46 protein-coding genes, 1 pseudogene and 2 riboswitches (1 of these 49 running past the window's edge) are annotated in these 45300 nt (G+C 40.7%); of the genes and pseudogenes, 24 read left to right on the top strand and 23 right to left on the bottom strand.

What is annotated here, in order from left to right; all coding sequences use genetic code 11:
• From A3G3_RS14260 to A3G3_RS13295, 6 genes are all read right to left on the bottom strand, one after another.
• The coding region (locus tag A3G3_RS14260) for a GTP-binding protein (protein ID WP_019519715.1) at positions 1 to 140 on the bottom strand (140 nt) is incomplete at its 3' end.
• A gap of 129 nt (positions 141 to 269) precedes the next feature.
• Positions 270 to 2396, bottom strand: coding sequence for an elongation factor G (gene fusA, locus A3G3_RS0106400; RefSeq protein WP_019519714.1), 2127 nt, complete (start codon positions 2394 to 2396; stop codon positions 270 to 272).
• Positions 2397 to 2529: 133 nt separating this feature from the next.
• Positions 2530 to 3003: a 30S ribosomal protein S7 gene (gene rpsG, locus A3G3_RS0106395; protein ID WP_019519713.1), complete on the bottom strand. Its 474-nt coding sequence runs from the start codon at positions 3001 to 3003 to the stop codon at positions 2530 to 2532.
• 147 nt (positions 3004 to 3150) lie between these two features.
• Complete coding sequence (gene rpsL, locus A3G3_RS0106390; protein ID WP_007116468.1) at positions 3151 to 3525, bottom strand: 30S ribosomal protein S12; 375 nt, start codon at positions 3523 to 3525, stop codon at positions 3151 to 3153.
• 203 nt (positions 3526 to 3728) lie between these two features.
• Entirely contained in the window at positions 3729 to 4772 is a 1044-nt protein-coding gene (locus A3G3_RS0106385) for an EcsC family protein (protein ID WP_019519712.1), read from the bottom strand.
• Positions 4773 to 4813: 41 nt separating this feature from the next.
• Positions 4814 to 5080: a helix-turn-helix domain-containing protein gene (locus tag A3G3_RS13295; protein WP_019519711.1), complete on the bottom strand. Its 267-nt coding sequence runs from the start codon at positions 5078 to 5080 to the stop codon at positions 4814 to 4816.
• A 211-nt stretch (positions 5081 to 5291) separates the two neighbouring features.
• Between A3G3_RS13295 and A3G3_RS0106375 the strand changes: the two genes are divergently transcribed.
• From A3G3_RS0106375 to ruvB, 3 genes are all read left to right on the top strand, one after another.
• Positions 5292 to 5762 carry a hypothetical protein gene (locus A3G3_RS0106375; protein ID WP_019519710.1) on the top strand — a complete coding sequence of 157 codons (471 nt, stop codon included), beginning with the start codon at positions 5292 to 5294 and terminating at the stop codon, positions 5760 to 5762.
• Between the two features lie 87 nt (positions 5763 to 5849).
• The gene (locus tag A3G3_RS0106370) at positions 5850 to 6311 is read left to right on the top strand and encodes a hypothetical protein (RefSeq protein ID WP_019519709.1); all 462 of its coding nucleotides are present in this window, start codon (positions 5850 to 5852) and stop codon (positions 6309 to 6311) included.
• Between the two features lie 60 nt (positions 6312 to 6371).
• Positions 6372 to 7415: a Holliday junction branch migration DNA helicase RuvB gene (ruvB, locus tag A3G3_RS0106365; protein ID WP_019519708.1), complete on the top strand. Its 1044-nt coding sequence runs from the start codon at positions 6372 to 6374 to the stop codon at positions 7413 to 7415.
• A gap of 209 nt (positions 7416 to 7624) precedes the next feature.
• Here the strand turns inward: ruvB and A3G3_RS0106360 are convergent, their stop codons facing one another.
• The 4 genes from A3G3_RS0106360 to A3G3_RS0106345 all read right to left on the bottom strand — a co-directional run bounded on the left by A3G3_RS0106360 (position 7625) and on the right by A3G3_RS0106345 (position 11535).
• The gene (locus A3G3_RS0106360) at positions 7625 to 9199 is read right to left on the bottom strand and encodes an OmpP1/FadL family transporter (protein ID WP_019519707.1); all 1575 of its coding nucleotides are present in this window, start codon (positions 9197 to 9199) and stop codon (positions 7625 to 7627) included.
• Positions 9200 to 9534: 335 nt separating this feature from the next.
• Positions 9535 to 9756: a translation initiation factor IF-1 gene (gene infA / locus A3G3_RS0106355; RefSeq protein ID WP_009501196.1), complete on the bottom strand. Its 222-nt coding sequence runs from the start codon at positions 9754 to 9756 to the stop codon at positions 9535 to 9537.
• Positions 9757 to 9823: 67 nt separating this feature from the next.
• Positions 9824 to 10630 (bottom strand): tRNA pseudouridine(38-40) synthase TruA, encoded by an 807-nt coding sequence (gene truA / locus A3G3_RS0106350; RefSeq protein WP_019519706.1) that lies wholly within the window; start codon positions 10628 to 10630, stop codon positions 9824 to 9826.
• An 11-nt stretch (positions 10631 to 10641) separates the two neighbouring features.
• Positions 10642 to 11535: an energy transducer TonB gene (locus tag A3G3_RS0106345; protein ID WP_040631384.1), complete on the bottom strand. Its 894-nt coding sequence runs from the start codon at positions 11533 to 11535 to the stop codon at positions 10642 to 10644.
• A gap of 173 nt (positions 11536 to 11708) precedes the next feature.
• Here A3G3_RS0106345 and A3G3_RS0106340 point away from each other — a divergent pair, with 173 nt between their 5' ends.
• Complete coding sequence (locus A3G3_RS0106340; protein ID WP_019519704.1) at positions 11709 to 12506, top strand: hypothetical protein; 798 nt, start codon at positions 11709 to 11711, stop codon at positions 12504 to 12506.
• Between the two features lie 50 nt (positions 12507 to 12556).
• Here the strand turns inward: A3G3_RS0106340 and A3G3_RS0106335 are convergent, their stop codons facing one another.
• The 4 genes and pseudogenes from A3G3_RS0106335 to A3G3_RS13290 form a co-directional block, all read right to left on the bottom strand.
• Positions 12557 to 12988, bottom strand: coding sequence for an organic hydroperoxide resistance protein (locus A3G3_RS0106335; RefSeq protein ID WP_019519703.1), 432 nt, complete (start codon positions 12986 to 12988; stop codon positions 12557 to 12559).
• Positions 12989 to 13112: 124 nt separating this feature from the next.
• A complete protein-coding gene (locus A3G3_RS0106330) occupies positions 13113 to 13529 on the bottom strand; it encodes a MarR family winged helix-turn-helix transcriptional regulator (RefSeq protein WP_019519702.1) in 417 nt (138 codons plus the stop codon).
• A 69-nt stretch (positions 13530 to 13598) separates the two neighbouring features.
• A pseudogene (locus A3G3_RS0106325) lies at positions 13599 to 13805 on the bottom strand (alpha/beta hydrolase); the annotation flags it as partial.
• Positions 13806 to 13882: 77 nt separating this feature from the next.
• On the bottom strand, positions 13883 to 14122 hold the full coding sequence (locus A3G3_RS13290; protein ID WP_019519700.1) for an Mpo1-like protein: 240 nt from the start codon (positions 14120 to 14122) through the stop codon (positions 13883 to 13885).
• Positions 14123 to 14277: 155 nt separating this feature from the next.
• On the opposite strand from A3G3_RS13290, the gene A3G3_RS0106315 reads away from it, so the two are divergent.
• Positions 14278 to 14475: a hypothetical protein gene (locus A3G3_RS0106315; RefSeq protein WP_019519699.1), complete on the top strand. Its 198-nt coding sequence runs from the start codon at positions 14278 to 14280 to the stop codon at positions 14473 to 14475.
• Entirely contained in the window at positions 14468 to 15121 is a 654-nt protein-coding gene (locus A3G3_RS14000; protein ID WP_019519698.1) for a helix-turn-helix domain-containing protein, read from the top strand. Before A3G3_RS0106315 ends, A3G3_RS14000 begins: the two co-directional genes overlap by 8 nt.
• A 96-nt stretch (positions 15122 to 15217) precedes the next feature.
• On the opposite strand, the gene A3G3_RS0106305 is transcribed toward A3G3_RS14000, so the two are convergent.
• The gene (locus A3G3_RS0106305; protein WP_019519697.1) at positions 15218 to 16579 is read right to left on the bottom strand and encodes an FAD-dependent oxidoreductase; all 1362 of its coding nucleotides are present in this window, start codon (positions 16577 to 16579) and stop codon (positions 15218 to 15220) included.
• 41 nt (positions 16580 to 16620) lie between these two features.
• Positions 16621 to 17778 (bottom strand): acyl-CoA dehydrogenase family protein, encoded by a 1158-nt coding sequence (locus A3G3_RS0106300; protein WP_019519696.1) that lies wholly within the window; start codon positions 17776 to 17778, stop codon positions 16621 to 16623.
• 193 nt (positions 17779 to 17971) lie between these two features.
• Here A3G3_RS0106300 and A3G3_RS0106295 point away from each other — a divergent pair, with 193 nt between their 5' ends.
• Positions 17972 to 18787: a pteridine reductase gene (locus A3G3_RS0106295; RefSeq protein WP_019519695.1), complete on the top strand. Its 816-nt coding sequence runs from the start codon at positions 17972 to 17974 to the stop codon at positions 18785 to 18787.
• 96 nt (positions 18788 to 18883) lie between these two features.
• Positions 18884 to 20467 carry a bifunctional phosphoribosylaminoimidazolecarboxamide formyltransferase/IMP cyclohydrolase gene (gene purH / locus A3G3_RS0106290; protein ID WP_019519694.1) on the top strand — a complete coding sequence of 528 codons (1584 nt, stop codon included), beginning with the start codon at positions 18884 to 18886 and terminating at the stop codon, positions 20465 to 20467.
• 55 nt (positions 20468 to 20522) lie between these two features.
• Here purH and dapE read toward each other — a convergent pair whose 3' ends face one another.
• Positions 20523 to 21692, bottom strand: a complete 1170-nt coding sequence (dapE, locus tag A3G3_RS0106285) for a succinyl-diaminopimelate desuccinylase (RefSeq protein ID WP_019519693.1) — start codon at positions 21690 to 21692, stop codon at positions 20523 to 20525.
• 122 nt (positions 21693 to 21814) lie between these two features.
• Here dapE and A3G3_RS0106280 point away from each other — a divergent pair, with 122 nt between their 5' ends.
• The 5 genes from A3G3_RS0106280 to A3G3_RS0106260 all read left to right on the top strand — a co-directional run bounded on the left by A3G3_RS0106280 (position 21815) and on the right by A3G3_RS0106260 (position 26389).
• A complete protein-coding gene (locus A3G3_RS0106280) occupies positions 21815 to 22417 on the top strand; it encodes a LysE/ArgO family amino acid transporter (protein WP_019519692.1) in 603 nt (200 codons plus the stop codon).
• Between the two features lie 172 nt (positions 22418 to 22589).
• Positions 22590 to 24467, top strand: a complete 1878-nt coding sequence (gene mnmG / locus A3G3_RS0106275; RefSeq protein ID WP_026212889.1) for a tRNA uridine-5-carboxymethylaminomethyl(34) synthesis enzyme MnmG — start codon at positions 22590 to 22592, stop codon at positions 24465 to 24467.
• Positions 24468 to 24565: 98 nt separating this feature from the next.
• Positions 24566 to 25012, top strand: coding sequence for a hypothetical protein (locus tag A3G3_RS0106270; protein WP_156802115.1), 447 nt, complete (start codon positions 24566 to 24568; stop codon positions 25010 to 25012).
• A 52-nt stretch (positions 25013 to 25064) separates the two neighbouring features.
• Complete coding sequence (locus A3G3_RS0106265; RefSeq protein WP_019519689.1) at positions 25065 to 25424, top strand: hypothetical protein; 360 nt, start codon at positions 25065 to 25067, stop codon at positions 25422 to 25424.
• Positions 25421 to 26389: an AEC family transporter gene (locus A3G3_RS0106260; RefSeq protein ID WP_019519688.1), complete on the top strand. Its 969-nt coding sequence runs from the start codon at positions 25421 to 25423 to the stop codon at positions 26387 to 26389. Before A3G3_RS0106265 ends, A3G3_RS0106260 begins: the two co-directional genes overlap by 4 nt.
• On the opposite strand, the gene A3G3_RS0106255 is transcribed toward A3G3_RS0106260, so the two are convergent.
• From A3G3_RS0106255 to A3G3_RS0106235, 4 genes are all read right to left on the bottom strand, one after another.
• Entirely contained in the window at positions 26390 to 26740 is a 351-nt protein-coding gene (locus tag A3G3_RS0106255; RefSeq protein ID WP_019519687.1) for a RidA family protein, read from the bottom strand.
• 131 nt (positions 26741 to 26871) lie between these two features.
• On the bottom strand, positions 26872 to 27117 hold the full coding sequence (locus A3G3_RS0106245) for a WG repeat-containing protein (RefSeq protein ID WP_083908848.1): 246 nt from the start codon (positions 27115 to 27117) through the stop codon (positions 26872 to 26874).
• Positions 27081 to 27323 (bottom strand): hypothetical protein, encoded by a 243-nt coding sequence (locus A3G3_RS0106240; RefSeq protein ID WP_019519684.1) that lies wholly within the window; start codon positions 27321 to 27323, stop codon positions 27081 to 27083. Before A3G3_RS0106240 ends, A3G3_RS0106245 begins: the two co-directional genes overlap by 37 nt.
• Before the next feature lie 6 nt (positions 27324 to 27329).
• On the bottom strand, positions 27330 to 28580 hold the full coding sequence (locus A3G3_RS0106235) for a D-amino acid dehydrogenase (protein ID WP_019519683.1): 1251 nt from the start codon (positions 28578 to 28580) through the stop codon (positions 27330 to 27332).
• Positions 28581 to 28766: 186 nt separating this feature from the next.
• Here A3G3_RS0106235 and A3G3_RS0106230 point away from each other — a divergent pair, with 186 nt between their 5' ends.
• From A3G3_RS0106230 to A3G3_RS0106210, 5 genes are all read left to right on the top strand, one after another.
• Positions 28767 to 29333 carry a cysteine hydrolase family protein gene (locus A3G3_RS0106230; RefSeq protein WP_019519682.1) on the top strand — a complete coding sequence of 189 codons (567 nt, stop codon included), beginning with the start codon at positions 28767 to 28769 and terminating at the stop codon, positions 29331 to 29333.
• Positions 29334 to 29727: 394 nt separating this feature from the next.
• Positions 29728 to 31089: a diaminobutyrate--2-oxoglutarate transaminase gene (locus tag A3G3_RS0106225; protein ID WP_019519681.1), complete on the top strand. Its 1362-nt coding sequence runs from the start codon at positions 29728 to 29730 to the stop codon at positions 31087 to 31089.
• Between the two features lie 123 nt (positions 31090 to 31212).
• Complete coding sequence (locus A3G3_RS0106220) at positions 31213 to 33231, top strand: N-6 DNA methylase (protein ID WP_228702715.1); 2019 nt, start codon at positions 31213 to 31215, stop codon at positions 33229 to 33231.
• 638 nt (positions 33232 to 33869) lie between these two features.
• Positions 33870 to 35462 carry a restriction endonuclease subunit S gene (locus A3G3_RS14675; RefSeq protein ID WP_211207552.1) on the top strand — a complete coding sequence of 531 codons (1593 nt, stop codon included), beginning with the start codon at positions 33870 to 33872 and terminating at the stop codon, positions 35460 to 35462.
• Between the two features lie 114 nt (positions 35463 to 35576).
• Positions 35577 to 37121, top strand: coding sequence for a pyridoxal phosphate-dependent decarboxylase family protein (locus A3G3_RS0106210; RefSeq protein WP_019519678.1), 1545 nt, complete (start codon positions 35577 to 35579; stop codon positions 37119 to 37121).
• 53 nt (positions 37122 to 37174) lie between these two features.
• Here the strand turns inward: A3G3_RS0106210 and A3G3_RS0106205 are convergent, their stop codons facing one another.
• Entirely contained in the window at positions 37175 to 37606 is a 432-nt protein-coding gene (locus A3G3_RS0106205; RefSeq protein WP_019519677.1) for a hypothetical protein, read from the bottom strand.
• Positions 37607 to 37821: 215 nt separating this feature from the next.
• Positions 37822 to 39333: a S8 family peptidase gene (locus tag A3G3_RS13280; RefSeq protein ID WP_019519676.1), complete on the bottom strand. Its 1512-nt coding sequence runs from the start codon at positions 39331 to 39333 to the stop codon at positions 37822 to 37824.
• 391 nt (positions 39334 to 39724) lie between these two features.
• Positions 39725 to 39854, top strand: a riboswitch (glycine riboswitch).
• Between the two features lie 5 nt (positions 39855 to 39859).
• A riboswitch (glycine riboswitch) is annotated at positions 39860 to 39991 on the top strand.
• Positions 39992 to 40066: 75 nt separating this feature from the next.
• On the opposite strand from A3G3_RS13280, the gene gcvT reads away from it, so the two are divergent.
• The 6 genes from gcvT to gcvP all read left to right on the top strand — a co-directional run.
• Positions 40067 to 41191: a glycine cleavage system aminomethyltransferase GcvT gene (gene gcvT / locus A3G3_RS0106195; RefSeq protein WP_019519675.1), complete on the top strand. Its 1125-nt coding sequence runs from the start codon at positions 40067 to 40069 to the stop codon at positions 41189 to 41191.
• Between the two features lie 96 nt (positions 41192 to 41287).
• Positions 41288 to 41668: an MliC family protein gene (locus A3G3_RS0106190; protein ID WP_019519674.1), complete on the top strand. Its 381-nt coding sequence runs from the start codon at positions 41288 to 41290 to the stop codon at positions 41666 to 41668.
• Between the two features lie 167 nt (positions 41669 to 41835).
• Positions 41836 to 42216 (top strand): glycine cleavage system protein GcvH, encoded by a 381-nt coding sequence (gcvH, locus tag A3G3_RS0106185; RefSeq protein ID WP_019519673.1) that lies wholly within the window; start codon positions 41836 to 41838, stop codon positions 42214 to 42216.
• A 168-nt stretch (positions 42217 to 42384) separates the two neighbouring features.
• Entirely contained in the window at positions 42385 to 43113 is a 729-nt protein-coding gene (locus A3G3_RS0106180) for a nitroreductase family protein (protein WP_019519672.1), read from the top strand.
• A 195-nt stretch (positions 43114 to 43308) separates the two neighbouring features.
• Positions 43309 to 43506: a PIN domain-containing protein gene (locus A3G3_RS0106175; protein WP_019519671.1), complete on the top strand. Its 198-nt coding sequence runs from the start codon at positions 43309 to 43311 to the stop codon at positions 43504 to 43506.
• 41 nt (positions 43507 to 43547) lie between these two features.
• Positions 43548 to 45300: the 5' portion of an aminomethyl-transferring glycine dehydrogenase gene (gcvP, locus tag A3G3_RS0106170; RefSeq protein ID WP_019519670.1), read on the top strand. Its footprint extends 1103 nt past the window's final position; only the first 1753 of its 2856 coding nucleotides appear in the window; it begins with the start codon at positions 43548 to 43550; its stop codon lies beyond the right edge, outside the window.

Genomic DNA, 45300 nt, shown 5'->3' with positions numbered 1-45300 from the left:
TAGTCTTTTGCTTCGCCACCGTTGTGTTTTGCTGCTACGGTTGCAATCGCTGCGGTTAATGTGGTTTTACCGTGGTCAACGTGTCCAATGGTACCTACGTTGACGTGTGGTTTGGTACGTTCAAACTTGGCCTTTGCCATAATTTAATCCTCTTTTAGTGATAATAGATATTTTATCAAAATAAAATATCTGTGTTTTAACAGTTTGAGAATGCCAACACTTGAATAAGCATTGGCATTTTTTAATGAATTTGATTAAGAGTTAATCAATTATTCATCATCATCTTTGCTGGTGAATTTTTTGATAATTTCGTCAGCAACATTACGTGGGGTTTCTGCGTATTTTGCAAATTCCATAGAGTAGGTTGCACGACCTTGTGACATTGAACGTAAGGTTGTTGCATAACCAAACATTTCAGCAAGTGGTACTTCGGCACGGATTTGTTTAACACCGCCAAACATATCGTCCATGCCTTGTACCATACCACGACGACGGTTTAAATCGCCCATGATATCACCCATGTAGTCCTCTGGTGTTTCTACTTCAACTTTCATGACAGGCTCAAGTAGTACAGGGCTAGCGGCCATAAAGCCTTTACGGAAGGCAATGGAACCTGCCATTTTGAACGACAATTCATCAGAGTCAACGTCATGGTAAGAACCATCATATAGCGTTGCTTTAACGCCGACAACTGGATAGCCTGCAAGGACACCATTTTTCATACGTTCTTGGATACCTTTGTCAACCGCACCAAAGTATTCTTTCGGTACAACACCACCGACAACTTCTTCAGCAAATTCGTATTCTTTACCTTCAGCTGTGTCAAGTGGTTCAAGACGTAACCAAACGTGACCGAATTTACCACGACCACCAGTTTGACGTACGAATTTACCTTCTTGTTCAACCGTTGTACGGATAGTTTCACGGTAAGCAACTTGTGGTGCACCTACGTTCGCTTCAACGTTGAATTCACGTTTCATACGGTCAACTAAAATTTCTAAGTGTAACTCACCCATACCGCTGATAATCGTTTGACCAGATTCTTCATCGGTGTGGACACGGAATGAAGGGTCTTCTTTTGCCAAACGGTTCAATGCGATAGACATTTTTTCTTGGTCAGCTTTGGTTTTTGGTTCAACTGCCAAAGAAATAACTGGGTCTGGGAACTCCATACGCTCAAGCGTGATAACATTGTCTTCATCACATAGCGTATCACCAGTGGTTACGTCTTTAAGACCAACGAATGCAACAATATCACCTGCACGAACTTCATCAACTTCTTTTTGTGAATTTGCGTGCATTTCAACAATACGACCGATACGTTCACGTTTCATTTTAACTGGGTTGTAAACGCTGTCACCTTGTTTTGCAACACCCGAATAAACACGAACGAATGTCAAGTTACCCACATATTTGTCATTCATGATTTTAAATGCCAAACCTGCAAATGGTACATCATCAGATGATTCACGGCTTGCAACAGTTTCTTCTTTGTCGTCTAGCACACCTTTGATGGCTTCAACGTCATTTGGTGCTGGCAAGAACTCAATTACCGCATCAAGCATACGTTGTACGCCTTTGTTTTTAAATGCTGTACCACAAAGCATTGGTTGGATTTCACCTGCCAAAGTACGAGTACGCAGACCTGCTACGATATCTTCACGGGATAAATCACCCTCATCAAGGTATTTATCCATAAGTTCTTCTGATGACTCAGCTGCAGATTCAACCATTTTTGCACGCCATTCGTTAGCCGTTTCAACTAGGTCAGCAGGAATTTCGCCGTATTCAAACTTCATACCTTGAGATTCAACATCCCAAATAATCGCTTTCATTTCTAGCAAATCAACAACACCTTCGAAGGTATCTTCTGCACCGATTGGTACAACCACAGGCACAGGGTTACCGCCCAAACGTTGTTTCACTTGGTCAACAACACGGAAGAAGTTTGCACCTGTGCGGTCCATTTTGTTAACAAACGCTAAACGAGGTACTTTATATTTGTTCGCTTGACGCCATACTGTTTCAGATTGGGGTTGTACACCACCAACCGCACAGTAAACCATACACGCACCGTCAAGAACACGCATTGAACGCTCTACTTCAATAGTAAAGTCAACGTGACCTGGAGTGTCAATTAGGTTAATACGGTGTTCTTGGAATTGGTTTGACATACCTGACCAAAAACAAGTGGTCGCAGCAGATGTAATGGTAATACCACGCTCTTGCTCTTGTTCCATCCAGTCCATGGTTGCAGCACCTTCGTGTACTTCACCAATTTTATGGCTTTTACCTGTGTAGAACAAAATACGTTCTGAAGTAGTAGTTTTACCTGCATCAATGTGTGCAGAGATACCGATATTACGATAACGATTTAAGGGGGTTTTACGTGCCATAGTATTTCCTAAGGACAATGATTAATTTTAATTCAAAACAATACGTTGTAAGATAAATAAGGTTTGCTATGCTTTTGCTAACTTGCAGAGCATAACAAACCTGTCTAAATTCACTACGATTAACGTTAAAAAATTAGAAACGGTAGTGAGAGAATGCTTTGTTAGCGTCAGCCATGCGGTGAACTTCATCACGTTTTTTCAACGCATTACCTTTACCATCAGCAGCATCCATCAATTCGCCTGCTAAACGCAAAGCCATTGACTTTTCTGAACGTTTTGCAGCAGCTTCTACTAACCAACGCATGGCTAGGGCAGTACGACGGGACGGGCGTACTTCCATAGGTACTTGATAAGTAGCACCACCAACACGGCGAGCTTTAACTTCAACCATTGGGCGAACTTTTTCTAACGTTTCTTCAAAAAACTCAACAGGGTCAGCGATGTTATTTTTTTCAATAACACGGTCTAGTGCACCGTAAACGATTTTTTCAGCAACTGATTTTTTACCATCAACCATAACGTGGTTAATGAATTTAGCAATAGTTTTACTACCGAACTTTGGATCTGGTAAAATCTCACGGGCAGCAACGACACGACGTCTTGGCATAATAAATTCCTTGTGTATTCAGGGTAGTCTGGTAGTTTAACACCAGCCTTACTGCATTGTTATGTATTATTCATGTTTTAGGTTGATCAAAATACAATTTTCAATGCAAACAATGTTAATTAAAGGTTAAAAACGGTTAAAGCTAAATTACGCTTTAGGACGTTTTGCACCGTATTTTGAGCGACCTTGTTTACGATCTTTTACGCCAGCACAGTCTAACGCACCACGAACAGTATGATAACGTACACCTGGTAAGTCTTTTACACGACCACCACGGATTAATACAACGCTATGCTCTTGTAGGTTATGACCTTCGCCACCGATGTAGCTTGACACTTCAAAGCCTGAGGTCAAACGTACACGGCATACTTTACGCATAGCTGAGTTTGGTTTTTTTGGCGTGGTAGTATAGACACGAGTACATACACCACGGCGTTGTGGGCAAGCTTTTAACGCTGGCACTTTTGATTTTTCAGTAATGGTATTGCGACCTTTACGAATTAATTGATTTGTAGTTGCCATAAGGCACCTTCTCCCGTTGTGGTTAATGGGTTATTTAGTTAAACAAGCCATTAACAAATTAAAAAATAATTTATCCAACTGTTGCCAATATCAAATTTTAAAATCAATGATTAAAAATGAGATATTAGTTATTTTTGGACGATGTATTATAAATGATACTCGCCGAAACTTCAAGTGCTTTTTCACAAGCCACGAATAAGTCATTAATCAAGGCTCTTATCCATGATGTTTGTGGCTTTTGGGGTGGGTGCAAAGGTGTTTAACGTGGCTTGTAACACTTCTTCAATAATCATGCTGTTGTATGCCGAACCAATGGCAATGGCAGTTAATGGCAAAAGTTTGTGTAAAAAAGCTAAATTAAAATGCTGCAAATTAATGTTAAATTGATTAGCAATTTCCTCAATCTGTTTTAAATTTTGATAAAGATTTAACGGTTCGGTATCGTCATCTTCTGCGGCGAAATGCCCACTCTTTATATCCGTATTGGTATATTGAAATTGGTACTTTTGTGAACGTTGGTATTGTTCAAAACTGTTATCTGCCATGATATCCAAAATGCCCAAACCTGCCAAAAGTGTTTGTTTTTCTTGCACTTTTTCCAAGTCAATATGACTTAAAACTTCAAAGGCAATCGCAACGCCTGCGTTGCCTGTCAATGGTTTATCATACACTTCGGCAATCTGAAAAATACTGCGTAAACTCACGAGTAACAGCCATAAGGTATCGACAAAAATCCCCACCAACCCTGTTGCGTTGCTGATACCGCCAAGCGTGGCAAGGGTGCGATTTTGGTTAGCAATCGCATGGGCTAGGGAGTGTCGTTCGCTAGCATCAAGCCCTGCGTGAAAACGCTGATCGTGTTTTAAATCAAAACTTGCCCAAGATTGTGCGGTGGTTGCTAATCGGTTTAGGCTTAAATGGAGTAGTTTTTCAAGACTATTTTTTGGGGCAATTTTGTTTACAAATAGGCTATATTTGCCGATTTTTGACGTTTTAAATAGGCGTTTTGATAGTTTGGGAATTTGTTGGTCAAAGGCATTTTTGGGACGCTGGTAATCTTTTGGGTCAGTGTTGGCTCGGTGTTGTTGATAAAATTTTTCAAGGTCTAAACCAACCAAATGACTTTGCGTTAATGGATTGTTTTTATTGAGTTTATGAATATTTTTGCCTAGTCTTTCTATCTGAATACGGACAAAATTGCCAAGTTGATTTATCGGTTGAAAATTGGTTTTGTTATCAGATTTCATAATTTTACCTGTAATTTTATGCTATTATTTATTTAAATGTGTTAATCAAGCCCATGAGTTTTTAGTTTTTTGCGTAACGTGCCACGATTTAGGCCAAGGATTTCTGCGGTTTTGCTCTGGTTGCCACGGGTTTGTTCTAGCACCACTTTTAACAAGGGTTTTTCTAGCTGTTGCAACATGATGTCGTACAGGTCACTTGGCGTTTCGTTACCCAAATTTCTAAAATATTGACGCACTACCAATTCAATGTGCGTACTTAGGGTGACAGTTTGTTGGGGTGGTTTGGCGGTTTGGCTCGATGCTGACATAGGAGGGAACTCAGGTTTTTTGAAATTCAAACAGTTAACTGAAAAATTTGACAAGAACGTCTTTATTTTAATGTGGTTTTTGGTGGATGACAATGCATTTTTTACTATTTTTTTGCAACTGTTTTGTATAAATTGGTATATAATAGGCAAGTGCATTGGCGATTTTTGGTAAACAGTTTGGTAAACAAGTTGGCAAATCTAAAGGTGAGTGATGAATAATTTTTGGCTGTTATTTTTGCATTTAATCGGAGCGAGTGTTTGGGTTGGCGGGCATTTGTACTTGGCGTTACGCATTGTACCGATTGCAATTCGTGAGCAAAATAGCCAAATTTTGTTGGATTTTGAAGCGGGTTTTGAAAAATTGGGCATGAGTGCGTTAATGATTCAAGTATTAACAGGTATCAAAATGGCGAATAGTCTGTTGCCAAATTGGGCGTTGTTGTTGCAACATGGGGTAGAAAATCCATTACGCCAAGTGTCAATTTTGCTAACTATGAAATTATGTTGGTTATTTTTGACAGCCTTAACGGCGATTTCAGCCCAAGTTATTGCTGTTCCCCGTGTCAAACGTGAGCCAAATTCTGCTAAAGCCAGACATTTTTTTGTGGGGCATATTTTGACGGTGACGGTGTTGTCGGTGGCATTTTTGGTGACTGGCGTACTATTTCGTACAGGTTGGTAGTTTGGCTAAATTGCTATTGTTGTTTAGCTGAATGTGCTACACTGAACCGCTTAAATTTTATGTTAAATTGTTAAAAAGGATTAACCAATGGATTTTATGAATGTCAGTTTTGCCAGTATTTTATCGATGTTGGCAATGGGTGGTGCGGTGGAACAACCGACCGAAAAACCGCAAGTTGCCAAAATTTCAACCCACGTTTTGCCGAGTATCGCAGGGCAATGGCAATTACAAATTAGCCAAAAAGACCCAACTCAGCCACATTGTCAAGAGCGTTATAATTTTGGGCGAGACCAGATTTTTCAGGGGCAAAGTGGTAAAGAAATGTCGTATGGTAAATATTTGTTTAGCGATACAGGCAATGGACTACCTGCGATAGCCATTCAAACCGAATACGACAACAATGCCAAAGACTGCTCAGGCAATCAAGTTGACCAAACAGGCGATATTTTGGTGGCGTATGTCAAAACAGTGGACAACAATACCATGCAATGGTGTAGCGACAGCGATGGCAAAAACTGTCGCATGACCTTGCAACGCATTTTGCCATAACGATAATTTTCTAATAAAAATTTATCAAATCAAACCTTTAAATAATCTGTTAACGAATTTATGATACCACCTTTTTCACAACAATCATATGAAAATAGCCTAAGTAAGAATAATGTGGCAACAGCAGAACAACGTCTAATCAATCCAACAGGGCGGAGCGAAGACAAGCAAGACAGCCACATTCGCCCAAGTCTGCTAAACGAATACATCGGTCAGCCCGTGGTAAAAGAACAAATGTCGGTTTTTATCGGTGCGGCCAGAGCAAGGCAAGAAGCCTTAGACCATACGTTGATTTTTGGTCCACCAGGGCTTGGGAAAACCACGCTTGCCAATATTATCGCTCGTGAAATGGGGGGAAATCTTCGCTCAACGTCAGGGCCTGTGCTGGAGCGAGCAGGGGATTTGGCAGCGATGCTTACCAATTTGGAAGCGGGTGATGTGTTGTTTATTGATGAAATTCACCGTTTAAGTCCTGTGATTGAAGAGATTTTATACCCTGCGATGGAAGATTTTCAACTAGATATTATGATTGGCGAAGGGCCATCGGCTCGTTCGATTAAGTTGGAGTTACCACCGTTTACCCTAGTGGCAGCGACTACTCGGGCGGGACTGTTAACATCGCCATTGCGAGACCGTTTTGGCATTGTGCAACGCTTAGAGTTTTATAGTGTGGCGGATTTGACTACGATTGTGGCACGTTCGGCTCGTTTACTCGGTGTGGCGATGACCGAAGAAGGTGCGGTGGAAGTGGCTCGGCGTTCTCGTGGGACACCACGGATTGCCAATCGGTTGTTACGTCGTGTGCGAGACTATGCCCAAGTTAAAGGCGACGGCACGGTTACTGCAGAAATGGCTCACGATGCCTTAGATATGTTAGCGGTGGATAGACGTGGGTTGGATAATCTTGATAGGCGTTATTTGGATATGTTGCATGAACGCTTTGACGGTGGTCCTGCAGGAGTGGAGTCTATTGCGGCGGCCTTGGCAGAAGATAGGGGAACGCTAGAAGATGTGATTGAGCCGTATCTAATTCAGCAAGGTTTTGTGGTGCGAACCGCTCGTGGGCGGATGTTAACTGATATGGCAAAAAATCAATTAATATAAGAACCTGTATTTACAACCTGTCGCAACTTAATTTTTTCCGATAAAATAGTCAAAATAAAGTTTTGCTTTTGTAGGAAAACTGCATAAATCTTGTTTTTTTGCGTCAAAAACGCTGTGAATTATGAATACAGTTTCCAAAGTTCTGTTAAACAATAAAATAAAAAAAGCCCTTAATTAAACTAAGAGCTTTTTGGTATAAATGCAAAGAATTATTTTTGTTGGTAAGAGAGTTTGACACCAACGATATAACCATCATTGTCTTCAAACTCACCAACGCGTGATGTGTGATCAGGCAGTTGAGCAGTCGCATCACCAAATTTTAAGTATTTAGCCCCTGCAGAAACAGCCCAATTTGGGGTCAAATTATATTTTGCACCCAAGCCAAGGCTGTAGTAACCTTCAATTGGTCCAAGCGTCGTGGTTGGATTGCCTGCCCCTGTATCAAAACCAACAGTACCTGAAACTGCTAATTTATCATTAACTTGTTTGGCAACTCCAATCTCACCAGACCACTGGTCATCGCTATAATCTACCAAATTATAACCTGATATTTGATTATATAAAGTCGGGGTTACTTTAAAATCTGACCAAGGTACATAGCGTATTTTCGCAGTACCTAGTAAGCGATGTTTAGCACTTAGACCAGTTTGGAAGTCTAAATTATAAGATTCGGGTGTTTTTACCTTAAATTTATTCGTCTGACTTAACGGCATGTTGCGTAAAGGTGCTAACGGAAATACTTCAGAAATACTCGACTCATGTTCAATTTCTGAACGATAGGTTAAAGATGCTTTTAACGCAATTTCAGGTTTTGTATATGCAACGCCAGCTACCCATCCAAAGGCAGTATCTGGACTGATGATAGCATCATAGCTTGTTGCTCCTTTATAAGCATTACCACGTAAATGTACCTCACCTGTCAAATGTTGGGCTTGTGGACCTGCAAAAATTTGGAAGTTTTTATTTGCACCAAGTTTCATACCTACTAAACCTGTTAAGTTTCTAGTATGCACTTCAACGCTGGTGTTGCCATTGTCACTGGTTAATAAATCTAAAGCTTCAGGGGCTTGTTGTAACGCTTTTGCACTTTGAGTAAATTGGTCTAAATATCTTTGCATTACTGCTTTTGTTTCAGGAGAAACGTTTGAACTTGCTAAGGATTTTTGAATGGTTGCAATACGTTCTTGGCTTGCTTTAGCAGATGCAGGTAATGAAGCTTTTAAACTCTGAGAAATCATTTCAGGCGTTGCACCGTTATCAACGGCATTTTTTACCCGCTCTAAGCTTTGTTGAGTACCACCAAATAATTCAGCAAGTGCTAGGTAGGCTGATGCTTCTTCAATGGTTTTAGAAGTAAAGGCTTTGTTTGCTAATTCTAAAGTAGTCTCAGTTAGTTTGTCTTGACGTTCTTTGCTGGCTACCGTGTTAATGGTTGATAAAGCAACGGCATCTGCATCACCTGTAAAGTTGTTAGTGCCTGTATAATCAACTAAAGCCCCAAAAGGCTCATCATAGATAACACCAACGCTAAATGTATCATTGACATCAGTTTTTACACCGTAACGGAAAAAATCATATTTTTCGGCGATATCATTAATTTTATTACCAGCACTATCCTTACCTGATACATCGGCATCAATATGGGTATAAACCGCTTCGGTGTAGGTACCGTCTTGAAAAAATGCACTCGTATCCTGTCCTGAACGGTCAAGACCTGCAGAATGGGCTGAAACAGCTGAGAATGATGCAATAGCAAATGCTAAATGGTGGATTTTGAAAGACATGAAATGCTCCCTTTTACATTGACTTACAGAAAAGTAATAATCGGATAATGACTGCATAAATTCTTCATGAAATTTACAAATTATCAAATTACCGTGAATTAGTGTTGCTAAGAATAATCAAATTTTTACAAATAAGCAACTAAAAAATTATCAAAAAAGGGCAAAATTTACAAAAAATCCGAAAAATTTTAGATTTTAGTCAACAAGTGTTGATTAAATGGTGGCTTTAAGCTGAATAAAAATAATTTGATAAAAAACAGACATAACAAAAATCCATGAGAATATGTCATGGATGGTTGCAACATTGACGAGCGGATAAACAATACTCGTAAAAATCAACGACCACGATAAGTGATACGGCCTTTGTCAAGGTCATACGGTGTCATTTCAACTTTGACTTTATCACCTGTTAAAATACGGATGTAATTTTTACGCATTTTGCCTGAAATATGGGCGATGATTTCATGTCCATTTTCCAAGCGTACTTTGAATAACGTATTGGGTAAGGTGTCAATAACTTCGCCTTCAAACTCAATGATGTCGTCTTTTTTTGCCATAGTATTATCAAAAATTAGTTAAAAAATTAGCGTGCTATTATAGATAAGTTTTGCCAAAATAGCAACTTTATTCGGTTAAATTCAGCCAAACAGGAGATAAGTGTAAGTTTGGCAAGGCTTGCTGAAAGTTTTGGGGATACAAAGCATTGATAAAATATAAGCCGTCCGCTGCTGCAGTGGGGGATGCTTGGGTGCGGTCTTCTGCCAAAATCAGCTCATTTATCCACTCGGGTTCATGTTCGCCACGTCCGATGCTAAACAGACTGCCCATGATGTTACGCACCATATGATGTAAAAATCCGTCTGCTTGAATGTCTAGCACGATAAAATCACCATGACGTATCAAATTGGCAAAATGCACATGACGTACAGGCTGTCTGGACTGGCATTGCGATGCTCTAAAACTGGTAAAATTGTGTGTGCCAACCAAAAATTGGCAGGCTTGTTGCATTTTTTCAAGGTTCAACGGCGTGTATTCGTGGGTAACTTGTCCGTATAAAATCGCAGGGCGAAATACTTGATTAAGGGTAATATAACGATAACGGCGTGCGATTGCCGAAAAACGTGCGTGAAAGTCATCACTCATCGGCGTAATGGCACGAATGGCGATATCGTTTGGTAATAAGGCATTCACGCCACGCACCCAGTTATACGGTTCACGTTTGGCATGGGTGCAAAAATGAGCAAGCATATTGGACGCATGAACGCCTGCATCGGTGCGACCTGATGCCACGATTTCAACTGGTTCGTTGGCGACTTTACTAAAGGCGGTTTCTAAGGTTTGTTGAATGGTGGCGGGGTCATGCTGTTGGCGTTGCCAGCCACGATAATGTGTGCCGATAAATTCTAGGTTAATGGCATAAGTTTGGGGCATTTTTTTCTCAATTATTCTTCATTATCAACGCTTAAGCCGTCACCAAATCGCCATGTACGAATAATGCGTAACTCAACGATATCTTGCATATCTTTGCTAAAATGACCAAATGGGGCGGATTTTCTCACCGATTCTTTGGCGGCTTCGTCCAGTATTTTTGAGCCTGATGACTCAAGGATTTGAATGGCTTTCACTTTGCCTGTTGGGTCAATGATAACCATAAGACGCACGTCACCTTTTAAGCCTTTGGCTCGGGCTTCTTGGGGATATTGTTGGTTACCGATGCGATAGGCTTGTTGGCGAAAGTTTTCAATATAGCGGGCGGCTTCGCCTGTGGTTGTAGAATTACTGCTGACCACTTCTACCGCAGATTTTTTGGCAAGTAATTGTTGATTACTGCTGATTTTGGTTTCTAGTGTGGCGATTTGTTGGCGTAGGCGTTGTTCTTGGGCTTCTAATTCGGAGCGTTGGTGGTCTTTTTTATTATCGTTTTCTTTGTTAACTTTTTCCCAACTTAACGTCGTTCTTAGGTAGCTTTCTTGGTAAAATTGTTGGCGTTTTTGCTGTTGTTGGCTGATGATATCATCGGTTGGATTGACTGCATCATCATTGATTGGGCTAATCGTGTTATTTTCAAAACGCACTTTTTCATCAGTTTCGCCACCGCCTTCTTGACTGGCATTGGCAATAAAATCGGCTTTTTCATTTTTTTCTAAATTTTCGGTTAACACCGTGGTCACGTCTTGCACCACAGCAGTTGGCGATACGCTGTCGGAAAAACTTACGCCAAAAATAAACAAGGCGTGCAACACCACCGCCGACACGGTAGAAAACAACATAACACGGTCACTAGGGTGATGATGTTTGACAAAATGGTCGCTAAGACTGTCTTTAATGTATGCCAACGCAAAATCCACAAAAAATCAAAAGCCCTATTATAAAAGTTTTTTGCTGTAAATTAAACCCATTTACCAATTTATTGTGAAAATCTCACACACAATCACACGCTTTTTTGTTAGAATGGGAAAATTTTTGACAAAGTCATTGGTTTAACCGATAGATGCTATTTGGTAAATTAATGATAAAAATAACCAATGTGAAACAATATCAACAAGGAATGGCTGTGAATTCTACGAATTTTACCCAAACAACCCAAAAATTTAGCAAAAAAATGCGTGATTTTTTACATGATTTTAGTGAGCGACAATTGAACTTTTGGTTGCGTTCGCTTGCCGAATTTTCGCAAAATAGCTATGACAAATTAGAAACTAGCGTAGAGCAAGAATTTTTTATTCCTGCCAGCGAAACTCAGATAAATGATGCCTTAGAGCAGTTTGTTACTCGTAATGTAGATGCAGTGTTGGATTTACATTTGGATTTGCACGAGAACTGGTTACGCTTATATACCACCGTGAATGTAAAGGGGGTGTTTGCCAATTTGGCAGTGAATTTGCGTCTTGTTCATGTTCAGCTTGACACATATCATCAGCGTTTTGTCTTTGGGCAACTTAGCAATACCGATGTGTTAAGTTTGTATACGGATAATTATTTCAAAACCAAAGTGGTGCGACTGGCGGTGTGGTTTTTTCACAAAGTATTAAAAAAAGATCCGCTTGGACTGATTTTGGGTAAACTTAAGCTCGTGCATCAAAAAGAAGATATTTTATACCTTGATATTGGGCGTTGGTTAAAAAAGAATGAGAAAATCATGGATACGTTGAAAAAAGTGCAGGTCAATCATGGGTTTTTGGCACAAGAGCAGTTGGTGTTAAAAGCCAATGTTAACCTATCGCAACTGATTAACCTTAATGCAGGTAAACAGCTGATTACTGAAGTGGATAATCCGAACAAAGTCGCTGAAAAAACAGAAAAATAAATAAAAAAGCCACCCAAAAATTTGAGTGGTTTCTATCAATCATTTAAAAATTACAAATCAAACGTTTCAATCACATTAACGTGCAAACGCACCTCCACATTGCCACGTACCGCATTGGAATACGGGCAAACTTCGTGGGCTTTTTTAATCCATTTTTCGGCGTCGTCTGTGCTCACGCCTTCCACCGTAATCGTGATGTCCAAATCCAAACCAAACGCCCCGTCCGCCTTTTGACCGATACCGACCGCCACCGAAGTTGATGATTTTTTGGCTTGAATGCCCAAACTTGGGGCGATGTGGTTCATCGCACTGTCAAAACACGCTGCATAGCCCATTGCAAAAAGCTGTTCGGGGTTGGTGCCGACCTTGCCGTCTGTGTTTTGAAAGCCGACCAAATCAAAGCCGATTGAGCCGTCATCAACACGGGTATGACCGTCTCGTCCGCCTGTTGCTGTTGCCGAAGTGTGGTAAAAAATTTTCATAAAATGTTCCTAAAAAGGTTGGTTAAGTTGATAAAACTATTATAGTCTAAAATTAAATTGTGTGCAATATATTTTTGTGAAATTTATAAGCAAATTGTCAAAATTATGTCTTTTTATATCAAAATCAATGATTTAACTGACTGGCAATTTTTTGTAAGACCGCCACTTCATCAGCCGTTAAATTTAGGCAGTCTGAAACTTGATTAGGGATATTGACCGCCTGATGTTCCAACGCTCGCCCTTGATTGGTCAGCGTGATGATGACGGTGCGTTCGTCCGTTTGACTGCGAGTACGGGCGATTAAGTCTTTGCTTTGTAAGCGTTTTAAAAGTGGGGTTAAAGTACCGCTATTAAGGTGTAATTTGTCGCCAATCTCGCCCACGCTTTGCTCGCCAAATTCCCAAAGCGTGAGCATTACCAAGTATTGCGGATAAGTCAAATCCAATTCGTCCAAAAAGGGCGAATATTTGCGGACGATTTCTTTGGCAATGGCGTAAAGCGGAAAGCAGATTTGATTGGATAGGCGTAATTGTTCGTACATAGCAGTTGATAAAAATAAAATATTTTAGCATAAAATTAGGTTTTGCAAAATATAAATCTTACCCAAAATTCAACCTTTCATTACCTTAACCACATCATCAAGCACCTCTGGCAACACATCAGGCAACACCATAAAAGCCTGAAACGCATTTTTATAAAGGTGTAAAGTGCAGTCTGCTCCCTGTTCTCTCGCTTCTTGGGCGAATTTTTTGGCATCAGGGCATAAAATGTTATTTTTCCCTTGATAAATATGTATAGGCGGTAAGCTCGTCAAATCGGCAAAACAGGGCTAAGCGTTGGTGAATTTAAATCCGCCCCATTTGCCCAAAAGCCCACAGGGTAAGTATAAAGTCCTCACAGCACGGTTAGCATAAACAGCCCCATTGACAAGCCAAGCGACAGCGACAAGCGTACATAAAATGCCACTACCAGTAGCGAACAAATGTACGCCAAAATGGGCGACACCGCATAAATCATACCCATAATCGTAACAAAAATCGTGGGAACGCACAGCCAATGGATTTGTTTGTTGATGGGGTTTTGGTGGCTTTCGCCATAAGCCGACAGCCAGTCGTTAAGGGTTCTTTTGCTCATTATAAGCTCTCCTTTTGTAAAGGCGGATTGGTAAAGTTGTCAGTATCGCAAGGTGCTTACCACACACCATTTTTTAAATTATCATAAAAAATACCCTATTTTAACAGCGTAAAATACATTAAAATAGGGCAAAATCAAACAATTTTAGGGTAAAAATGAAACCTTTTGACATTCCCTTATTAAGGGCAAATCCCACAAACAACATCGGCTTTAACTGTGGTTTTTTAAATGAATATTTAAAATCCAACGACAACCACAATCAGCACATCATCAGCCATTTGTTTGGCGTGCATCGGCTCAGTTTTTTTTGTGTGGATTGTCTGTACAAAAGGGTGTACCGAGCATATGCTTGACTGCAAAAAAATTACTTTAAATGCAGGGCAAGCGATGCTAATCCGCGCCAATCAAGTGCTAAGTTTAAAAGAGGACGATGGCTTTTTTGTGGCGTGGCGAGAGGATTTTTTGTTAAAAAGTATGGATTTGGGCAATTTGCCAAGCGTACAATCTTTTCAACAAAAAGATGTTGATGATTTAATGAGTTTTAGGCAGTTATTGACAAGCGGTTATCAATTTGAGCCGTTAAACCTTAAAATTGCGTTTTTTCAACATCAGCTCACCGCTTTTTTGCATTATCTTGCCCAAAAATTTGGTCAAGAGCGTCCAAAAACCTCTGCCGAAAAACGCTTTTTGGCATTTATGGATTTGTTAGAAACGCACTTTTTTACCCAAAAACAAGTGCAATTTTATGCCAATGCCTTAAACTGCTCGCCTAAAAATTTAAATTCGGCATGCCAAAATAAAACAGGCGAGAGCGTCAAAACCGTGATTGAAAGGCGGGTTTTGCTAGAAAGCAAACGCCTTTTAGTGCATAGCAAATTATCCATCAATGCCATCGCTGATGAGCTTGGTTTTATTGATGGCACGCAATTTGCCAAGTTTTTTAAAAAGTATGAAGGGCGGACGGCGAATGAGTTTCGGGTGGGTATGGGTATTGGGTAAGATTAAGATAAAGCACTACTTAAATTCAATTTAAAAGGGGTGTGTGAGCGTAAAACAAAAAACCACTCAAAAATCTGAGTGGTTTTTAAAGAAAATCTAGCTTTTTAACTCAACTTTTGCAATCACATCATCACCATGCACTTGTTGCAAGATTAATAAATTATCTGTATTTTCAATGACTTGCCAGCGTTGATTTTTATCAACATTGCCTGTAATACTCACCGAAATGCTTTTATTTTTTAACCGAACTATCGGCGTTTTATGCTGATACCCGCCATGTTCCAAGCCCAAAATATGATGAGCAATCGCCGTCGCCTGCTCACGCAAAGGAGCGACAAATCGGCATGCCTGCCCACCAATCGCAATACAATCGCCAATCGCAAAAATCGCAGGGTCGGATGTTTGTAGCGTGTTTTCATTCACCACGATGCCTTGCGGTAGATAGCTTAAATTGGCTCGTTTTGGCAGACGTTCGTCGAGTTTTAGCCCAGTACTTGCGATAATATGGTCGCAGATAAGTTCGTTATTTGCCAGTTGAATGCGGTATTGAGTGTCGCCATTTTCGCTAAAACTAGACACTTGTTCAATCACTTGATTGGCAAGGTAGCCGATATTTTGGGCAAGTAACGCCGTTTTGACACGTTCGCCAGCAATCGGTGGCAAAATCTCCGTCAACGGTAACTCATCACGGTTAATTAGGGTAACCTGATGACCTGATTTGGCGATATCTTCGGCAATCTCAACGCCAATCATGCCTGCACCGATAACCGCAATGTGTTGGTTGGGTTTGGCGTGCAGTTTGTGTTGCAATTTGGCAAACATATCTACATGATTGACCCGCCAAACGCTATCAGGTGGCAGGCTTGCAGGCAGATTTGGGGTTGCCCCTAATGCCAAAATCAACTGCTGATAATCAAAATCACCCCGAGTGGTTCGCACTTGTTTTTTGTCGCTGTCAATGTGAATGACAAAGGTATGCGAAACTAGACTAATGTTGAGTGATTGGCTTAAATCTTTGGCAGATTTTTGGATAAGGTCGCTTGCCGTTTTGTTTTGGCTCATGGCAATCGATAATTGCGGTTTCATGTAGCGGTCGCCACTGTCGGCGGTGATTAGGGTGATTGGTAGATTTTTGTCAAGTTTTCGCAAGGCTTCAATCACCGTCCAACCTGCTGTACCGCCACCGATGACCAAGACACCGTTGCTATCGGTTAAGGGGTTTACCAGTGGTTTATCAATGGCGATTTGGCGTTTTTCAAAGGGTTCAAAATCTCGTTTGGTTACGCCACACAGGGGACAAACCCAGTTGTCTGGAATGTCTTCAAAGCGTGTGCCTGCGGGCAATCCACCGTCAGGGTCGCCGATTTTTTCGTCATAAATCCAACCGCACGCACGGCATAAAAACTGTCGCCATTCGCCACGCCCGTCGGTTGGATTGCCATTTTTATCTACATTCATTTTTTGCTCAATTTTTATCAAGGTTTAAAATTATGTTTAAATTAATTCGGTGAAATATCACTCATCAACTGATGCGATAACGAGCGTAAATGCTTAATCGCAGGAGTAACAATCGCCACAAAATGAGCTTCACGGATACGGCGTTGCGGATTTGCCGTCATCAGATAACCCCTTGCCCCTTGGTGCAATAGGCTGGCTTGCGTGGCTTGCAAGCTCAACTTCGCCCCTTGACAACGCAAATCCAACACATCCAAGAAAAAATCTTTACTGGTGTCAAACGGTGTTTTGGCAAGGCTATGCGTCTGAGCAATCGCACCATCTAATGCTTCTTGCAAGCCGTCCGCTTGGTCTGCCAAAAACTGATTGACGTGTCCGAGCTGATTTTCCACCGCCTTGATATCGTTAATCGCCCCTTGGATAATGCCAATGCCAATCCCCATTTGCATCAGCACGAACGCCCCACGCACCTTTTCAATAAACGGCTTGACAGGGTCAGCGATGATGTCGCTTGTTGGCACAAAATAGTCGTTTAGCTCAATTTGCCACGTACTAGAGCCCTCCATACCGCTAAAAGTCGGACACGGATTTAACCGCCATTGGCCTTGGCGTGCGTCATCAAATGCCAATAAAAAGAAAACATCTTTGCTCGCATCTCTACTTTCCACGGTTGCAATCGCCCCACAATACTGATTTGGAGCGATATGACTAATCCACGGTAACGTGCCTGACACCACATACCCACCGTCCACCACGTTGGCACGCAAAATCATGGACTCAATGTTGGCAAACGTTTTCATCGGATTGGATAATGCCGTACCGCCAAAGGTGTTGCCAAGCAGATGATTTGGCAGGATTTTTTCGGTCAAAGTGGTGTTATCCGACTGGTCAAGATACAAACCCATGACCTGATGACACCATGACAAAAAGCCCGTCGTACCACAGACTTCAGCGATTTTGGCGGTGCTGTCAATCGCCACGTCAAAGTGGTTGCCAAAAGCGTTCAAATGCGGTGCAAACGCCCCAACTTTGGCAAGCTCGCCCATTTCTTTGACAGGGTAATAGCCTTTGTCAATTTCTAATACTTTTGGGGTTAAAATTGTATTGGCTAAGTGGCTAACATTATTTAATAAAAGTTGGCTATCTTGCCAGTCGTTGATAAGTTGGGGTGGTGCGATGTTTGCCAAAGTTGGATTTGTCATACGATACCTAAATAATATGTAAACCTAAATGTATAAAAAATATGAATAAAATAACTTATTATAAAGCAATAAATGCGTGGTCTTTATGCTAATTTTGCATAAGTAAATAAAATTTTATCGCTAACTAAGATTGTCAAAAAAAGTTATGTTACAATAATTATTTAATTTATCAAAAATTGCTGATTAAATCCAGATGACCAACCAATTTGAGCCGAATTTTACAACAAATTTACCCCTAAAATCACCACCAAAAACCGCCTGCATCACAGGCGGTGCAAAACGCATTGGACGAGCGATTACTACTGCTTTACATCAAGCGGGTTATCAAGTCGTTATCCATTATCATCACAGCGAGCAAGATGCCAACGAGCTTGCTCATTCGCTCAACCAAATTCGCCCAAGCTCTGCCAAAACCATGCAAGCAAATTTAGAAAATTTTGATGAAATTCAACCCCTTGCTGATAAAATTTTAACCGCATTTGGCAATCTTGATGTGCTGGTGCATAACGCATCCCGCTTTTATCCCACGCCTTTTGGTGATATTCAAAGCCAAGATTGGCAAAATCTGATGTTATCCAACGCCCAAGCACCGCTATTTTTAAGCCAAGCCTTAGCAAAAAATCTTGAGCAAAATCAAGGCAGTATTATCAGTATTTTGGATATTCATGCCAATGCTCGCCCTTTTGTCGGCTATAGTGTGTACAATATGGCAAAATCGGCTCATCAAATGTTGGTACAGTCATTAGCTCTGGAGCTTGCCCCTCGTGTGCGGGTCAATGGTGTTGCACCGGGGGTCAATATTTTGCCTGCTGATAATAGCGAACAATCGTTAACAAAACAACAAATTGACGCTATTTGTCAAAGCATTCCGTTACAATGCGTGGGCGAGCCGTGTGATATTGCTGATGCGGTGGTATTTTTGGCAAAAGCTCGTTATATTACTGGGCAAGTGTTGGCAGTTGACGGTGGGCGTAGTTTGACCTTGGCAGGGAATTTGATAGCGAATTAGGGCAAAATTTGCAAAAGTGGCTAAATTTTTTGGCAAAATTATGCTACACTAATGCTTGCTTTTTCCCTTTAATTTTTTTAACAATTAGGTTTTTTTATGACAGCTCAACCATTTGCATTGCTCTCTGTTTCTGATAAATCTGGTATTGTTGATTTTGCCAAAGGCTTATTAACACATAACTTTCGTTTACTTTCTACAGGTGGAACGTATAAATTACTCAAAAACAATGGACTTGATGTCTTGGAGGTCGCTGAATACACAGGTTTTGCCGAGATGATGGATGGACGTGTCAAAACTTTGCACCCAAAAATTCATGGTGGTATTTTGGGTCGCCGTGGGCTAGACGATGCGGTTATGGCGTTGCATGGCATTGACCGCATTGACATGGTGGTGGTGAACTTGTATCCGTTTGCTCAAACCATTGCACAACCTGACGTGAGCAAAGAAGATGCCATTGAAAATATTGATATCGGTGGTCCAACTATGGTGCGTGCTGCCGCCAAAAATCACGACCATGTCAGTATCGTTACCAATCCAAATGATTATTCAAGCATTTTGGGCGAATTGATGGCGGACGGTGCGATTTCGGCAAAAACACGTTTTGATTTGGCGATTAAAGCCTTTGAACATACCGCCCATTACGATGGCATGATAGCCAACTTTTTGGGCAGTCGCTTACAGGATTTTGACAATGCAGACGATTTTCCACGCACCTTTAACGTACAGATGGACAAGATGCAAGACTTGCGTTATGGCGAAAATCCACACCAAAAAGCCAGTTTTTATGTGGAAAAACCCCCTGTTAATGGCAAGTTAGAAGCCAGTGTTTCAACCGCAAAACAGCTTCAAGGCAAAGAATTATCTTACAACAACATTGCAGATACCGATGCCGCTTTGGAATGTGTAAAATCATTTGACGCACCTGCGTGTGTGATTGTCAAACACGCCAATCCATGTGGGGTTGCGGTGGATAGCGACTTGACAAATGCTTACCAAAAAGCCTTTGCCACTGACCCAGAGTCCGCATTTGGCGGTATCATCGCCTTTAACCGTGAATTGGACGTAACCACAGCAAAAGCCATTGTAGAACAGCAATTTGTGGAAGTTATCATCGCCCCAAGCGTGGCAGACGGCGTATTAGACATCACAGGTGCGAAAAAGAACGTGCGTGTGCTAGTGTGTGGCGAATTGCCAAAACCGAGTGAACGCCAAGCCCAGTTTGATTTTAAACGGGTAAATGGTGGCCTGTTGGTACAAGACCAAGATTTGGGCTTGATTACCCTTGATGACTTGCAAGTTGTTACCAAAGTACAACCAACGCAACAACAGTTAGAAGATTTGCTCTTTACTTGGAAAGTGGCAAAATATGTCAAATCCAATGCAATTGTCTATGGTAAAGACCAACGCACCATCGGCGTGGGAGCAGGGCAAATGAGCCGTGTTAATTCGGCTCGTATTGCAGGGATTAAAGCCGAACACGCAGGGCTATCACCTGTCGGTGCGGTTATGGCATCGGACGCATTTTTCCCATTCCGTGATGGCATAGACAACGCCGCCAAAGCAGGCATTACCGCGATTATCCAACCGGGTGGCTCAATGCGTGATGACGAAACCATCGCTGCTGCGGACGAACACGGTATCGCCATGGTATTTACAGGTATGCGTCATTTCCGTCATTAATTTGATAATTGCAAATGATACAGACCCTTTTGAATTTATTTTAAAAGGGTTTTTGTTAGTCTAACAATAAATTTTCCAAAATCTTTTCATAAATGAGCGTTAATTTTTCCAAATCATCAACCGACACATTTTCGTTTACTTGATGTATGGTGGCATTTAACACGCCGAGTTCCACCACCTGCGAGCCAGTCGGTGCAACAAACCGCCCATCAGATGTACCGCCAGAGGTGGATAGTTCGGTGTCAATCTTCATAACCGTTTTAATGGCGTTTTGGCAGGCAGTGACAAGCTCCCCCCGCTCTGTCAAAAACGGCTGACCTGACAACTTCCAATCAATTTGATAAGTCGCCTTTGAACCCTCAAAATTTTTATCAAAAATTTCGTGGGTTTTACGTTTCAACCCTTCTTCTGTGGTTTCGGTGGAAAAGCGAAAATTAAATTCTGCCGTTAAAGTATTTGGAATGACGTTATTCGCCCCTGTGCCAGCGTTGATATTCGAGATTTGCAGGGTGGTTGGTGGAAAAAATTCGTTGCCGTTATCCCACGTTTGATTAACCAAATCTGCCAAAGCTGAACTTGCTTCATGTATCGGATTGACTGCCAAATGTGGATAGGCGACGTGTCCTTGCTTGCCTGTGACGGTTAAAATCCCACCAAGCGAGCCACGCCTGCCATTTTTAATCACATCGCCCAAGATTTTGGTGCTAGAAGGCTCGCCAACTAGGCAATAATCGATTTTTTCGTTACGATTTTGCAAAGTTTCCACCACTTTTACCGTGCCATTAATGGATGGACCTTCTTCGTCTGATGTCAAAAGTAATGCGATTGAGCCGTTGTGATTGGGGTGTTTTTTGATAAAATTTTCACACGCCACGGTAAAACAAGCAATCGCCGTTTTCATATCAGACGCCCCACGAGCGTACAATAAACCGTTGTCAACGGTTGGTGTAAATGGGTCAAATTGCCAGTTTGACACATCGCCCACAGGCACGACATCGGTATGCCCCAAAAAGCAAATCAAGGGAGCTTTATCGCCACGTCTTGCCCATAAATTTTTGACTTCTGAATTTCTCCCAGTGTCAGTTTTATCACCAAAATACATCAATTCGCTATGAAAGCCAATGTTTTCTAAACGCTTGGCAATCATATCTTGGCAGTTTTCGTCTTTTGGGGTAATTGATGGTTGTTTTAACAGTTCTATCGAGAGATTTAGCGTGTCAGTCATGCGTATTCCTATTAGTTGATACTTGTCAAGTGTTAATCACTGAATTACAATGCCATAATTTGTTAAATTTTAGCACGTTCGGCAAGTTTTTTGTAAAATTATCAACCTTTTTTGGATAAATTATGAGCCTTTCCATTTACTTGTACGGCATGAGCATGGGATTTTCCTTGATTTTGGCGATTGGTGCTCAAAACGCCTTTGTACTAAAGCAAGGGTTAAAACGTGAATTTGTCTTTACCGTTTGTCTAATTTGTGCCTTGTCAGATGCCTTGTTAATCAGTGCAGGGGTGTTCGGTTTTGGCAAATTTATCAGCCAATATCCCCAAATTGTTACTGTGGCAAAATATGCTGGGGCGTTGTTTTTGTTCGCTTATGGGGCGAGAAATTTTGCCAGTGTGTTAAAGTCCAATGATGGACTGCTTGCCAAAGGCGAATCAGTGACCAGTTTTGGCAAAGTCGTGGCGTTGTGCGTGGCGTTTACTTGGCTTAATCCGCACGTTTATTTGGACACGGTGGTATTTTTGGGGGCAATTTCTACCCAGTTTAACGACAAAATCGCCTTTGCACTGGGGGCGATGAGTGCGTCATTTTTGTTCTTTTTTGGTCTGGGTTTTGGGGCAAGATTGCTTGAGCCTATTTTTAGAAAACCAAAATCTTGGCAAATTTTGGACGTGATTATCGGCATTGTCATGTGGGCGATTGCGTTAAAATTGTTAATTGGTTGATTTAATGGCTTTCAACAATGCTAGGTAACGCATGGCGGTCTTTTTGTGGCAAACTATTGCCCATTTGTTGCGTGTTGTCAAAGTTGGAAAATGTGCGTTCATACCAAAAAACTGTTATAATAGCCTGTTAAAATTTTTACGCTTACAAAAACAGAAAAAAACGAGAAAATCCATGAAATACCCCAAAATTTATGATGTGATTGTGATTGGTGGTGGTCATGCAGGTACAGAAGCCTGCCTTGCGTCCGCCAGAATGGGGCAAAAAACCCTGCTTTTAACCCATAATATTGAAACGCTTGGACAAATGAGCTGTAACCCTGCGATAGGTGGTATTGGCAAATCACATTTGGTCAAAGAAATTGACGCATTGGGTGGGGTAATGGCATTGGCGACCGACCATGCAGGTATTCAATTTCGTGTGTTAAATAGCCGAAAAGGGGCGGCGGTGCGTGCCACACGAGCCCAAGCCGACCGACTATTGTACAAAGCTTACATTCGTCAAACGTTGGAAAATGAGCCAAATTTGGATATTTTTCAACAATCTGCCGATGATATTTTGGTAGAAAATGGCAAAGTCGTGGCAGTTGTTACCCAAGCAGGGATTGAGTTTTCCTGTGGGGCGGTGGTTTTGACATCAGGGACATTTTTGGGCGGTACGATTCATATTGGTTTGCAAAATTATAAAGGTGGACGAGCTGGCGACCCACCGTCTATCCGTTTGGCAGAACGTTTACGAGAGTTAAAATTACCTGTTGGGCGTTTAAAAACTGGCACTCCACCACGCATTGACGCACGCACGGTAGATTTTAGCAAAATGCAAGTGCAAGCAGGGGATACGCCCTTGCCTGTGATGAGTTATATGGGCGATGTGTCCATGCACCCACGCCAAATTAACTGTTATATTACCCATACCAATGAACGCACCCATGATATTATCCGTTCTGGACTTGACCGTTCGCCCATGTATTCAGGCGTGATTGAAGGGGTTGGTCCAAGATATTGTCCCTCTATTGAAGATAAAATCCATCGTTTTGCCGATAAAGACAGTCATCAGATTTTTATTGAACCTGAAGGCTTGACCACGCATGAATTATACCCAAATGGTATTTCAACCAGTTTGCCATTTGATGTGCAATTGGACTTGGTGCATTCTATGAAAGGGCTTGAAAATGCCCATATTTTGCGAGCAGGTTATGCCATTGAATATGATTATTTTGACCCACAAGCCCTGCACCCAACCTTAGAAACCAAAGCCATTGAAAACCTGTTTTTTGCAGGACAAATCAACGGTACAACAGGCTATGAAGAAGCAGGGGCTCAAGGCTTATTAGCAGGGTTAAATGCAGGGTTAAGAACACAAGGCAAACAAGGCTTTATCCCACGCCGAGATGAAGCGTATATCGGTGTGTTGGTGGACGACTTAATCACCAATGGTACAAAAGAGCCGTACCGAATGTTCACCAGCCGTGCCGAATATCGCCTAATGCTCCGTGAAGACAATGCCGACCAACGTTTGACCGAGATTGGACGAAATTTTGGTTTAATTGATGACGCACGTTGGGCGAAATTTAACGACAAAATGGAAAATATCGCCAAAGAAACCGAGCGGTTAAAAGGACTTTGGGCAACGCCAAATAATGAGCTTGGCAAGGCATTTATACAAAATAATCCTAATGAAGTGTTAAGTAAAGAAATTAACAGTTTAGATTTGCTAAAGCGTCCAAATATAACCTTTGCGGATATTGCCAAAATCACCGATTCAAGCGTAAGCGAAGATGTGGGTGAACAGATTGAAATTAGTGTGAAATATCAAGGCTATATTGACCGTCAAGCAGAAGAAATTGAGCAAATGAAACGTCTTGAAAATACGGCTTTGCCAACGGATTTTGACTACAGTCAAGTGTCTGGTTTGTCTAATGAAATCGTGCAAAAACTTAGCCATATCCGCCCTGCGACTTTGGGGCAGGCGAGCCGAATCAGTGGCGTTACGCCTGCGGGGGTGAGTTTGCTTGCAATGACGATTAAGAAGATTAAGAAGGTGGTGAAATAGCGTTTTTACCCTTTCAATTTAATCTAAAAATAAGCGAAATTGTGATGAAAAAATATGCGTTTTTAGTAGCCATGATTATGACTGGTTGCGTTAGTTCAATGCAATCAACCAAACCAATAGCCAATCAAAAACAAGCGACTTTGGCGGATTTTGATGGTTGCGTTGATGTGTATGATGAGGCTCGTTTGGAAGATTTGTATTTTGAAAAAACCAAACAAGCCTTGCGATTTTTTCCAAAATTATTGGATAAAGACAATGCCCTTGTACCAAAATATAATAATGCTTATTTTAATATGGTGTGTGGCGGTACCGCTTTAACAGGTAATATCAGCACTAGCCAAAAACAAGGCAAAACTTGGGTGGAAATTCAAACTTGTGGCGATTTGACTTTGCAAAGTGAACAAGATGCGTGTAGCATTGATAAAGGCTATTATCAAAATGGCTTAAAAATGGCAAACGGCGAAACCATTATTTTAAAATATGGCTATATTTTTTATCTAAACAATGAAGGTTTTGTAAGTGCTTATAAAATTGAGCAATTTTAGGATCGAAAGAGCTAGAAGCAAGGTGTGTGTTACATATAATTAAGGAAAATTTGTGAAAACCAGAATTGATAAATTAAATACCCAAATCAATAAACTCAAATTTCACAATGCTTGCTTATTGTATCTTTTGGGTGAGTTAAGAGATAACAAAAAATTAAAATTTCCCACCATGCAAGAAGTGTGCGTACTATTTGATTTATCAAGTGATGAGTTAAAAGTGATATTAAAAAACATTCAAAAATTTGATGATGTCAATCAATTTATGAATGATACTTTAACCCACTTAGATGAAAAAATCAGTCAAGATGCGTTATTTTTTATTATTAAAGGCATTAAAAACAGCATAAATGGCAGTCTTAAAAAGACTTGCAAAATTTTGTTAAAACATAAAAAATCAAAGAACCAACGATGAACCCCCAAGAACTCCTGCAAGCGATTAGTTTTGCTTTTATGATTGTATTTCCAAACCTTGCTCTTATGGGGCTGGGTTTTTATTTGAAAAAAACAGATAAAATCAACCGCAATTTTATTGATACTGCTTCAAATATGGTGTTTCATTTTGGTTTGCCGTGCTTACTGTTTTTTAGCGTGATAAAAAGTGAGGTGACTATCGGTGAGCAGCTGCCCCTTATCATGGCAGGATTGGTGACGACTTTTGGGCTGTTTTTTGGGGCGGAGATTTACGCCAAATTGTTTGTCAAAAATGTGCGTGATAAAGGCGTGTTTGTGCAGGGTGTGTTTCGCTCCAACATGGCAATTATTTCGCTGTCGGTGGCGACTAACGCCTATGGGGCGGTGGGGACGAGCGTGGGGGCGGTGTACATGGGGATTATGACAATACTTTATAACATGTTATCGGTAATGACACTTTCACGCACCAGCCAAAACACCGATTTTAAATCGCAAAGCATTGATGTGATTAAAAAAATCTTTAAAAATCCGCTCATCATCGCCCTAGTATGTGCCTTTATTTATAAAGCGGTGGGATTGCCCATGCCCGCAAAACCGATTGCCAAAACAGGTGAACTGCTTGCCAACATTGCTCTACCGCTTGCTCTCATCTGTGCAGGGGCGACGCTTGACATCAAATCCATGTTTGGCTTATCAGGCGTGTCCATGCAGGCGAGTATTGGTAGAGTTATCGTTGCTCCAATTATGGCGGTGCTTGTCGGTGTGCTGTGTGACTTACCGCCTGTGCAGTTTGGCGTGCTGTTTTTGATGGTGGCAAGCCCTGCCGCTGCTGCAAGCTATGTCATGGCAAAAGCAATGGGCGGTAATGCGATTTTGGCAGCCAATATTTTAGCCTTTACTACCGTATTTAGCATGATTGGCATGGCGGTCGGTATGGCGATTTTGCGGATTTTGGGTTGGGTGTGATTACACGCCTGCCGTTACCACAATCTCAACAAGCCAGTTGGGATTGACCAAATTGGCTTGCACGGTGGCACGAGTGGGCGGTGTGTTGCCTGTTATCCACGCTTTGTATTCATCATTAAACTTGTCAAAATCATCTAAATCTTTGATAAACACTTGGGCGGTCAAAAGCCGAGATTTGTCCGTGCCTGCCTTTGCAAGAGCTTTGTCAATATTTGCCAACACTTGCCGAGTTTGCCCCACAATATCAAGGCTGTCATCATCAGGCACTTGCCCTGCTAGATACACCACACCATTATAAATGGCGATTTCGGTGATGGTTTCGTTGTTGTCTAGCTTTTTGATTTCGTTCATAAAAGTTACCTATATTGATTAAAAGTTAATTAAATCCAATGGTTTTAAACCAAATGCCTTCATCGAAAATTTTTAATTTTTGGTCTTGCAAAGGTAATAGCCAATTGCCAGCTTTATCCAATACGCCATATTTACCATTCATTATGATGTTGCACAACAAAAACGGCATCATCATCAAGCATAAAAGTGTAATCGGTAATGGTTTGATATTCAAAAGGCAAAATAACATTGCCCTGATAATCCAATAAACCCATTTTATTGACGTCTTCTTTATCGGATTTTTCTAAGGTGGCGATAACAACCTTATCAGCCAAATCCAACTGCTCATATTGTGGCGGTATCACAAAATGTCCGTTTTTATTGACAACGCCTTGCAAGTTTTTATTTTTATGGCTGACAAAAACGGCATAGCCTTATTTTGTATAATTTTTTGGTATTGCATAGGGATAATGGTTTTGCCATTAGCGGTAATAATGCCAACGCTTTTATCATCGCCTTTGTCGTCCGATATTTCAACAAATACCGAATTGGCAAAAGCAATGTTAGTAAATAACAAACAACTTAATAATAAGAATTTTAACATAACAAATTAGCGATAACGCCCCAAATCAAGCCCATCAATCCCAATCTCGGTCGGCCGACCCATAATAATATCGCTTAGCAATTTACCAGAGCCACACGCCATCGTCCAGCCAAGCGTGCCGTGTCCTGTGTTGATAAACAAATTATCAAACTTGGTCGCCCCAATAATCGGCGTACCGTCTGGGGTCATTGGACGAAGCCCTGTCCAAAATTTGGCGTTTGGCAAATCACCACCGTCAAACAAACTTTTTGTTACCATTTCAAGCGTTTCACGGCGAGCAGGGTTTAAGGATTTATCAAAGCCTGACAATTCTGCCATACCGCCCACCCGAATGCGACTGTCAAAACGGGTAATCGCAATTTTATAAGTCTCATCAAGCACGGTAGAGACAGGGGCTTTTGTTTCGTCCACAATCGGCACGGTTAAGGAATAACCTTTAACAGGATAGACAGGCAAATCAAGCCCCAAATCTTTTGCCATTTGACGAGAATAACTGCCAAGTGCCAGCACATAGCCGTCCGCCGTTAGCGTCTCATGATTTGCAACAACGCCTGTGATTTTTTGATTATCCGTGAGGATTTTGTCAATGGCGGTATTCAATTTAAAGTCCACACCAAGCGTTTTACAATGTTCCGCCAAGCGTTTGGTGAATAAATTGCAATCACCTGTTTCATCATTGGGCAATCTTAAACCACCCAACAGCTCAGCACTGGCGTAAGCTAGGGCAGGTTCGGCACGCACGAGACCGTCTTTGTCCAACACTTCATAAGGCACACCGCACTCATCAAGCACTTTGGTGTCCAGTCTCATGGCGTCAAGTTGGGCAGGCTTTCTAAATAGTTGGATTGTGCCACCTGTGCGATGTTCATAATTAATGCCAATCTCATCACGCAAGGCACGGATACAATCACGGCTATACTCTGCCACACGCATCATTCGCTCTTTGTTAATCTCGTATCGCTTGGCGTTGCAATTATCTAGCATTTGTTTCATCCACACCGCCTGAAACAGCGTGCCGTCAGGGGAGATGGCAAGCGGGGCGTGTTTTTGAAACAGCCATCTGACCGCCTTTTTAGGAATGCTTGGGGCTGCCCAAGGCGTCGAATAACCAGGGGAGATTTGCCCTGCATTGCCAAAACTGGTCTCCTCAGCAACACTCGCTTGACGGTCAATGACGGTGACTTTTGCCCCATGTTTGGCTAAAAAATAGGCAGTCGTTGTGCCAATAACACCGCCCCCTAAAATGATGATGTGCATGATGTTTTCCCTTATTATGGCTTTTGGCTATTTTAACAAATTTTGTCAAATCTGGATAGAAATTTGATAGGCGATGAGTAAAATTGTCAAATCATGATTGACTGTGAGCCTTGTATTCGTTGTTGTATGATATTGGGTTTTTTGTTAAAATTTGCTCAAAAAATGAACCTTTACAAGGCATAGCACATGAACAAAACCACCGCATTATTACTCATTGATTGGCAACAAGGATTTGATGAAGTTAGCCATTGGGGCAATGAGCGAAATAACCCAAATGCCGAAAAAGTTGCCTTATCGCTTTTGGCAAAATGCCGTGAATTAACTTTGCCGATTTTTCATATTCGCCATGCGTCCACCAGTGCCACATCACCGCTAAACCCAAGCAAACAAGGTTTTGCGTTTAAAGCAGGCTTTGAACCGCACAACAACGAAATAGAAATCGTAAAAAATGTCAATAGCGGTTTTATTGGCACAGATTTGCACACACGGCTACAAGATTTAGGCATAAATACGCTGATTATTGCAGGGCTGACGACCGACCATTGCGTTTCAACCACCACACGCATGGCGGGTAATTTTGGCTATCAGGTCTACTTAATCATGGACGGTTGTGCGACCTTTGACAAAGTTGGGATAAATGGTGAACCGTTTGATGCCGAGCTGATACATCAGACGGCTTTGGCAAGTTTAAATACCGAATTTGCACAGGTAATAACACATGATGCTTGGTTAAATTTGATTTCACAAGTATAATTACCTTTTGTCATTAAATAATTACCGCTTATCCCATATTGGCGTTAAATTTTAAAAAAAACTGGCTTTTTTGTGAAAACAGTGTATCATACGCCGAACTTTGATTTTAAATCATTCTAATTTAACAAAATTTAATTTGTCATTGCTATATAAAGTTATAAGACAAATTTCAAAAAAGGTTTTAAGATAGTTTAGACAAGCGATAGTAAGTTTGCTGTTTTATTAAAAACTTCATTCCCAATATCAAACTACTTAACGAAAGTTAAGTTTAGTTTGTCTGCCATTTTTATGTAACTGCATAAATCTTAGAGCCTATACGATTGTATGGGCTTTTTTGTCTGCCAAATGTGTATTTGGTGTGTTATCAACCCTTATTTCAAGATGGTAATTGAATATGAGCGTTACGCCTGTAAATCCTGTTGCAAATGCAACCAACGAATATTATCTCACCCGTCAAAACCAGATGGAGTCAAATGTTCGTAGCTATCCTCGCAAACTTCCATTAGCAATCGCCAAAGCACAAGGGTGCTGGGTAACAGATGTTGAGGGCAATGAATACCTTGACTGTCTGGCAGGTGCTGGGACTTTGGCACTAGGACACAACCACCCTGCTACCATACAGGCGGTTAAAGATGTTTTGGAAAGTGGTTTGCCACTGCATACCCTTGACATCACTACGCCAATCAAAGACGCCTTTACCGAGAAATTGTTGTCATTTTTTCCAAAAGATTTTGTCTTGCAGTTTTGCGGTCCAACAGGGGCTGACGGTACAGAAGCTGCTATCAAGCTTGCCAAAACCTACACAGGGCGTGATAATGTCATCGCATTCTCTGGCGGTTATCACGGCATGACGCACGGCTCACTTGCCATGACAGGCAACCTATCCGCCAAAGAAAAAGTGGGCAATCTCATGGCGGGCGTGCAGTTTATGCCTTATCCACACGAATACCGTTGTCCGCTAGGGCTTGGTGGCGAGGCAGGCGTGGACGCTTTGACTTATTATTTTGAAAACTTCATCGAAGATGTAGAAAGTGGCGTGGTCAAGCCTGCTGCCGTTATCCTAGAAGCCATTCAAGGCGAGGGTGGTGTCGTTCCTGCTCCCAGAAAATGGCTCCAAAAGATTCGTGAAGTTACCGCCCGCCACGACATCGTACTGATTTTGGACGAAGTGCAAGCAGGATTTGCTCGCTCTGGCAAGATGTTCGCCTTTGAACACGCTGAGATTATCCCTGATGTGGTCGTCATGTCTAAGGCGGTGGGCGGTGGTCTGCCCCTTGCCGTGCTTGCCATTAACAAAAAATTTGATGCGTGGGCACCTGCTGGGCATACAGGTACTTTCCGTGGCAATCAGCTAGCCATGGCGGCAGGCTATAATGTCCTAGAACAAATCAGCAACAATAACCTTGCCGAAAACTCACGCATTCAAGGCGAGTTTTTGCGTGATGAACTGTGTAAAATTGCACAAGAATTCCCCTGTATCGGTCATGTGCGTGGATGTGGCTTGATGGTGGGTATTGAGATTGTGGACGAGCGTAAATCCGCCGACCACATGGGGTCATACCCTGCCGACAGTGAGCTTGCGGTCGCTATCCAAAAAGCGTGCTTTGATAATAAGCTACTGTTAGAGCGTGGTGGTCGTGGCGGTACGGTGGTGCGTTTGCTGTGTCCGATTACAATCACTCGTGAAGAGTGTGAGCAGGTCATCACTCGCTTTAAAAAGGCGGTGGGCGAAGCGGTAAAAGCGGTTCGTGGCTAGGCGTTAATTGTCATTTAAAAATAAAGGCGTGCCAAGGGGTGCGTCTTTGTTTTTTTAAATCATTCTTATTTTTTTCCACAAAAATATGTTAAAATGACTGTTTATTTTATTCAATGATTTTTTATGAAAGATTGTGATATGAAACCAACCAATCCTATGAGTTTGTCTGTCCTGCTTAAAGATTCTAATTATCGGCTTACTCAATTTTCCACCGACCACATCACACAATTAGAATACACCATTTTTTTAAAACCAAGTAAAAATGGCGATGTGCCTTATATAAATTGTTTGGTTCGTAAAAAAGAAATCAAATTAACCCCAGAAGAAATTATTCGCCAGTTGTATTTATTAAAATTACATCACGATTATGGATATCCATATGAGCGAATGGCGGTAGAGTATTCAGTGCATTTTGGGCGTGAGAAAAAACGAGCGGACATTGTTATTTTTGATAAAGATAACCCAAATTCTATCTATATAATGGTGGAGCTTAAAAAGCCCAAATTAAAAGACGGTAAAGAACAGTTAAAATCTTATTGCAATGCCACAGGTGCACCGATTGGCGTATGGACAAACGGTGATAGCATTTCTTATTATAACCGCCGAGACCCCAATTATTTTAAAGACATTCCCAATATTCCAAGCGTTCACGAAAAACTATCTGATATTTTGCAAGAACGCTGGACAATTGATGATTTAATTAAAAATGACAAAATCGCCACTCAACGCAAATCACTAAAAGATTTGGTGATTGAAATGGAAGATGAAGTATTGGCAAATGCTGGCGTGGATGTTTTTGAAGAATTGTTTCAGCTTATTTTTACCAAACTTTATGATGAAATGGAAAGCACCAGAAACAAAAGCCGTCATTTGGAATTTCGTAACTATGGCGATACTGAAAGTGAGTTAAAAGCCAAAATCGGTGCATTGTTTAACAAAGCCAAAAATAAATGGGAAGGAGTATTTGCTGAAAGTGCCAAAATCAATCTATCGCCATCGCATTTGGCGATTTGTGTGTCATCATTAGAAGAAGTGAAATTATTTAATTCCAATCTTGATGTGGTAGATGAAGCCTTTGAATATTTGATTAATAAATCCAGTAAAGGCGAAAAGGGACAATATTTCACGCCACGCTATGTCATTGATATGTGCGTCAAAATGCTAGACCCAAAAGCCGATGAAACCGTGATTGATACCGCCTCAGGCAGTTGTGGTTTTCCTGTGCATGCCATTTTCCATGTTTGGGAAAAACAGCTGAAAGAAAAAGGCTTGGAGCGTTCCCATTTATTTACCGCCGAACAAAAATTACCCGAACAGCTTGATTACGTCCAAGAAAAAGTTTTTGCCATTGATTTTGACGAAAAAGCCGTACGAGTTGCTCGCACACTCAATTTAATCGCAGGCGATGGGCAAACCAATGTATTGCATTTAAATACTTTGGACTATGAACGCTGGGATGATTTTACCAAAGATGAAGAATGGGGTGATGTTTATGGCAATGGCTGGAAAAAATTAAGAAAATTACGCAAAACTAAAGACCAAAACCGTGATTTTGGGTTTGATGTATTAATGGCAAATCCGCCTTTTGCAGGCGATATTAAAGAAACCCGAATTCTTGCCCGTTATGAACTGGGCAAAAATAGCAAAGGCAAACAACAATCCAAAGTTGGGCGAGATATTTTGTTTATTGAACGCAATCTGGATTTTTTAAAAGACGGTGGGCGAATGGCGATTGTTTTGCCACAAGGTCGTTTTAATAATTCTAGCGATAAATACATTCGTGATTTTATTGCCGAACGGTGTCGTATCTTAGCGGTGGTGGGTTTGCATGGCAATGTATTTAAACCACATACAGGTACAAAAACATCGGTCTTATTTGTGCAAAAATGGCATGATGAATTATGCCCCAAAGTGGATGATTATCCTATTTTCTTTGCAACCATGCAAAGCCCAAGCAAGGACAATTCAGGCGATAAAATCTATGTCAAACATACAGATGGTACGCCAATATTAGACAGTCATGGACATTTAATTGTGGCTCATGATTTATTTAATCATGATGGCGTTACCCAAGATGGTATTACCGAAGCTTTTATTGAATTTGCCAAAAAAGAGAAATTGTCTTTTGTGGGAAAGGATTAAGCCCTTTTGATAATGCCAAATATCAGGCATTATTGGAAGGGCTGGAATGCAAAGAAGTTAAGTTTTCAAATTTATTTATTGATAATGAAAAGTTCAGAATAGACGATGAATTTTTTATGAAAAAATATATTTGTGCATATCAGCAAATAAAATCTAATCCACATTTTATTTTAGAAAATGAAATTTCTGTGCTAACGGATTTTCACGCAAATGGTAGCTATGAAACAATTGCAGAAAATTTTTCTCTATTAGATAGTGTTGATTATGCGTATATGGTTAGAACAACTGACCTAGAAACCAATAATTTTACTCAGGATGTCAAATACATTTCTGAGCAATCCTACAATTTTTTATCCAAAAGTAAAGTTTTTGGCGGAGAGATTTTAATTAACAAAATAGGAACTCCGGGAAAATGCTATTTAATGCCGAATTTAAATAAGCCTGTTTCTTTGGGTATGAACTTGTTTCTTTTAAGATTGAAAGAAAATAGTCTATTAAATGAAAAATTTCTATACGTGTTTTTTAATACTGAAATAGGCAAGAATATTATCAATAGAAAAGTAAATGGAACAGTTCCATTAACGATTGATAAAATGGCAATTAAAAGTTTGTTTATTCCTAAATTAGGGGATAATATAATGGGAGAAGTAGCCAATTTAGTTGATTTAAAATTTGATTTAGATAATCAAAGTAAGCAAAAATATACCGAAGCCGAAACCCTATTATTAGAAAATCTAGGTTTGCAAAATTTCCAAGCAACCAATCAATCCGTTAATATCAAAGCCTTAAAAGACAGCTTTTTACAAACAGGCAGATTGGATGCAGAGTTTTATCAACCAAAATATGACGAGTTGGAAAACTTGTTTGATCGTTTTGAACGCATTAAGTTAGCTGATTTGGTGAATTATCCCATTTCCAGTGGTATTACACCAAAAGCTAACGGCGATGATTATGCTGATAAAGAAAGTGGTATTGCCTTTATTCGTGCCGTAGATTTGCAAAATGGCGAAGTGAGCCTTGCCAATTTGAATTACATCAAACCCAATATTCACGAAACCACTTTAAAAAGAACGCAATTAAAACAAAATGATGTTCTGCTTTCTATTGCAGGAACTGTTGGGCGATGTGCATTATTTTCTCATAATATGCAAGCTAATATCAATCAAGCTGTGGCAATTTTGCGATTTGATGAGAGCAAAGTCAATCGTTTGTATTTGGTGGCATTTTTTAATTCGGAATTGGGCAAGCAATTTATTGCCAAATATGCCAGACAAGGCTTGCAAACCAATTTGAATTTAACCGAGATTGGCGAATTATCTATTCCCATACCCGATATGACAATTCAAATTCAAATTGCAAATTATATCCAACAAAGCAATGACTTACGAGAACAAGCCACGCAATTATTAGCTCAAGCCAAGTCTAATGTTGAGCTTGAAATTGAAAATAATTCATTTAATATCAATGAGTTAGAATTTGAGGAGGGGGGGCTTAGTCTATTAGAAAAATCTGCTTATTTTATACGCTTAGCGGAGTGGACTTTATTAGAAAGCCTAATTTTTGCACAAAAAACAAATGTATCCATTCGGTCGCTTAGCCAATCTTTTGGGTTAAGCGGTCGCCTTGATGCGGAATATTACCACCCAAAATTTGAGCGGTTGTTACACAAATTAAAACAGCAAAATTGCAAAACATTGGGTGAATTGGTTGATTTGCAAAAATCGGTAGAAGTTGGCTCAGAAAATTATCGTGATGAAGGCTTGCCTTTTGTGCGAGTGGCGGATTTTTCCAAGTTTGGAATTGGTCAAACAAATAAGTTTGTCAATCCTGCGGATTATACGGACATCATTCGCCCCAAAAAAGACACGATTTTGTTATCAAAAGACGGTACGGTGGGCATTGCTTACCGTGTGCCGTCTGATATGGAAGTGATGACTTCTGGGGCGATTGTGCATTTGTCTTTGAAAACAGATGAAATTTTGCCTGATTATTTGGCATTGGTGCTAAATTCAAAGGCGGTAAAACTGCAAGCCGAGCGAGATGCAGGTGGTTCAATTATTCAGCATTGGAAACCGTCTGAAATTTTGGAAGTAGTGATTCCGATTTTGCCCAAAGACATTCAAAAAATGATTGATGATAAAGTGCAGATGAGTTTTGAATTAAAAAATCAAAGTGAAAATTTGTTAGCACAAGCCAAAATTTTGGTAGAAAATGAGATTGAAAGTATTTAATCAATTTTAATGACCAAAATTTTAATAAATTAACTTAGTTTCAATCTGTGATTTGTACTAAGGCTTTTATAAAATATGTTACGATATGACAAAACCCTAAAATGGAGAGATAGAATGACCAACCTACCACAACACCGTAAGGCCCTATTGTGCAACGACAGCCAGTCTATTAGCGACTATGAAAGTGCTATGAACCAAGCGGTACAAGCCGTAGCCGACTGGTTACAAGAAGATAAAATGTATACAGGCGGTAGTATCAAAGATTTGCGTGCCAAAATCGCCTTTAACCCCCAAAAACAAGGCTTGGGGCTACACAAATCATTAGATAGAGCGGTTGATTTATTCTTAAAAAACAGCCTAAAAGTTCACCACCCCCATTCGCTCGCTCATTTGCATTGTCCTACCATGGTAACATCGCAGATTGCCGAAGTGCTGATTAACGCCACCAACCAATCTATGGACTCGTGGGATCAGTCGCCAGCAGGCTCGCTTATGGAAGTTCAGCTCATTGACTGGTTACGCCAAAAGGTTGGCTATGGGGCAGGGCAGGCAGGCGTGTTCACATCAGGCGGTACGCAGTCCAACCTTATGGGCGTGTTGTTGGCTCGTGATTGGGCGATTAGCAAACATTACCAAGACGACAACGGCAAAGCGTGGTCGGTACAGCGTGATGGTGTGCCAAACGATGCGATGAAAAAAGTCAAAGTGCTATGTTCGGAAAACGCCCATTTTAGCGTACAAAAAAACATGGCGATGATGGGCATGGGCTTTCAATCAGTGGTTACCGTGCCTGTCAATGACAACGCCCAAATGGATACCAATGCCCTAGCCGACATCATGGCGGACTTGCACGCCAAAGGCAACATTGTGGCGTGTGTCGTGGCAACGGCAGGAACGACCGACGCAGGGGCGATTGATGACATCAAAGCAATCCGTGCCTTATGCGACAAATTCGGAGCATGGCTACACGTGGATGCGGCATGGGGTGGGGCGTTATTGCTGTCCAATGATTACCGCTCTATGTTAGATGGCATTGAGCTGACCGATTCGGTGACGCTAGATTTTCATAAGCACTATTTCCAAAGCATTTCTTGCGGTGCGTTTTTGTTAAAAGATGAGCAAAATTACCGCTTTATGCACTATGAAGCCGAGTATCTCAACTCCGCCTATGACGAAGAGCATGGCGTGCCAAACTTGGTATCAAAATCCTTGCAGACCACTCGCCGATTTGATGCGTTAAAATTGTGGTTTACGGTAGAGGCATTGGGCGAGGAGCTTTATGGTTCAATGATTGACCATGGGGTCAAACTCACTCGCCAAGTGGCGGATTACATCAAGGCAACGGACGGTTTGGAGCTACTTGTTGAGCCACAATTTGCGTCTGTGCTGTTCCGTGTTGTGCCAGATGGCTATCCTGATGAGTTTATTGATAGCCTAAATCAAAACGTGGCGGACGAGCTGTTTGCCCGAGGGGAAGCGAACATTGGCGTAACTCGTGTGATTGATAGCCGTCAAAATGTACAGTCATTAAAGATGACGACACTAAGCCCAATCGCCACGCTTGAAAACGTGCAAGCCTTATTATCACAGGTGTTGGCGGAAGCCGAGCGTATCAAAGATGATATTAAAAATGGTACTTATACACCGCCGATTGATTGATAGTATTTTATAACCAACTAAAAAAGGGATTTTACTCATCCCTTTTTGTAATTTTAGTTAACAGCTTGAACAATTGCAGGGGTTGGTTGATTGGCGTTCATCAGTTGATTTGCCATATCAGTTTCAGGATTTTGTGGTTTAGTCGCAAAGTCGCTAGCAGGATTGTCATATTGTGCAGGAGCATCCATACTACCGTCTGCATTAACACCTGAGACACTTTCACTACGGTTTTTATTATCGCCGTAAACCATTTTGTTATAATCTGTTTTATCACTCGTATCCACTTTTACTTGCTCCGTGACAGGGCTACCGACTAATACAGGTGGTTCGGTTGGTTTGACTTGTGAGGCAGGAACAGTTGTCGGTTCTGGGTTTTTAACGGCTTCTACTTGTTTGGGCTTAAATAAAAAAATAATTAATCCGCAGATAATAATTAATAATCCACCAAATAAAATACTCAACATTTTTTTGATTGAATTTGTCATATTTTTTACCTATCGCTTTAAAAAAATGTGTAAGTTAAAAAGAATAACTTACACATTATTAGGTTTATCATATAGTAGAAGAGATGTAAAAAAATGCTACGTTTACGTTCGTATTGAGTTTCTCTAACTACAGCTAAAGATGACACTTTACAGACTCAATACGAACGGTTTTTGTATCAAAAATTATTTTCTTTTACTATAAAATTTTAAAAGAATTAATAACGACCTAGCGAGTAGTCATAATAAACACTACCGCTACGGCGTGGATTAGTCGGGCGTGTTGGCGTTACAGTTGTACGACGAACTGGGTTTGCATTCGCAATCGGTGTGACCGCTGCTAGCAAATTAATTCGTGGACGCACTACACCATTACGATAATCTCTAACACGTACACCCGTGTCTGCTAAGCGTGTCATGGTTGCATCAACATTTTCATTATTAGTAGCTTGCATCACAGCAGGAGCACGTAGAACTGCAACCGCACCTGCAACGTGTGGTGTAGCTTGTGAAGTACCTGTCATGGTGATACCACCAGCAGTAATATTAAAACCAGGTGCTAAGAAATCAAGCAAACGACCACTATTACTAAAGCAAGTGACGCCATCACGACGCACTACAAAGTTTGGATTGTTATGGCAGTTCATTGAACCGCGATAATCTGCTTCAAACACGGCACCAACTGCGGTAGTATTGCGTTCAGATGCTGGCCATGCAATGCCATTTGACATCTCTTCGTTACCAGTAGCAATTATAGAAGCAACACCCATATTTTTTAATGTGGTAAATAGTGGGAAACGGCTAGTTTCTGATTGGTATGGACCACCACCACCAAGGCTTAAATTGGCTGCAACAATATTATAGCCATTTTGGTTGTTACTGCTATGGTTATTACGCATCCAATTGTATGCGGCTGCTAATGCGTCGTCTGGGGCAACATGGACCATTTTTTGCTCTTTGTTATTCCAACGCCACGCAAATACATCCAATGCTGCTATTTTAGCAGCTGGAGCGACACCAGCCACAACACCTGCTACATTTGTGCCATGGAAGCTACCGTCATCTATCTGACCATCTGTACGGCCATTGTTTTCTGCTGCAAATTCCAATGAAGCAACAACACGACAACTACCTTGATTAAAGCCACGAGAACAATCACCAAAATCTCGATGATTATGATTAAGACCTGTGTCCAACACACCAACCACTGAACCTTCACCATTAAATCGAGAAGCACTAGTTGCACGACTAGGTTTAAACTGAGTTGCAATCGCTTGGATTTGATTAATAAAAGGCAAAGACTCACGTAGTGACGAGGTCATTTGAGTGTTTGCACGCACCAAAACCACATTCTTATCATTTAATAATTTTACCAAATCATCACGAGATTGCACACGCAAAAATAGCGTTGCTGAACCATAATAATCACGCATCACCGTCGTATTTGACAATTGTCCCAATACGGCTTCTTTTACATTTTTAAATGTGCGTACTGCTAAGCCCTGTTTTTCAGCAGTCGTGATTTTTGGATAAGCCGTTTCTGATAGCTCAACCATCAAATCATTTGAGTTGTTTTTTAATAGGGCATTCACATCAATATTGCTAACTTTTAGCTTATCTACCGCAGTTGGAGACAACTGTTTAAATGTTTCACTTGGGGTTAGCTCGGCTTGAGCAACGCACGCCATAGATAAGGCTGATACCAACACCGCCAATTTTAACTTACGCATTTATTCCTCCTAATAGGAATTTTTTACCAAAAAAATGTGGAATACAACAAAAATCCACGTAACATTATATTCATATACAAGACACTATATTTTTTTACAAAACATAATATTTTGTATATAAGCTGTATTGTAAGAATAAAAAAGTAGAAAATCAAGAGATAAACGGTATTTTTTTTAAAATAAAATTTTATAAGATTGTTTTTTCAAATAAAAAATCTAATAGTATTTAAAAAATATTAATTAATAATACCGTTTGTCTTTTTTTTAATGCTTTTTTTTAATGCTTTTTATTTTTTAACAGATAGTTAAAAAAAACTAATCTTAAATCTATGTTGACTCAAATAAAACTATAAAATCCCCTTGCCAAAATTGAAAAAACCTAGCATAATAGCCAATAATTTCAGGAGAGTATGATATTGGATTTGGTATTTTATCAGAAAATATCACTAAATCTGCCAACAATCATCACCGAAGGCGTAAAAACCCTATAATCGCTCAGGTAAACGGACTGGAATTGCATTGTCAAAATGATAAATCTGGAGAGCGTGTTTTGTTTTTTATGATTAAAAACAAACACCACCGAAGGGGAAAAAACAAATTTTGTCAAAAATCTAAAAAATTTGTTGAAAATCTCAGGTAACAGGACAGATGGGGCAACTGATTAATTTTATTAAAAATCAGTCTGATAATTTGCAAATTTTTGCCCAATTTTCTTACGGATTAAGGATTTATCATGTCAAATTTACAACGTACCCCTTTTTATCAATCTCATCTTGACAGCGATGGCAAAATCGTTGATTTTTCAGGTTGGGAACTGCCTATTCATTATGGTTCACAGATTGCCGAACACGAAGCCGTGCGTACCAATGCAGGAATGTTTGACGTGTCGCACATGGTGGTAACCGATATCGTGGGTGCTGATGCCAAAGCGTGGTTACAAAAGTTGCTTGCCAATGATATCGCTAAAGCCAAATTTGTCGGTAAGGCGATTTATTCTGCGATGCTCAACGACAACGGCGGTGTGATTGATGATTTAATCGCTTATCGTATGAATGAAGCGGAAACCGAATACCGTATCGTATCAAATGCCGCTACGCGTGAAAAAGATTTAGCACAATTTAACAAGGTGGCTCAAGCGTTTGGCGATGTGACGATTACCGAACGTCCAGAGCTTGCTATGCTTGCGGTACAAGGACCAAAAGCCATTGAAAAATTAGCCACTGCAAAACCTGCTTGGGCAGACGTTTTAAGCGGTTTAAAACCATTCGTGGGTAAAGATTTAAGCGAGATTGAAGGCAAAGATTGGTTCGTGGCTAAAACTGGCTACACAGGCGAAGATGGTGTGGAAGTGATTTTACCAGAAGCCCAAGCAGGTGAATTTTTTACTCTGTTAAAAGCTAATGGTATCGTTCCAGCAGGTTTAGGTGCAAGAGATACCTTGCGTTTAGAAGCGGGGATGAACCTGTATGGTCATGAAATGGACGAGACTATTAATCCATATGAGTGCGGTATGGCTTGGACGTTGGCAGTTAAAGATGAGCGTGATTTTATCGGTCGCAAAGCGATGCAAGACAAGCAAGAAAAAGCGGTCGCTGATGGCACAGATGTGATACAAGTTGGTTTGGTGCTAGAGGGTCGCGGTGTGTTGCGTGAAGGTATGGAAGTGACACTTACCAACGGTAAAAAAGGCGTGATTACCAGCGGTACCTTTAGCCCAAGCTTAAAACAGTCTATTGCGATTGCCCGTATTCCGACAACGACGGACACTACTGCTAATGTGAATATGCGTGGTAAGGCGACTGAAGTTCGCATTATTTCGTTACCGTTTGTTAGAAATGGTAAAAAACAGTTTTCTTAACCGTTTATCGGTGTTATGATACACTTGAGTTAGGTTGTTTTTTAACAATATCTGACTCAAATGTCAATTTTTTACAATCATATAAAGGTATTTATTATGAAAAAACTACTTGCTTTAATCCCTGCGGTTGCTGTTTTGACTGCTTGTAACACAACTAACGTGGCACAACCAAGCCCGTCACAGGTACAAGCGGTTTTAGCAAATTCACAAACGTTTAAATGTGATAACAACGCTGAAGTTGTATCAGTTGTTACAGAGCGTGATGGTGCTAACTATGCAAATATCCAAATCACCGCTCCAAGCTTGAGTCTCAATCAAGCACCTGTGCAACTAAAACAAGCAGTATCTGCTTCTGGTGAGCGTTACAGTGTATCAAATAGCACAACTGGCTATGACTGGCACATGAAAGGCAATGAAGCTGTATTAACAGTAACTTCTCAAGGTCAAGAATTTAACTTTGGTTGTATGGCACAATAATTTTGGTAAAAATTTGATTAATATTCATTAAAATATTGCTAAAAAATGTGGTTGGTAAAAACAGATTTATCAATCACATTTTTTTGATAAATTAACATTTTGTTAATTTTTATTTCTTAAATAATTCTTAATATTTTTATTATCAAAACCTTAAAAGGAATGACGCTATGAGCAATACACCTGCAGATTTAAAATATGTCGCAAGCCACGAATGGCTACGCCAAGAAGCTGACGGCACGATTACCGTTGGTATTACTCATCACGCCCAAGATTTGCTTGGGGATGTGGTTTATGTTGAATTACCAGAAGTCGGTGCAAACGTTGAAGTTGATGCTGAAATTGCGGTGGTTGAATCCGTAAAAGCTGCCTCTGACGTGTATGCCCCGATTGCAGGTGAAATTGTTGAAATCAATGACGCCTTAGTTGATGCACCAGAAACGGTAAACGCTGACCCATACGGCGAAGGCTGGTTCTTTAAAATCAAACCGACCAATGCCAGCGATTATGATGGTTTAATGGACGCTGATGAGTACGCAGAATCTTTATAATTTATAATAATTTTTGTTAGATTGTTTTTGGGTTGTATTAAATAAATTTTTAATATGACCTAGATTTACTAAGTAATATTTAGATTTTATTGTTAATTGATTTTCTTTAAAAACAATCAATTAGCAACAAATTCTTAAAATAATTTTTACAACTGCTTTTATAATACTATGCCCAATATCCACACCGACCCAAAAACCGTAAATTTTTACGATGTTGTAACCAGTCGCCGTTCGGTGCGACTTTTTACCCATACGCCTGTGCCTGATGACGTGCTAGATGCGTGTTTGGACATGGCGTTGCTCGCTCCGAATTCAAGCAATTTACAGCCTTGGGAATTTTATGTGATTGAAAGTCCAGAAACTCACAAAAAGGCAGTTGAATATTGCATGAACCAAAACGCCGCTCGGACTGCTAATCGTTTAATTGTCTGCGTGGCTCGTACCGATACTTGGCGACAACACGCCCAAGACAATATTAAATTTTTCCCTGTACAACCCGCCCCAAAAGCGGTAAAAGACTATTATGGTAAACTCATTCCTGTTGCCTTTACTCGTGGCAAATTAAATGCGTTAGCCCCTGCGAAATGGCTTGCGACCAATGCGTTTCGTCAAGTTAAAGGGGCAATCGCAGAACCCATGTATAGCGAAACTGATATCAAAACGTGGGCGTTAGCTAATTTATATTTGGCGTGCCAAAATTTTATGTTGGCGGTACGTGCGTATGGGTTTGATAGTTGTCCAATGGGTGGGTTTGATGAACCCAAAATGAAAAAATTGCTTGGTTTGCATGCTCATCAACATATTGGCATGGTTATCGCTGTGGGCGAACGTGCGGAAAAAGGGATTTACATGGAGCAATATCGGTTTGATAAAAAACGCTTTGTTTTTAAGGTTTAGCTAAGTTGTCAATGACCCAACAAGTTCAGCACAATATGCGTTAGCTCGTGAATTGGTTAAAAAAGCCAACAAAATTTTTGTTGCTCAAAATACTCAAGTAGAATGGAATGAGTTTGATTGTTAAAATAACGGTACGATTTTGATAAAGCAAATATTTTAAAGGTTTGGATGACCTATTAGTCAGCCATAATTTTTTTGGAAAATCAAGCAATTTTTGAACAAGCCTTAAACTTTTATCGTCATCAGAATGCTGATTTTTCAGATTATATGATTTTAACAACTTCACAAAAAAATAATGCGGATTTATGGACTTTTAATAAAAAGTTAAGTAAATCACAGACTGTTACGTTATTAAATGAAGAAAATTTAAATAATTATTTCACTTATTTTTAACCAAAACCTAAACCTTTTTACTTTTACCAAAAGGAAATTTTATGAGCCAAACTTTCAAAACCTTTGCCGATGTGTTCAATCACGGCGAATTTATTAACCGCCATATCGGCATTGACGACACTGAAAAACAAGCCATGTTAACCGCCGTCGGGGCAAAAGACATGGCAGATTTTATCAGCCAAACCGTCCCTGCATCGGTGAAGCTCAACAAAGATTTAGACCTACCAAACAGTGTGCCTGAACACGAAGCCCTTGCCAAATTGCGTGGCATGGCGGACAACATTACGGTAAACCGTAGCTATATCGGCTTAGGTTACTATCCAACTCGCACGCCAAACGTCATCGTGCGTAATGTGTTAGAAAACCCTGGTTGGTACACCGCCTACACACCTTACCAAGCAGAAATCGCTCAAGGTCGCCTTGAAGCCTTGTTAAATTTCCAACAAGTGTGTATTGATTTGTCAGGTTTGGAGTTGGCAGGGGCAAGTTTACTAGATGAAGCGACGGCTGCTGCTGAGGCGATGGCGATGGCAAAACGTGTTAGTAAAAACAAATCTAATCAATTTTTTGTGGATAGCCGTATTTTTCCACAGACGCTGGATGTGATTCGTACACGTGCTAACTATTTTGGTTTTGATGTGGTGGTTGGCGATTTTGATGTGGCGAAAAATGGCGACTTTTTTGGGGCGATTTTCCAATATGTTGGTAAAGACGGTGATGTGGTTGATTTAACCGATATCATTTCAACTGTTAAAACCAAAGGCACGCAAGCCATTGTCGTGGCGGATGTGATGAGCCTTGTGCTGTTAAAATCGCCTGCGGACATGGGTGCTGACGTGGCATTAGGCAATACGCAACGTTTTGGTGTACCGATGGGGTTTGGTGGTCCACACGCTGCCTACTTTGCTTTTACCGATAGTGCCAAACGCTCTGCTCCTGGGCGTATTATCGGTGTTTCGGTGGATGCTCAAGGAAAACCTGCGTTGCGTATGGCGTTACAGACTCGTGAACAGCACATTCGCCGTGAAAAAGCTAACTCAAATATCTGTACGTCGCAAGTCTTGCTTGCCAATATGGCAGGTATGTATGCCGTTTATCATGGGGCAAAAGGCGTAAAACGGATTGCAACTCGTATTCATGCCTTGGCGACAGCCTTTGCTGAATCCGTGAAAAATGCAGGTTTAACCGTGGTTTATGAGCAATTTTTTGACACTGTTTTGGTAAAAACGGACAAAGCCGATACGATTTATCAATCTGCGTTAGACAAAGGTATTAACTTACGCCAGGTGGACAGCGAACATTTAGCAGTGGCATTTAGTGAAGTGAGTGATGAACACGATTTTGCTGATTTGACTGAAGTGTTTACAGGTAAGGCGGTAACCTTGGGCGAATTCAAAATCTCGTTAAATGCCGATTTATTGCGTAAAGATGAAATTTTGACCCACCCTGTGTTTAACAGCTACCATACTGAACATGAAATGCTACGCTACTTGAAAAAGTTAGAAAACAAAGATTTAGCGATGAACCATAGTATGATTTCATTGGGTAGTTGTACCATGAAATTAAACGCAACTAGCGAAATGTTACCCATTACTTGGAATGAATTTGCCAATGTGCATCCCTTTGCCCCAAGAGACCAAGTCGGTGGCTATTTGGCAATGATTGATGGTTTACAAGAGCAGTTAAAAGCGATTACAGGTTTTGATGCGATTAGTATGCAACCAAACTCAGGTGCGTCTGGTGAATATGCAGGGTTACTTGCAATCCGCCGTTATCATGAAAGTTTGGGGCAAA

Source organism: Moraxella boevrei DSM 14165 (assembly GCF_000379845.1).
In the GTDB taxonomy this organism is placed as follows: Bacteria; Pseudomonadota; Gammaproteobacteria; order Pseudomonadales; family Moraxellaceae; genus Faucicola; species Faucicola boevrei.
Note: the sequence above shows the minus strand (reverse complement) of the source record. Positions and strands in the feature narration are given on the sequence as shown.

Coding starts and splice junctions, on each gene's coding strand:
- fusA (WP_019519714.1), bottom strand. CDS start 2,396: ATGGCACGTAAAACCCCCTTAAATCGTTATCGTAATATCGGTATCTCT.
- rpsG (WP_019519713.1), bottom strand. CDS start 3,003: ATGCCAAGACGTCGTGTCGTTGCTGCCCGTGAGATTTTACCAGATCCA.
- rpsL (WP_007116468.1), bottom strand. CDS start 3,525: ATGGCAACTACAAATCAATTAATTCGTAAAGGTCGCAATACCATTACT.
- A3G3_RS0106385 (WP_019519712.1), bottom strand. CDS start 4,772: ATGAAATCTGATAACAAAACCAATTTTCAACCGATAAATCAACTTGGC.
- A3G3_RS13295 (WP_019519711.1), bottom strand. CDS start 5,080: ATGTCAGCATCGAGCCAAACCGCCAAACCACCCCAACAAACTGTCACC.
- A3G3_RS0106375 (WP_019519710.1), top strand. CDS start 5,292: ATGAATAATTTTTGGCTGTTATTTTTGCATTTAATCGGAGCGAGTGTT.
- A3G3_RS0106370 (WP_019519709.1), top strand. CDS start 5,850: ATGGATTTTATGAATGTCAGTTTTGCCAGTATTTTATCGATGTTGGCA.
- ruvB (WP_019519708.1), top strand. CDS start 6,372: ATGATACCACCTTTTTCACAACAATCATATGAAAATAGCCTAAGTAAG.
- A3G3_RS0106360 (WP_019519707.1), bottom strand. CDS start 9,199: ATGTCTTTCAAAATCCACCATTTAGCATTTGCTATTGCATCATTCTCA.
- infA (WP_009501196.1), bottom strand. CDS start 9,756: ATGGCAAAAAAAGACGACATCATTGAGTTTGAAGGCGAAGTTATTGAC.
- truA (WP_019519706.1), bottom strand. CDS start 10,630: ATGCCCCAAACTTATGCCATTAACCTAGAATTTATCGGCACACATTAT.
- A3G3_RS0106340 (WP_019519704.1), top strand. CDS start 11,709: ATGATAAAAATAACCAATGTGAAACAATATCAACAAGGAATGGCTGTG.
- A3G3_RS0106335 (WP_019519703.1), bottom strand. CDS start 12,988: ATGAAAATTTTTTACCACACTTCGGCAACAGCAACAGGCGGACGAGAC.
- A3G3_RS0106330 (WP_019519702.1), bottom strand. CDS start 13,529: ATGTACGAACAATTACGCCTATCCAATCAAATCTGCTTTCCGCTTTAC.
- A3G3_RS13290 (WP_019519700.1), bottom strand. CDS start 14,122: ATGAGCAAAAGAACCCTTAACGACTGGCTGTCGGCTTATGGCGAAAGC.
- A3G3_RS0106315 (WP_019519699.1), top strand. CDS start 14,278: ATGAAACCTTTTGACATTCCCTTATTAAGGGCAAATCCCACAAACAAC.
- A3G3_RS14000 (WP_019519698.1), top strand. CDS start 14,468: ATGCTTGACTGCAAAAAAATTACTTTAAATGCAGGGCAAGCGATGCTA.
- A3G3_RS0106305 (WP_019519697.1), bottom strand. CDS start 16,579: ATGAATGTAGATAAAAATGGCAATCCAACCGACGGGCGTGGCGAATGG.
- A3G3_RS0106300 (WP_019519696.1), bottom strand. CDS start 17,778: ATGACAAATCCAACTTTGGCAAACATCGCACCACCCCAACTTATCAAC.
- A3G3_RS0106295 (WP_019519695.1), top strand. CDS start 17,972: ATGACCAACCAATTTGAGCCGAATTTTACAACAAATTTACCCCTAAAA.
- purH (WP_019519694.1), top strand. CDS start 18,884: ATGACAGCTCAACCATTTGCATTGCTCTCTGTTTCTGATAAATCTGGT.
- dapE (WP_019519693.1), bottom strand. CDS start 21,692: ATGACTGACACGCTAAATCTCTCGATAGAACTGTTAAAACAACCATCA.
- A3G3_RS0106280 (WP_019519692.1), top strand. CDS start 21,815: ATGAGCCTTTCCATTTACTTGTACGGCATGAGCATGGGATTTTCCTTG.
- mnmG (WP_026212889.1), top strand. CDS start 22,590: ATGAAATACCCCAAAATTTATGATGTGATTGTGATTGGTGGTGGTCAT.
- A3G3_RS0106270 (WP_156802115.1), top strand. CDS start 24,566: ATGCAATCAACCAAACCAATAGCCAATCAAAAACAAGCGACTTTGGCG.
- A3G3_RS0106260 (WP_019519688.1), top strand. CDS start 25,421: ATGAACCCCCAAGAACTCCTGCAAGCGATTAGTTTTGCTTTTATGATT.
- A3G3_RS0106255 (WP_019519687.1), bottom strand. CDS start 26,740: ATGAACGAAATCAAAAAGCTAGACAACAACGAAACCATCACCGAAATC.
- A3G3_RS0106240 (WP_019519684.1), bottom strand. CDS start 27,323: ATGTTAAAATTCTTATTATTAAGTTGTTTGTTATTTACTAACATTGCT.
- A3G3_RS0106235 (WP_019519683.1), bottom strand. CDS start 28,580: ATGCACATCATCATTTTAGGGGGCGGTGTTATTGGCACAACGACTGCC.
- A3G3_RS0106230 (WP_019519682.1), top strand. CDS start 28,767: ATGAACAAAACCACCGCATTATTACTCATTGATTGGCAACAAGGATTT.
- A3G3_RS0106225 (WP_019519681.1), top strand. CDS start 29,728: ATGAGCGTTACGCCTGTAAATCCTGTTGCAAATGCAACCAACGAATAT.
- A3G3_RS0106220 (WP_228702715.1), top strand. CDS start 31,213: ATGAAAGATTGTGATATGAAACCAACCAATCCTATGAGTTTGTCTGTC.
- A3G3_RS14675 (WP_211207552.1), top strand. CDS start 33,870: ATGGGAGAAGTAGCCAATTTAGTTGATTTAAAATTTGATTTAGATAAT.
- A3G3_RS0106210 (WP_019519678.1), top strand. CDS start 35,577: ATGACCAACCTACCACAACACCGTAAGGCCCTATTGTGCAACGACAGC.
- A3G3_RS0106205 (WP_019519677.1), bottom strand. CDS start 37,606: ATGACAAATTCAATCAAAAAAATGTTGAGTATTTTATTTGGTGGATTA.
- A3G3_RS13280 (WP_019519676.1), bottom strand. CDS start 39,333: ATGCGTAAGTTAAAATTGGCGGTGTTGGTATCAGCCTTATCTATGGCG.
- gcvT (WP_019519675.1), top strand. CDS start 40,067: ATGTCAAATTTACAACGTACCCCTTTTTATCAATCTCATCTTGACAGC.
- A3G3_RS0106190 (WP_019519674.1), top strand. CDS start 41,288: ATGAAAAAACTACTTGCTTTAATCCCTGCGGTTGCTGTTTTGACTGCT.
- gcvH (WP_019519673.1), top strand. CDS start 41,836: ATGAGCAATACACCTGCAGATTTAAAATATGTCGCAAGCCACGAATGG.
- A3G3_RS0106180 (WP_019519672.1), top strand. CDS start 42,385: ATGCCCAATATCCACACCGACCCAAAAACCGTAAATTTTTACGATGTT.